Genomic DNA, 57,303 nt, shown 5'->3' with positions numbered 1-57,303 from the left:
GTGCTGCTTTGCAACACAAGATTGAGGCGGTAAGTAGGTGGTTGCCTTCCTGAATTGCCTACGGGAAAAGTCTTAGAAATGATTGCATTTCAGCCATCTTCATGACTGCACAATGTGTGCAGTACATTTGTTAACGCAACCTGTCCACCCTCACAAAGGGCGATGCGTTAAGGAGTGGCAAGCGTTTTTGGTCCTTACCAATAGGAGATCCGTATGAAGAAGCATTTGTTGGCCATCGCCGTAACCGCACTGGCAACTGGCACCGTGTTTGCACAGGCCAATGACACCTTGGCCAAGATCAAGTCCACCGGCAGCGTCACTCTGGGCGTGCGTGAATCGTCCGGCCTGGGCTATACGCTGGGCAATGGCAAATATGTAGGCTTCCATACCGAAATGGGTGAGCGCATTCTCAAGGACATCCAGAAGCAACTGGGCCTGACAGCGCTGGAAGTGAAGTACCAGCCTGTGACCTCGCAAAACCGTATTCCTCTGGTGCAGAACGGCACCGTGGACATCGAGTGCGGCTCCACTACCAACAACACGGCTCGTCAGAAGGATGCAGCCTTTGCCTTCACCACCTATGTGGAAGAAGTGCGCATTGCCACCCGTGCCAACTCCGGCATCACCGGCATCAAGGACCTGAACGGCAAGACCATCGTGACCACGACGGGTACGACTTCCGTGCAGACCCTGCGCAAGAACAAGCGCGCCGACGGCCTGACCTTCAAGGAAGTCATGGGCAAGGACCACGCCGACAGTTTCCTGATGCTGGAAACCGGCCGCGCCGATGCCTTCATCATGGACGGCTCCATCCTGGCCGCCAATATTTCCAAGTCCAAGGCTCCCAACGATTACAAGATCGTGGGTGAAGTGCTGTCGGTGGAGCCCATCGCCTGCATGATGCGCAAGGACGATCCCGCCTTCAAGAAGGCTGTGGACGAATCCATCGTGCGTCAGATCAAGGATGGTTCTCTGACCAAGCTGTACGACAAGTGGTTCCTGCAGCCCATTCCTCCCAACAACGTGAAGGTGGGTCTGCCACTGTCGGCAGCGACCAAGGATGCGTGGGCTCACCCCAACGACAAGCCCATGGAAGCTTACGAAGTCAAGTAATCCCGCCTATAGGTGTACCGCCCCTTCTGCCAAGCGGTTAGAAGGGGCTTTTTTGTTGCGAGGGCCGGTGTGAGCGTTTGCCCTCATAAACCAAGAATGAAAGAGGTGCTCGTATGAGTTGGGATTGGCAGGTGTTCTGTCAGGACACCATTACCCAAGAGGTCGGGCAGAGTTGTTTTGGCAAGAACGGTGACATCACCTATCTGGATTGGATGATGTCGGCCTGGGGCTGGACCGTGTCGGTGGCATTGCTGTCGCTGGTCATCGCTCTGGTGCTGGGCGCAGTCATCGGTACCTTGCGTACCTTGCCCGATCGTCCGTGGATAGTGCGCCTGGGCAATGCCTGGGTGGAGTTGTTCCGCAATATTCCCTTGCTGGTCCAGGTGTTCATCTGGTACCACGTGGTTCCGGCCATCTTCCCCGCAATGAAGTCCCTGCCGGGCTTTGTGCTGGTGGTGTTTGCGATCGGTTTCTTCACCTCGGCGCGTATTGCCGAGCAGGTGCGCTCCGGTATTCAGGCTTTGCCGCGGGGCCAGCGCTACGCCGGCATGGCAGTAGGTTTCACGACCTTCCAGACCTACCGCTATGTGCTGCTGCCGATGGCGTTTCGCATCATCATTCCGCCGCTGACCAGCGAGGCCATGAACGTGTTCAAGAACTCGTCCGTGGCGTTTGCCGTGTCCGTGGCCGAACTGACCATGTTCGCCATGCAGGCCCAGGAAGAGACGGCTCGCGGCGTCGAAATTTATATGGCTGTGACAGGTCTGTATGTGATTTCTGCCTTCATCATCAACCGCATCATGGCCTTCATCGAGAAGCGTTCTCGCGTGCCCGGCCTGATTGCAGCCAGCGGTGGAGGCCACTGATATGAATCTCAACCTCGACTGGTCGTTTTTCTCGTGGGACCTGTTCAGCAACTTTGTGCTGAAGGGACTGTATTTCAGCGTGTCCCTGACCGTGATCGCCACGCTGGGCGGCATCTTCTTCGGCACCTTGCTGGCGCTGATGCGCCTGTCGGGCAAGAAGTGGCTGGACCTGCCTGCCACCATCTACGTCAACGGCATGCGCTCCATCCCGCTGGTGATGGTGATTCTGTGGTTCTTCCTGCTGATGCCCATGCTGATCGGCAAGCCCATCGGTGCGGAGACTTCGGCCATCATCACCTTTGTGGCGTTTGAAGCAGCATATTTCTCTGAGATCATGCGTGCCGGCATCCAGTCCATTCCACGTGGACAGGTGTTTGCCGGACAGGCGCTGGGCATGACCTATGGTCAGAACATGCGTCTGGTGGTGCTGCCTCAGGCCTTCCGCAACATGCTGCCCGTGCTGCTGACCCAGACCATCATCCTGTTTCAGGATACCTCGCTGGTCTATGCAATCGGTGCCTACGACATGCTCAAGGGCTTCGAAATCGCCGGCAAGAACTTCGGCCGACCCATCGAATCCTATCTGGCGGCTGCCGTGACCTATTTTGTGATCTGCTTTGCACTGTCTTGGTTCGTCAAGCGTCTGCACAAGAAGATTGCCATTATTCGATGAAACACCCCCTGAGTCGCTTCGCGCCCTCCCCCTCAAGGGGGACGACGGCCTCGGCTGCGGGGCGGCCCTTGCTGGCCGTCCCTGGCCTGACCGAGCCCGTTGCAGGCGCTGCGATGGATCACTGACAAAAGTCGGAGTGAAAAATGATTGAACTCAAGAACGTTTCCAAGTGGTACGGCAGCTTTCAGGTGCTGTCCGATTGCTCCACCAATATCAACAAGGGCGAGGTGGTGGTGGTGTGCGGCCCTTCGGGCTCCGGCAAGTCCACGCTGATCAAGACCATCAATGCGCTGGAGCCTTTCCAGAAGGGCGAGATCTTTGTGGACGGCACGGCAGTGCACGATCCCAAGACCAATCTGCCCAAGCTGCGCAGCCGCGTGGGCATGGTGTTCCAGCACTTTGAGCTGTTCCCTCACCTGTCGGTGACGGAGAACCTGACCATCGCACAGATGAAGGTGCTGGGCCGCAGTGCTGCCGACGCCAAGACCCGTGGCCTCAAGATGCTGGACCGCGTGGGCCTGACCGCTCACAAGGACAAGTTTCCCGGCCAGCTCTCCGGCGGTCAGCAGCAGCGCGTGGCCATTGCGCGCGCGCTGTCGATGGATCCCATCGTGATGCTGTTCGACGAGCCCACTTCGGCACTGGATCCCGAAATGGTGGGCGAAGTGCTGGACGTGATGATGGGCCTGGCCAACGAAGGCATGACCATGATGTGCGTGACCCATGAAATGGGATTTGCGCGCAAGGTGGCAAGCCGTGTGATCTTCATGGACGTGGGCGGCAAGATTCTGGAGGACTGCAGCAAGGAAGAGTTCTTCGGCCATCCCGAAAACCGCCAGCCGCGTACCAAGGAATTCCTCAACAAGATCCTGCAGCATTGATGCTGCAGGCAAGCCGAAAAAAGGCGCTCGCAAGAGCGCCTTTTTTCATGGCCTCGCGCCAGACCCAGACCGGCCGCTCAGCATTGCAGCACGCCGCGAGGCTCGCGCATCAGCGTGCTCTGGCCAAACAGGCTTTGCACCAGATCCACCACCAGCTCCGCCGTCTGGTTGCGCAGGTCCAGCGCCGGGTTGAGCTCCACAATGTCCAGCGAGGCAAGACGGCCGGAGTCGGCAATCATTTCCATGCACAGCTGGGCCTCGCGGTAGGTGGGGCCGCCGCGTACCGGCGTGCCGGTGCCGGGAGCAATGTCAGGATCGAGAAAGTCCACGTCAAAGCTCAGATGCAGATGGATGTCTCTGTCGTTGCGTCCCAGCAGGCTGACCAGGGCGCGGCGCATCACTTCACGCATGCCCAGCTCGTCAATGGCCCGCATGTCGTAGACCTCCAGCCCCAGCTCTCGGATCATGTGCTTTTCGCTCTCGTCCACGCTGCGCAGGCCGATCTGGCAGAACGATGAGGCAGGCAGGGCGGGAGTCGTGCCCGACAGCGAGGCCAGTTCCGCCGGTCCCAGTCCGCAGAGGCTTGAAACCGGCATGCCGTGCAGATTGCCCGTGGGCGAACTTTCGGGGGTGTTGCAATCCGAGTGGGCATCCAGCCAGAGCACGCGCAGCTGCTTGCCCGTGGCGCGGCAATGGCGGGCCACGGCGCTGATGGAGCCTGTGGCCAGCGTATGGTCGCCACCCAGCAGTATGGGCAGCCGGTGTTGCTGCAGCACCTGCAGCACCGCGTCATGGGCGATCCGGTTCCAGCTCAGGCATTCGGCCAGATTGCGCAGACCCTGGGCATCGCGCGCGCCACGCGGGTTGGCGGGGCCGCTCAGATTGCCCAGATCGCTGACCTGCACACCCAGCCGTTGCAGCGCCGGACCGAGCTGGGCCACACGCAGGGCATCGGGCCCCATGGCCGCGCCAAGGCGCGAGGCACCGATATCGGTGGGCAGACCGATCAGTGTGGACGATGTGCATGCCATGAGCCGCTCCGCTTCAGGCCGTCTTACGGGCCGCAAGATTGATGATCTGGGGACTGGCTGCCTGTCTCACCATGGCAAACAGATCCTTGGGGTCGGCGAGCTCCGGCACCAGCTCGATCTGTGACAGCAGGCCCGCGCCTCGTGCCAGGCTGTGCATGGTGCGCAGCGCCGAGTAGTCCTCCAGCGCGAAGCCCACGGAGTCGAACAGGGTGATCTGGGCATCCGATGTCCGGCCCGGCGCCAGCTTCTGCAGCACGCGCCAGAGCTCGGTCACGGCAAAGTCGGCAGGCATTTGCTGCAGCTCGCCCTCGATGCGCGTCTGCGGCTCGTACTCGACAAAGACCTGCGCACGCTGCAGGGCGCTGGCATCGAACTCGGTCTTGCCGGGGCAATCACCGCCCACGGCATTGATATGCATGCCGGGCTCCAGCAAATGTCCGGGGATGATGGTGGCGCGGGTCTTGTCGGCGGTGGCGGTGGTCACGATGTCCGTGCCGGCCACGGCGTCCCGCACGCTGGTGCAGACGATGGCCGTGGCACAAAAGCCGGGCAGGAACGGCTGCAGGTTGCGCAGCAGCTTTTGCGATGCCGCAGGGTCGATGTCGAACAGGCGCAGCTCGCGCACGCCCAGCAGCTCCATGAAGGCCAGAGCCTGGAATTCGCTTTGCGAGCCATTGCCGATCAGCGCCATGCTGCGGTTGCCGGCGCGCGCCAGATGGCGTGCAGCCATGGCGGATGTGGCGGCGGTGCGCAAGGCCGTGGTCAGCGTCAGCTCGCTGACAAAGCGAGGCATGCCGGTGGCGACATCGGCCAGCGCGCCGAAAGCCATCACGGTGGGCAGGCCCAGGCGCGGATTGTGCGGGTGGCCGTTGACGTATTTGAAGGCGTAGTCCCGCGCATCGGCCACCGGCATCAGCTCGATCACGCCGCTGGCTGAATGGGCGGCGGTGCGCGCGCTTTTGTCGAAGTCCTGCCAGCGGCCGAAGTCGGCCTCGAGGGCTTGGCTGATCAGGCGCAGCACCTGGGTGATGCCGACGCGCGCGACCAGCCGGGCAGCGTCGCTGGCGCTGAGAAAGTCGGTCCGGAATGGTGTACCGGCCGGAGCTTGAGGAACAGGCATGAGACTTCCTCCTTGGCTTCATTTTTGAGGATTTTTGCGCCAAATGCCAGAGAGAAGAGCCTGTGACCGCCGTGGGAGCACTGCTCTTGCGGGGTCGGGTGCGGCCTTGCCGCCAGGGAAGATGGGACAATATCGGCCATGACTCAGACCATCACGATTACCCGCCCCGATGACTGGCACTTGCATGTGCGCGATGGCGATGCCATGCGCTGCGTGGTGCCGCACACTGCCCGCCAGATGGGCCGTGCCATCATCATGCCCAACCTCAAGCCCCCGGTCACCACGGCGGAGATGGCTGCGGACTACCGCGCCCGCATTCTGTCGGCCGTGCCTGAAGGCAGCCAGTTCCAGCCGCTGATGACGCTGTATCTGACGGACAACCTGGGCCCTCAGGAAATTGTGCGCGCCAAGGCGGCCGGCGTGGTGGCCTGCAAGCTGTACCCCGCAGGTGCCACGACCAATTCCGACCATGGCGTGACCGATCTGCGCAAGATCTACCCGACGCTGCAAGCCATGCAGCGCGAAGGCCTGGTGCTGCTGGTGCATGGTGAAGTCACCGATCAGAGCATCGACCTGTTCGACCGTGAAGCCGTGTTCATCGAGCAGCAGCTCAAGCCTCTGCGCAAGGATTTCCCCGAGCTCAAGATCGTCATGGAGCATGTGACGACCAAGGAAGCCGCCGAGTACGTGGCTGAGGCCGATGATTTCCTGGCTGCGACCATCACGCCCCAGCATCTGCTGTTCAACCGCAACGCCATCTTCCTGGGCGGCGTGCGCCCGCATTTCTATTGCCTGCCGGTCCTCAAGCGCGAAACCCATCGCCTGGCGCTGGTGCAGGCCGCCACCAGCGGCAGCAGCAAGTTCTTCCTGGGCACGGACAGCGCACCCCATGCAGCGCATCTGAAGGAAGCCGCGACCGGTTGCGCCGGCTGCTACAGCGCCCACGCCGCCATCGAGATGTATGCCGAGGTGTTTGACGGCGTCGGGGCTCTCGACAAACTGGAAGCCTTTGCGTCCTTCAACGGCGCCGACTTCTACGGACTGCCCCGCAACACCGACACCATCACCCTGGTCAAGGAAAGCTGGACGCCGCCCGTGAGCTTTGCATACGGCGAAGGGGCGCAGCTCAAGCCGTTGCGCTTTGGCGAAGCCCTGCCCTGGAAGATGCTGGATTAAAAACAGTAGCTGCAGGCGCCTGTGTTCACTTGAATCAAAGGTGTTTTCGGTCTGAAATCAAGAAAGGAGTTGCACAAGCTGCTCCTTTTTTAATTTGGCTTTGAGCAAGGCCTCGGTTAGGCTTGGCCAAACAGCGCTCAGGAGATTGCATGCCCAACGATGTCCAGCCCAGGATTGCCTTGCTGATCGATGCGGACAACGCGCCCGCGGAGATGATTGACGAGATATTGACCGAGCTGTCCACCTTCGGCCTGATCAATATTCGCCGTGCCTATGGCAACTGGACCAAGGCCGGTCTGCACGGCTGGCAGAGCAAGCTGCTGGAGTACGCCGTGCGGCCCATGCAGCAGTTCGACTACTCCAAGGGCAAGAACGCGACCGATATGGCCATGACGGTGGATGCCATGGAGCTGCTCTATACCGAAAAGCCCGATGCCTTCGGCATCGTTTCCTCGGACGCCGATTTCACGCCGCTGGTCATGCATTTGCGCGCCAAGGGCGCTGCGGTCTATGGATTCGGTGCGGAGCAGACGCCCAGGGCTTTCGTCAATGCCTGCTCGCGCTTTCTGTATTTCGATGCGCTCAAGGAACTCGGCGACGGCATTGTCAGCCGCAGTGAACGCCGCGAAGCACTGGAGGCCGAGGTAGTTCCACGTGCAGTGCCTGCGGCAAGCCAGCCATCCGAGCAGACCCTCCCTGTCAGCAATGGCAAGGTGGCCGGTGGCACGGGCGCTGCGGCCCCGGCATGCACCACGTTGCGCGTGCCTTCGCACATGCTCAAGGAAGACAGGCAGCTCATTGCCATGCTGCGCGATGCCGTCAAGGCCACGCAGGACGAAGCTGGCTGGGCACGTGTGGCTGCGGTGGGCACGCATATCGGCAACAAGTTGTCGTTTGATGCGCGCAACTATGGCTATGCCTCGCTGACCAAGCTCATGGCTGCGACCCAGGTGTTCGAGCTGCGTGACGAGGGCACGGCCAGGGTGGCGGTGCGCGATCTGCGTGGGCATCAGGACGAGGTGCTGCCTTGATGCAGCCAGCCGCAATGCAGTCAGTGGATTGGGCCATTGACTGGCAGGCGCCCTGGCTGGCACCGCTGCAGGCGCTGGGCCGCCAGGTTCATGACCGGGTGCTGGGCGGTGCCGGCGTGGCCCGGGCCTTGCAGGAGGTGGCTGCCGCCCAAGGACTGCTGCCGGGCTGGCAGTTCGTCGATCAGCTGCAGCTGCCTGCCGGCCAGGCCTATGAGGCATTCATCCACAGCCGGCGCAGCATTCCCACGCGCGACAATCTGCATGACTTCTTCAACGGCCTGATCTGGCTGCACTGGCCGCTGCTCAAGCAACGGCTCAATGCATTGCAGGCGGCCGAGATCGCGCGCCAGGGTGTGGGGGCGCAGCGCGGGCGCCTGCGCGATTCGATCACGGTGCTGGACGAGAACGGCGGCTTGCTGCTGGCGCCGCAGGCCCTGTGCGATGCGCTGCGCGACAAGCGCTGGCAGGAGCTGTTTGTGACCCGGCGTGCGCTGTGGGAGCAGGCGCGCTTCCTGCCCATAGGCCATGCCCTGCTGGAAAAGCTGGTTCAGCCGCGCAAGGCCATCACGGCGCATGTGATCTGCGTGCCGCTGGAGCAGGCGCCGCGCCTGGCATCGCTGGCCGAGGCAGACGGCTGGCTGGACCATCAGTTGCGGACCCAGTCTTGCAATCTGGCCAGCAAGCCCTATCTACCAATTCCCATATTGGGAATCCCGGACTGGTGCCTGCAAAACCAGAACTTTTCCTTCTATGATGACTCTCTAGTTTTCCGAGCCCCACGTACCGCACAAACAACACAACAACGGGTACTGCCAGAAAGAGAACTGGCTTGATGAGCATTCGCCCTGCACAGGCGGTGCCTCAGGGGTTCTGGTCATTTTGTCCCCTGTGTGGAGTACACCCTCGATGAAACGTATTGCCTTATTTCTACTGACCAATATCGCCGTGGTGGCGGTATTGGGCATCGTCGCCAGCTTGCTGGGCGTCAACCGCTACCTCACTGCCAACGGCCTCAATCTGGGCGCCCTGCTGGGCTTTGCCTTTATCATGGGCTTTGGCGGCGCCATCATCTCGCTGCTGATCTCCAAGCCCATGGCCAAGTGGACATCGGGTGTGCAGGTCATCAACGAGCCGCGCAACGCCGATGAGGCCTGGATCGTCAACACCGTGCGCGGCTTTGCCGAAAAGGCTGGCATCGGCATGCCCGAGGTCGGCATCTATGAGGGCGAGCCCAACGCCTTTGCGACCGGCGCTTTCAAGAACTCGGCCCTGGTGGCCGTGTCCACAGGTCTGCTCGAAGGCATGACCCGTGAAGAGGTCGAGGCCGTGATCGGTCACGAAGTGGCCCACATCGCCAATGGCGACATGGTGACCATGACGCTGATCCAGGGCGTGATGAACACCTTTGTGGTCTTCCTCTCGCGCGTGATCGGCTATGCGGTCGACTCCTTCCTGCGCCGCAACGACGAGCAAAGCTCCGGCCCCGGCATCGGTTACATGATCACCACCGTGGTGCTGGATATCCTGCTGGGCTTTGTCGCCGCCATGATCGTGGCCTGGTTCTCGCGCCAGCGCGAGTTCCGTGCCGACGCGGGTGCTGCCCAGCTCATGGGGCGCAAGCAGCCCATGATGAATGCGCTGGCCCGTCTGGGCGGAATGCATCCGGGCGAGCTGCCCAAGAGCGTGGCGGCCATGGGCATTGCCGGTGGCATCGGCCAGCTGTTCTCTACCCACCCGCCCATCGAGCAGCGCATTGCTGCACTGCAGAACGCCCGCTAAGCGTACGCATGTGTAAACGGCAGTAGCCGGTCTTTACCGCTGCTTCACAAGCCCCTGTCAACAACCGGCAGGGGCTTTTGCGTTGTAGGAGCATATACATGTCCCCGGACTTTCAGGAGTTGTGATGTCCTTCATCTCTCAAACCATGACCCGCCGACTGCTGCCGGTCTTGCTGCTGGGCGGCTCCGCTGCCCTGCTTACGGGCTGCGTGGTGGCCCCGGCCTATCCGGCTTATGGAACCGAGGTGGTTGCGGGCGACGTCTATGCACCCATGGCCCCGCCTCCCCTGATCAACGAGGTGATCCCGGTGGCTCCCTCGCCGGCCTATGTCTGGATCGGCGGCTCCTGGGGCTGGGGCGGCGGGCGCTACAACTGGCGTCCCGGCCGCTGGGCCATGCCGCCACGTCCCGGCTATGGCTGGCATGAGGGTGGGTGGAATCATGGTCCTGGCGGCTGGCATCATGGCGGCGGCCATTGGGGACCGCGCCGCTGAGGGCGTCCGCTAGGTGACAAGAGAGGGCATCCGCCCGCTAGGCGGGCCGTGCCTGTATCGCTAGAGTCGGATGCAGGAGGTTTGCCGTGAATCCTGCTCTTGTCACCCGCCGCGAAGGCGCTGTTCTCATCCTCTCCAACAACAACCAGGCAGCGCGCAATGCGCTGTCGCCCGAGTATTACCACGCGGTCATGGAAGCGCTGCGTGCGGCCGGCACCGATGCCTCGGTGGCCGCCGTGATTCTGACGGGCGAGGGCGGTCATTTCTGCGCTGGCGGCGATCTGAACCAGCTGGCAACGAGGCGCGAGATGCCGCTGGCCAAGCGCCGCCTCAGGCTCGAGGATCTCAACCATCTGATGCGTGCCATACGCGACTGCCCCAAGCCCGTGATCGCGGCGGTGGAAGGCGCTGCCGCAGGTGCGGGCCTGTCGCTGGCCATGGCCTGCGACATGCTGGTGGCGGCAAGGTCGGCGGTTTTCTCGGTGGCCTATGTGAAGGTCGGTCTCACCCCCGACGGTGGCGCGACCTCGTTTCTGGCCGAGTTCATGTCCCGTCAGTTGCTGACCGAGCTCTGCCTGACGGGTGAGCGCATCAGCGGCGAGCGCATGCATGCGTATGGCTGCGTCAACCGCTTGACGGAGCCGGGCCAGGCCCTGGCCCAAGCGCTGGAGCTGGCGCGGCAACTGGCCCAGGGGCCGGAAGTGGCGACTGCGCGAATCAAGGCGCTGTGTCGGGTGGCCCACCGCCACAGCCTGGAGCAGCAGCTGGCGCTGGAGGCCGACCATATGGTCGAGGCCCAGGGCAGCGAGGAGTCTCGCGAAGGCATTGCGGCCTTTCTGGAAAAGCGTGCGCCCGACTTTGCCAGGCTGCGCGGAGCCTGACAGGTCGTTCCCGACGGCCTAGCGAACCGTGTAGTTGAGCTGGAACATCACGCCGGCGTTGCCAAGGACGTTGATCTGGGCGCCCCAGTTGCTGTTGAAGTCGTAGCCCACGGCCGGAATGGCCGTGATGCCCCAGCCATGCCGGTTGTTGAACGGGATCTTCTTGTTGTACGGAAACTTGTAGCCGTGAATGATGCCGCCCGTGACCTTGAAGAAAAGGCCTGGCACGCTGTCAAACGGCCTGAAGCGCCAGCCGTAATAGGCGTACTGGCTGGGCTGACCGAATGAATTCCTGAAATAGGCAAAGCCTGCGATATGGCGTTCGTCCAGCTCCTTCTCGGCCTGGATCAGCCAGACATAGGCGTGCTTTTGTTCGTCGGGCTCGAAATCGTTTTCCTTCTTGGCATCGGAGAAATGCCAGTCCAGCGGGGCGTAGCCGAACATCCAGCCCGAGAGCGCCGAGGGCTTGTCGGCGCTCTTGTCCGCCGCGGCAGCGGGATCACTGGTTTGTGCGCCGGCACTGGCGGTAGCCAGCCAGCAGGCCAGTCCCAGGGTGGCAGAGGCAGGGGCGAGTCGCAGAGATTTCATGATGACGCTGGCATGCGATGAAGTCCCCAGCGTAGCGATGCCAGGCCCTGGACCATGTCAGTCAGCGTCCCAAAACTTGTAAAAGCCATGACCAGCGGTGTGCTCGTGCCCCTTAAAGGCAGCCAGCTGCGGGGCAGCCATGCCTGGGGCACACAAAGAGGCCGCTGCCGCGTTGCTTACAGCGCGCCGCCCGAGCCGCGCGCGCCCGAGGAGGGTACCTCTACGCCGAGAATCGCGGCCGCAACTGCTTCGCCGACCTTGATGCCGTCCACACCGGCCGACAGAATGCCGCCCGCGTAACTCGCACCTTCACCGGCCGGGTACAGACCACGCGTGTTGTCGCTCTGGAAGTCGGCGCCGCGGCCGATCTTGACCGGGGACGAGGTGCGGGTTTCCACACCGGTCAGCACCGCATCCTTCATGTCGTAGCCGCGAATCTTCTTGCCAAAGGCGGGCAGGGCCTCGCGCATGGCTTCGATCGCATAGGCGGGCAGGGCCTGGTGCAGATCGCCGAGGCTGATGCCGGGCTTGTAGGAGGGCTGAACTTCGCCAAACTCGGTGGAGGGCTTGCCAGTCACAAAGTCGCCCACGAGCTGGCCGGGCGCACTGTAGTTCTGGCCGCCGAGCACATAGGCCCTGGACTCCAGCTGGCGCTGCAGCACAACGCCGGAAAGCGGGTGATGCTCGCCTTTTTGCTGCTTTTCAACGCCAAAGGTCTTGCCGTCAAAGGCCCAGGCAAAGCTCTCGGCGTCTTGCGGGTAGTCCTCGGGGCTGATGGCGCAGACCATGCCGGCATTGGCATTGCGCTCGGCGCGCGAATACTGGCTCATGCCGTTGGTGACGACGCGCCCGGGTTCGCTGGTCGCTGCCACCACGGTGCCGCCCGGGCACATGCAGAAGCTGTAGACGGCGCGGCCATTTTTGGCATGGTGCACCAGCTTGTAGTCGGCAGCGCCCAGCAGCGGGTGGCCGGCATCCTTGCCCCAGCGGGCGCGGTCGATCACGCTTTGCGGATGCTCGATGCGAAAGCCCACGGAGAAGGGCTTGGCCTCCATGGCTACGCCGCGCTCGTAGAACATGGCAAAAGTGTCGCGCGAGCTGTGACCCAGAGCCATCACTGCATGATGGGTGGGCAATGCATAGCTTTGGCCCGTGGCCTGGTCGAGCACCTGCAGGCCGACCAGCTGGCGCTGGCCGTCGACTTCTTCGATCTGTACATCGGTCACGCGCTGCTCGAAGCGGATTTCGCCGCCCAGGCGCACGATTTCCTCGCGAATGCCCTCGACCAGCTTGACCAGCTTGAAAGTGCCGATGTGGGGGTGAGCCGCGTAGAGAATTTCGGGCGGCGCGCCATAGGTCACGAACTCGGTCAGCACCTTGCGGCCCAGATGGCGAGGGTCCTTGATCTGGCTGTAGAGCTTGCCGTCGGAGAAGGTGCCGGCGCCGCCTTCGCCGTACTGCACATTGGACTCGGGCGTCAGCTCGCGCTTGCGCCACAGCCGCCAGGTGTCCTTGGTGCGCTCGCGCACGGTCTTGCCGCGCTCCAGCACGATGGGCTTGAAGCCCATCTGGGCCAGAACCAGCCCGGCAAACATGCCGCAGGGGCCAAAGCCCACGACCACGGGGCGCTCATCCAGATCGGCCGGGGCCTGGCCCACGGGTTTCCAGCTCATGTCTGGCGTCGGGTTGACATGGGGATGGTCGGCAAACTGCGTCAGCAGCGCGGCCTCCTGGCCCTCGTCGGCCAGCGTGATGTCGACGATGTAGACGGCCAGCAACTCCGCCTTGCGCGCATCGAAGCTGCGCTTGTGCACATGCAGCTTGGCAATGGCGGCGGCCGCAATTCCCAGGCGCTCGGCCGCGAGCTGCGTGAGCTTGTCCGTGGGCTGGTATTCGGTGTGGTTCTCGGGGTGGTATTCAACCGCCGAGAGAGGGAGTTTGAGTTCTGCGATCCGGATCATGGCTTGTACCTATCAAGCAAGGGTCTGGATGGTACGGCAAAGACCTGATGACTGCGCGACAAGGCCATGGTGACCTCGGCTTTTGTTGTGCTTATCGCTTCTAGGAAGATAGCGGTTTGCGCTTGATACAGCTCATGTTCTCATCTCTTTGAACACGAAGTTGCTATGTAACAAGCGCAGCCAGCTATGCATTTGATAGTGATGTGCTGGTGGCCTTTTGTTATTTGTAGAGCAGTTGCGGCAGCCACAGACCGATCTGCGGCCAGATGTAGAGCAGCACGATGGCCAGGATTTGTATACCCATGAAGGGCATCATGCCCACGAAGATCTGGTTGAGCGTCACCGAAGGCGGTGCCACCCCCTTGAGGTAGAAGGCGGACATGGCCACGGGCGGCGAGAGGAAGGCCGTCTGCAGATTCAGCGCCACCAGCAGGCCGAAGAACAGCGGGTCAACGCCAAAGTGGTTGAGCAGAGGGATGAAGATGGGCATGAAGATGACGATGATCTCCGTCCATTCCAGCGGCCAGCCCAGCAGAAAGATCACGACCTGAGAGAGGATCATGAACTCTATCTTGCTGAGGTTCATGGACAGCACCCAGCGCTCTATCAGCTCCTGCCCGCCCAGCAATGCAAAGGCGGCGGAGAAAATGGCCGAGCCCACAAACAGCCAGCAGACCATGGCCGAGGTCTTGGCGGTCAGGTACACGGACTCCTTGACGACATCGATGCTCAGGCGCTTGTAGGCAGCGGCAAGCACAAAGCCGCCCAAGGCGCCCATGGCAGCCGCTTCGGTCGGCGTGGCCAGGCCAAAGACAATGGAGCCGAGTACGGTCAGGATCAGCACCACCAGCGGAAAGAACGAGCCCAGCAGCATCTTGAAGATTTCCAGCCGCGCAAAACTCAGAAACAGATAAAACAGTGCGGTGCAGGTCCCCAGCAGTGCAAAGCCAATCCACCACCAGGTGGGGGCTGGCTGGGTTTCAGCCTGGCTGGCAGCAGGCACGCCCGGTGCGTTGCTGCCTGTTTCAGGCTCTGCCGGCGCCGTTGCTGCCACCGGGGCGGAGGACTCTGAGCCGGGCGGCTCCTGCAGCCCTCCTTCTGTGGGTGGTTCCTGCAAGCCACCTTCTATGGGCGGCTCGGCAAGGCCAGTGCCGGAGCTGGAGGAGCTGCCGCTTTCCATGCCTATGGGCTGGATCTCGAACTGTTCCTGCACCTTCGGCGTCGTCACTGCCTGCCAGCTGCTGGCAGCCAGCAGCAGGAACAGCATTCCGGGCAGAACCACCACGGCCAGCTGGCGCAGCAGATAGCCCGTGGGAACCTGTGCATTGCGCTGGCCTTTGAGTGCGGTCAGCAGGCGCATGGGGGCGTATTGCTGAGCGGTGGCGGGCAGCTCGCGCGTCAGGGGCGGTAGAGCTACCTGGCGCTCGGCGGCTGACAGCGGTGGTGCCCAGGCCGGCTTGATCTTGGCCATGAGAATCACATAGCCCACGTACAGGCCGGCAAGCATCAGGCCAGGGAAGAAAGCGCCGGCATACAACTGGACGACGGAAACGCCTGCTGTCGCGCCATAGAGAATCAGCAGCACCGAAGGCGGTATCAAGATGCCAAGGCAGCCACCCGCCGTGATGGCCCCTGCGGCCATGGACGTGCTGTAGCCGGCACGCAGCATGGTGGGCAGTGCCAGCAGGCCCATGAGCGTGACCACGGCACCCACAATGCCGGTGGCGGTGGCAAACACGGTGCAGGTCACCAGCGTGGCCACAGCAAGCGAGCCCGGCACGCGGGCCATGGCCAGGTGCATGCTTTTGAACAGCTTTTCGATCAGGTTGGCGCGCTCAACCAGATAGCCCATGAAGACAAAAAGGGGGATGGCGATGAGCACGTCATTGGTCATGCTCTTGTAGGCCGACTGCACCATCAAATCCAGTGTGCGTGTGGTATCGCGCTCATAGGCCAGCCAGGTGAAGATCATGCCCATGCCCATCAGCGTGAAGGCCGTGGGAAAGCCCAGCATGATGGCAACCACCACCAGTGACAGCATCAGCAGGCCCAAATGGCCGTTGGTGATGTTTTCTACGCCCAGCAGCAGCACGATGGCCGAGAGCACGACCAGGGCCATGATGGAAAAGCCGAACCACAGTTCCTTGCGCATCTTCATGCTTTGCCCTCCTGCACCATTTCCTTGAGCTTTTCCACATCCACTTCTTCCACGTCTGCGCCGCGGCGGGGCCATTGGCCGTCGCGCAGGCACAGCATGCAGCGCGCGATCTCAGCCAGGCCCTGAAGCAGCAGTACGCCACCGGCCAGCGGAATCATGAATTTGAATGGATACAGCGGCAACGGATGGGCAGAGAAGGTCTGCTCGCGAATGTCCAGCGATTCGTGGGCATAGGTCCATCCGGCCCATGTCAGGGCCAGCACGCCAGGCAGGAAGAACAGGATGTACAGGCACAGATCCACGGCAGCCTGCGCACGCGGGCTGAAGAAGCCGTAGAGGACATCGCCGCGTACATGGCCGTTCTTGGACAGGGTGTAGGCGCCGGCCAGCATGAACATGGTGCCGTAGAGCATGATCTGTGCGTCCAGCACCCAGGCGTGAGGTTTGTTCAGTGCATAGCGGGAGAACACCTCCCAGCTGATCAGCATTGTCAGCAGCACCACGGCCCAGGCCGCCACCTTGCCGATAAAGGTCGAGAACGCATCGACAGCAAGCAGAATTTTTTGCATGGCAGTCTCCGCTGCGTGAGGCAGCGAGGTGCGAAGAGGAGATGCCCGCCTGCCGGGGCGGGACTACGGGAGGCAGGCAGGCGCAGCCCCTTCTGGGCTGCGCCGTGCCGCAATCAACTGCGCTTTTGCGCGAAATAGTGGTTCCAGGCCATCTTGAAGTCGAGGTCGGTATCGTTTTGCCAGCGCCCGCTGCGCTGGGCAAACGTGCGCATGGAGTCCATCACCCGCTTGAACATGGGGTTCTCGGCGGCCTTCTTGGATGTCACCTTGTCCCAGGCGGCCAGTTGGGCGCGCAGGATGGCGTCGGGTGTCTTGTAGAACTTCACGCCTTGCTTGGACTGCATCTCTGCATAGTCCTTGGCATAGCGGTCGGTGGCCTTCCAGCTCATGTCGGCGCTGGCGGCCTGGGTGGCGTACTCGATGATGGACTTGATCTCGGCCGGCAGGGCGTTGAACTTGGTCTTGTTGAACAGCACCTCGAACTGCTCACTCGACTGGTGAAAGCTTTGCAGCATGCAGTTCTTGGTCACATCCGGAAAGCCCAGCACGCGGTCGCTGGATGCATTGTTGAACTCGGCGGCATCCAGCAGGCCGCGATCCAGGGCTGGAACGATCTCACCGGCAGGCAGCGGGTTCACTGCCAGACCCATCTCCGTAAACACATCCACGGCAAGGCCGACGGTGCGGAATTTCAGTCCCTTCAGGTCCTCCACCTTGGCCACGGGTTTCTTGAACCAGCCCAGCGGCTGGGTCGGCATGGGGCCGTAGAGTTTGGAGACCACGTCCATTTTCAGGCCGCCGTAGATCTCGTCCAGCAACTCCTTGCCTCCGCCATAGTTGTGCCAGGCCAGCACCATATTGGCATCCATGCCAAAGGCCGGTCCGGACCCCCACAGCGCTACGGCCTGGCTTTTGCCATACCAGTACGCAATCACGCCGTGCCCGCCATCCAGCGTGCCTTTGGATACCGCATCCAGTAACTGGAATGCAGGCACCACGGAGCCGGCAGGCAGCACCTCGATCTTGAGGCGGTTGCCGGTCATGTCGTTGACTTTCTTCGCGAAGTCCTGGGCAAACTCGTGAAAAATATCCTTGGCCGGCCAGGTACTTTGAAAGCGCCAGGACGTGGTCTGTGCCGTGCTTATCATGGGCACGGACATGGCGGAAGCAGCCACCGCGGCACCTTTGAGTAGGTTGCGGCGGCCGGTTTTCTGGGTCTCCTGTGTCATCTACTTCATCTCCTCATGGTGGTTATCCTGGCCTTCCGCCAGTGCATGCATCTTTGAAGCGAGTGACAGGCCGGCGCAGAGGGTTAACACCAGATTTGATGGGCGGTTGGCGGCTTGAAGTTTTGATTTTTTCTTAGTGAAATCAAACGATTACGCCCGAAGTTAAAGTGGTGATTGCTATGGATTGGTGAGTGTTTGGTAGTGTTGGAGATCTGCCGGTTAAGGGTAATTTGGGGGGCTCTGCGTGGATGTATCGTTGCGGTAAAGCTCGCAAGGCAAGCGCCTGAATGCCTGGCCGTGCACTAGCATGCAGTCAGTCTGACTTGATGCCCAAGCTCCATGTCCCATTCATCCTCCGACTCTTTCCCACCGCTTACCCGCAGGCATTGGCTGCAGCATTCCGGTGCTGTACTGGGGGCGCTGCCCGTCATTCCCCTGCTCGGCTGCGCAGCTCCCGCTGCGCAGTCGGTGAGGAGTGGGGGGCAAGCCGCTGCTCCATGGCTCAGCGGTGGTACGGCTGCCATCACAGCTGCAGTGCGCAGCATCAACCCGTTTGCCGGTGCCGGGTTGGCGGGCGGTTGCCGCCTGACCTGCGAGGCCACCATAGGCCCCTGCCACACGCTGTCGCCCGAGCGCATGGATGTCAGCGATGGCTGGGATGGCCTGCCGCTGCATATGCAGATCCGCGTGGTCAACGAGCGCTGTGAGCCGGTGGCGGGCACGATTGTGGAGATCTGGCATACCAATCACACGGGCGGTTACTCGGGCCAGATTCACCGTATGTGCAACAACGATGCCGCCGATGTGAACAAGCAGTTCTTTCGCGGCTATCAGCGTACCGACGGCAATGGCGTGGCGCGCTTCGACAGCTGTTACCCCGGCTGGTATCGCGGCCGTGCCGTGCATGTGCACTTTCGCATTCTGCAAGGCAGCTACGACCCGGCGGACAGCGCTGCATCGTGGCTGACCAGCCAGTTGTTGTTCAGCGATGCGCTCAACAGCGAGATCTTTGCGCAGGCGCCGCTTTACAAGGACAAGGGCCAGCCCGATACCCGCCTGGATGTGGACAACGTGGTCGGGCAGGAGCCGGATAAGACGCCTTATGTCTTCGATGTGCAGAACCTGGGAGGGGTGATGCTGGCATCGAAGACCGTGGTGGTGCGCAGCGACAGTGCCGACAAGCTCTGCCAGGTCAAGGGCTCCATGCCGCCTGGCGGCCCGGGTGGACCAGGAGGTCCGGGGCGGCCCGGCGGCATGCGGCCGCCGAGCCCGGGCATGATGCCGCCACCTCCGCCCGGCACCTGAACCAGGCTTCAGATCACCAGTCTGGAGTAACCGATTCCGGCTGCTTTTTCCACGCGGATCTGCGCCGGAATACGCTCCTTGAGCGCTTCCACATGGCTGATGACGCCAATCATCTTGCCGCTGGCGTTGAGTGCGTCTAGCGCGGCCAGGGCGATCTCCAGCGTGTCGCCGTCCAGCGTGCCGAAGCCTTCGTCCAGGAATAGCGAATCGATCGAGGTCTTGCTGCTGACCAGATCGGACAGTGCCAGCGCCAGTGCCAGGCTGACGAGAAAGGCCTCGCCGCCGGAGAGCGTGCGCGTGTCGCGCGCCACATCGCCCTGCCAGCCGTCCACGATGTCCAGCTCCAGCTCGCCAGTGGGCTTGCGCCGCAGCAGATAGCGACCGTGCAGGCGCTCCAGGTGCCGGTTGGCCAGATGCAGCAGATGGTCCAGCGTCAGCCCCTGTGCAAATTTGCGGAACTTGTCGCCCCTGGCGGAGCCGATCAGACCGTCCAGCCGCTGCCACAGGTCGCAGTCTTTTTCCTGCTCGGCAATCTGGGCCAGCAAGGCCTGCTGGCCTGCGCGGCGCTGGTCGTCATCGTGGAGGCGGGCGCGGTGAGCGCCCAGCTGTTCGACCTGCTGGTTGCGCTCGGCCTCCAGTTGCGTGAGCTGCTCGGTAATGGCCTCGGGCGCTTCCTCGCTGAGCGCCTGGGCCTGCAATGCGGCCAGTCGCTGGCTGGCATCGGCCAGCAAGGTGGTGGCGCGCTGCGCTGCTCCGTGCAGCTGTTCGCTGAGCGCCTGCAGTCGCTGCTGTTCGGCATCGGGCAGCAGGGCGGCGGCGTACTGCGCTTCGTCGGCAAACGGGCTGGCCTGCAGCGCCTGCTGCCATTCGGCCTGGGTCTGCTGCGTCGATTGCTGCAGCTGCTCGAGCGTGGCTTGTGCCTGGCTTGCCTGACCTTGCAGCGTGGCCAGTTGCTGCGCAGTCTGCTCGAGCAGAACTCTGCAGTCCTGCAGCGTGGCGGCGGCTGGCACTGTATAGGCGGTGGCGTCGGCGGATATGTCAGGCAGGGCCTGGCTGCGTTGCAGCCAGTGCTCGGCATCTTGCGCGGCTTGTTCGACCTGGCGTTGCAGCAGGTCGATCTGCTGGGTCAGCTCTTGCATTGCCTGTTGCTGGCGCTGCCATTGCTGCCATTCCTGCTGACGCGCATCCAGCCAGTCTGCGGTGTCTGCGCTGTCGGGCAATGCGTAGCCTGCCGTCTGCAGGGCAAGCTGCAAGCGAGTTTGCAGGCCGCCGGCCTGCTGCATCAAGGCTTGCAGTGCCTGAGCGGTCTGCTGCTGCTGCGTCAGATTGTTCTGCAGAGCCTGCTGGGTACTGGCCTGTGCATACTCGATCTGCTGCTGGTGTTGCAGAGCCGCCTGGCAGGCGTCCTTGGACTGTTGCAGTTGGCGTTCGGCAGTTTCGGCATCGGCCAGGTTCTGCTGCAGCTGCACAATCTGCTGCCCGGCTTCAGCGCAAGCGGTGCGCAGTGCTTCGGGCTGCTGCCATGCCGCCTCATCCAGCGGCACTGCGCTCTGCGCGCGCAAGTCAGTCCAGCGTGACAGCCATTTTTCAATCTGCTGGGCAATGGCCTGGTGCTGCTCCTGCTGCTGCTGCCGCTGGCCCTGGGCAGTGGCCAGCGCGGTGTTCAGCTGTTCGCCCTGGCGCTGCAGCGACTCGAGTTCGCTCTGTGCCTGCTGCAGCGCAGCGGCTGTGGCTGATACATCCAGCGCCGCGTATTCGGTGATGGCAGGGTGATCCTGAGACCCGCACAGCGGGCAGGCATCTCCGGGCTGCAGCGCAGCGCGGTGCTCTTGCAGGCTTTGGATGAGGCGCTCCTGGTCAAGCAGGGCTTGCTTGTCGGCCACCTTTTCCTTGAGAGCCTTGTACTGCGCACGCAAGTCATCGCGTTGCGCCAGCTGCTCCTGAATGCGGGAATCAACGGAGCTCAGCGCCTGCGAATTGCGCTGCTGCTGCACGTCCAGGGGCTGGCGCAGTTCGGCATGTTCCTGCAACTGCTGCCAGTGATGCAGCTGGCGCTGAGCGTTTTGCCAGTGGCTGCGCAGCTGAGGCAGGCTGCCGTGCGTGGTCAGCTGCTGCTGCAGGGCTTGCTCTGCGGCCTGCTGCTGTTGCAGCGTCTGGGAGACTTGCCGTGTCGACTGCGTGGATTGCTGCGTCTGTGCGTCTGCTTGCTGCTGCAGTTGCCGGGCGAGCTTCTGCAGCTGCGTCATCTGGCCTTCTGTCTGGACGGTTTGCCGTTGCAGTTGCTGGCCTTGCTGCAGCTGCTCGCGCCAGCCGCTGAGGTTTTCACCCAGCAGGGCGCGGCTGGCATGGGCTTGCTGCCATGCCGTCAAGTCGGCCTGCCGGGCCTGTGCAGACTGCAGCTGCAGCCTTGACTGCTGCAGCTGATCGCTGGCCAGTTGCCGGGCCTGTTGGTGTTGATGCCATTGCGCGCTTTGGGCTTGCAGCCGCAGGGTATGCAGTTGCTGCAATTGCACGGCCTGTTCGCTTTGCTGGCCTTGTGCCAGCTGCCAGCGATGGTGCATGGGCTGGATTGCCTGCGCAGGTCCGTGGGCCTGCAGGCGCAGCAAATCTTGTGCTGCATCACTCAGCGCTTGCTGGGCGTTCGCTTGTGCATTGCGCGCCTGCTCAACCTCCTCCATGGCCTGCATGGTCTGTGCCTGCCAGCGTTGTACGGTTTGCAGTTGCTGGTGGCGTGCCTGCAGATCCGTCAAGCCGGTCTGCAGCAGTGCCGCCTGGGACTGCAACTGCTCGCGTGTGCCTGCATCCAGCAGTTGCATGCCCTGTGCCTGGGCCTGTTGCTTTTCCAGGGCCTGGCGGGCGTCGCGCGCTCTTTCGAAAACGGACTGCGAGATGCGACCGTAGATATCGGTGCCGGTCAGTTCTTCGAGCAGCTCGGCGCGCTCATTGGCCGTGGCCTGCAAGAAGGCGGCAAAGCCTCCCTGGGCCAGCAGCATGGACTTGGTAAAGCGCGCAAAGTCCAGTCCGGTGATTTCGGCGATGCGCCGGGTTTTGTCCTTGATATGGGTGGTGAGTATGCTGCCGTCCGCCACCAGTGCCAGCTCCACCCTGGGAGCTTGCAGGGCAGCATCCGGCTTGCCGCGCGCGCGGCGCTGGCTCCAGAAGGCGCGGTAGGCCACGCCCTTGACTTCGAACTCCACCTCGGCTTCGCACTCACCGGTGTGGCGCGTCATGATGTCGTTGCTGCCGCTGATGCTGTCGAGGCGCGGCGTCTGGTGATAAAGCGCAAGGCAGATGGCATCGAGCAGCGTGGACTTGCCAGCGCCCGTGGATCCGGTGATGGCAAACAGGCCGTTGTCGGCAAAGGGGGCAGCGGTGAAGTCGATGTTCCACTCGCCCTTGAGCGAGTTCAGGTTCTTCAGCCGCAGTTTGAGAATTCTCATGCCGCTGCTCCTTGCTCGTCGTGGAGGCCGTGCAGCACCTGTTGATAGCGCTCGGTCAGCGCCGATTGCAGTGGCGGCTCCAGGCTCTCCTGGGCCAGTCGGCGCGCAAACACATCGAGGGGGGTGAGTTCATCCAGCGACTCGCGGGCTTCGCCGGACAGCTGTGCCGCAGCCTGGCCGCGCTGGCGCTTGATGCGCAGAATCTCCACGGGCAGCGACTCGGCCATGGCCTGCACGCGCGCCGTGAGGTCGGAGAGATAGTCGTCTTCCTCTACCGTGACTTCAAGCCAGACAGGCAGATTGTTGCGGGTTTGCGCGGCGGCAGACTTCAGCAGCTCGGGCATCTGCGCCAGACTGCCGGCGATGGAGGCCATGGGCTGGAACATCGGCACGGGCAGGGCGGTGACGGCCTGCAGCCCATCGGCATTGAGATCCACCAGCTGTACCTGCTTGGTCTGCCTGGCTTCGTCAAAGCCCAGGGCGATGGGCGAGCCACTGTAGCGGATGTGATCGAGCCCGCCGACGAGCTGCGGCTTGTGGATATGGCCAAGGGCGATATAGCAGGCTGGCGGGAAAGCATTGGTCGGAAAAGCCTCCAGTGCGCCTACATAGATTTCACGCACCGATTCATTGCTGCTGGCACCCACCGTGGTCAGATGGCCGGTGGCAATGATGGGCAGCAGTTCGCCCTGGCTGGCCTGTATCTCATTCTGCGTTTGAAGGGCGGCGGCATACACGCGCTGGTAGGTGGATGCAATCGCGGCTTGCAGTGCCTGCTGCTTGTCCTGTGCGCTTTGTCCGGCCTGGCTTTGCTGCACATCACGCGGGCGGATGAAGGGCAGTGCGCAGACGATGCAGCCCGGCTCCCGCGCGGTGCCACGTCGAGGCAGCGTGACGACATGCCGGGCCTCGTCGCCGGTCGAGCTGACCACCTGGGCGCCCAGGTAGGTCAGCAGCTCGCGGCTTTCATCGAGCACGCTGACCGAGTCATGATTGCCCGCCAGGATCAGCAAGGCCGCGCCTGCGTCGTGCAGGCGCACGATGAGCTGGTTGTACAGCTCGCGCGCATAGCTGGGCGGGGCTCCGGTGTCGAAGATGTCGCCGGCGATCAGCACGGCATCCACGGCATGGGCCTGCACCTGGGTGAGCAACCAGTCGATCAGGGCCTGATGCTCGGCCTGACGGCTGCGGCCCATGAAGTGCTGGCCCAGATGCCAGTCGGAGGTATGGAGAAGACGCATGCGGCGATGGTATGCCAGCCGGCCCCGTCTTAATCGCTGTCCAGCCGTTCTTGCGACAGCTCCTGCTCGAACAAGGCATGGCCTTTGGCCCAGCCGCCACCCCAGATCAGATCCATGATCCCGGCCAGAGCTTCCAGGCGCTGTTCATCGAGGTCCGAGCGCGCATGCTCGGCCTGGAACAGGCGGTAGAGCGCGGCCTGGCTCATGCCTTCATCCCTGAGGGAATGAGCCAGTTTCTCCAACGCCGCCGCAGTCGGTGCCAGCTGGTCTGGCCGCAGAGCTGCTTGCAGGCGTCTGGCTGGAATCATTTCAGCGCTTGCCTGTGCGCTTGGCCGTCCAGTAGCTGAATTCTTCCTTGCCGACTTCATAGTCCAGCTCCTGCAGCCTGGCCTGCAGATTTTCCTGCACATCGGCCACGGCACGGTTGTAGATGCTGGGGCCTATTTCCGCGAGAAAGAAATTCAGCAGGGCGCCGGATTGCATATTGCCTATGGGTTCGTCCATGTTTTCGCGGAAATAGCGTTCTATGGAGGCAATGGCCTGCTGCTGCGCGTGTTTGGGGAGTTCTATGCTCATTGATCAAGCTTTCTTGTAAATTTTCTTTCGCTTCAAGCGTCGGATTCTTCTTCAGCTGACTAACTACCTTGTCTCGCAGCTGGCGGTGTGACAGTGGCAGTCCGCTGCATGGCTTCGGCCAAGCACGGAGCGTCATGCGGTGATTGCTGCACCACATGCACTTATTATGTGCATGAGCTCATGTTGATGCACGCAGATGGCATGAATACGATGGTTTCTTCATCATTCCCAAGGAAAAGCCATGGCTGTCGCCATTCGAATCTACAGCTCAGGTGCGCCCGAAGTGATGCAGCTCGAAGAGCTGGATCTGCCGTCACCGGGGCCGGGCGAAGTTCTGCTCGAGCAGACCGCCATCGGTGTCAATCCTCTGGATGTCAATCAGCGCAAGGGCCTGGTGCCGATTGCATTGCCTTCGGGGCTGGGTCTGGAGGGTGCGGGAACAGTGGCAGCCGTGGGCTCGGGAGTGTCGGGCCTGAAGTCGGGGGACCGTGTCGGCTACGCAACCGGGCCGCTGGGCGCGTATGCCAGTGTGCGCTTGTTCCCCGCTGATCGTTTGATCCGGCTTCCGGACAGTCTCGCGGATGATGCCGCCGCGTCGGTCCTGTTCAAGGGCATCACGGCTCAGTACCTGCTCAAGACCACCGGCCAGGTGAGTCAAGACAGCCGAGTCCTGATTTATGGCGCTGCCGGGGCTCTCGGACAGCTGATGTGCGCGTGGGCCAAGCATCTGGGCGCCCAGGTTCTGGGCGTCGTCTCCAGGCCCGCCAGCGTGGAACGAGCCAAGGCGGCAGGCTGCGATCAGGTGTTTGTCTTTGATGCGCAGACACTGGCATCCCAGGTGATGCAGGCCACGCAGGGACGAAAGGTGGACGTGGTATACGACTCCATCGGAAAAGACACTTTCCTGGCTTCGCTGGACTGCCTGCGACCCAGAGGGCTGATGGTGTCGTTTGGTGCCACATCGGGCCTGCCGCCTGCCATTGAGGTCGGCGTGCTCAATGCCAAGGGCTCGCTGTTTCTGACCCGTCCGTCTCTGGCCGCGCATACGGCAACGATAGAGGAGTATCAGAGCCGTGTGCAGGACGTGCTTGACGCCATCGCAGGCGGCATACTCACGCCTCGCATATGGAAAAGCTACGCGCTCAAGGACGCAGCCCTGGCGCATGCAGACCTGGAGCAAGGACGCTCGCAAGGCTCGATCATCCTCACCCCCTGAATCGCTACAGACACCATGGAGACATTCGACAGCCAGCACACGGATGAGCTCGCCACGCTGGTCGCACTGGCAGACCAGGGTTCGTTTGCCGCTGCGGGACGATTGCTGGCGCGTCACCCTTCGGTGCTCTCCAAGCGCATGCAGGCTCTCGAGCGAAGACTGGGCGTGCGCCTGGTGGAGCGCACCACGCGCCAGCTGCATTTCACCAACGAAGGCTGGCGACTTGTCGAAAAGCTGCGCCAGGCTGCCCATCTGATTCGGGATGCAGAGCAGGAAGCAGCTCAGGGAGCGCAGGAAATACGGGGGCGCCTGCGCTTGTCCATGCCCGCGACGATGGGGCGGCGGTGGATCAGCCCCATGCTGGCGGATTTTTCCCTGGCCTACCCGGAAGTGGCGCTCGAAGTGGAGTACAGCGAGCGCATCGTGGACATTGTGGGAGAGCGTTTTGACGCCGCCATACGTATCGGCAATCTGGCGGACAGCCGGCTGGTTGCCACGCGGCTATGCGATCAGTACCGCCTTCTGTGTGCATCCTCCAGCTATCTTGAGCGCCATGAAGCGCCAGACGGGCCTGCAGATCTCGTCCGTCACAACTGCCTGGGCTACACCGGCTTGCTGGACTTTCCGCAATGGCGGCTGGTTCAGTCGGCAGGAAAGAAGGTCGCCAGTGTTGCCGAATCAGTGCGCGTCAGCGGCTCCATCCTCAGCAACGACAACGAAGCCTTGCTTCATGCGGCAATCAAAGGTGTGGGCATCATCGCCGGGAGCGACTGGCACCTCATGCCCTCCATCCATGCTGGAGAGCTGGTCCGCATACTGCCGCAATGGACATTGGGGGAAGCCGGCGGCATCTACCTGCTACGACCTTCGGGGCAGTACAACACGGGCGCCATGAAGGCGTTCAAGCAATGGGTGACGGAGGCTTTCGCGGCGGCTCCCTGGCGGCCCGCAGACCGCTGAGGAGTCCTGCCTGTCCTGCTGTTTCAGGGCGATGAGTACAGGTCGCTCAAGGCCTGGAACTCGGTTGCCGCGCGAGGATCAGGAGCCGCTCTTGCTTCCCAGCCAGGCAGCGCTATTGAGAAAAAAGCGTACCAGCTCGCTCTGACGGCGGGCGCCGGTCTTGGAGAAGATGGAGCGCAGGTGAGCTCTTGCGGTATTGAGGCGAATGCCCAGCGCTTTGGCTGCTTCCTCCAGCGTCAGGCCGTGGGTCAGCTGGATCACCAGCGCGGTCTCCGCCGACGTGAGCTGAAACAGCTGCTGCGCCAGGTGCGCTGACGGATCGGCCTTGTCATCGGTGTTGCGCATGAACACCGCGACGCAGGGACGGCTCTTGGCCTCTGCGTTGTCACCCGAGGAAATGCTTTGGACCACAAGCCCCCAGTTGAGCTGACCCGAAGGACGGGCAATCGAGATGCCTTCGGTCATGACGGACGCGGATGCCAGGGAGGACAGCAAGGCATCCTTGACCAGTCGCTGGAGCTTTCGGTTGTCGCTGGCATATTCAGCCTCCAGCATGCCACCGGAGATCCTGAGTCCATCCTGAGCATCGAGAATGCCTTTGGCCGCAGGATTGCTTTCCAGCACTTGGCCATTCTGGTCCAGGATGACGACACCCACCATCAAGCGAGCCGTGACGGTGCTGTACAGCGACATGACCTGACGATCATGGTGCAGTGCCAGATGCATATTCAGTGCACGGCGGATGTGCGGCATGATCATGCGCCCCAGATCCAGATCCCGCTGGCTGAAGGCCGGCTCCGACTCGGGGCGCGTGATCCGCAGGCCGTAGACACTGCCATCGGTGGTCACGATATCGGCAGCCATCACATGGAAGATATTGTGCACACGGCACCAGTCCTTGTAATAGACGCTGCTGCGCCATTCGCTTTCGGACATCAGGTCGGGAATGGTCTTGAATTGTTCCTTGGGCATGCCAAGGAAAGGACTGTGCTCGCTGTAGACGTCGTGCGTAAGCAAGCCCTCGAGCCCTCCGGATGCGGTGATCGTCAAACCGATATTGTCTCCCTCGGTCTGGCGGATGATCAGCACTGCAAAATTGCTGCGCATATGCGTGCGAATCACCTCCAGGCAGGGAACCCAGGCCTCCGGCAAAGAAGCCGCATCGTAGAGGTGATTGATGAATTCGCTGAAGCGCTCCGCACTGATCAGCTCTGTTGTCTCTGGGCTCTGAACTTCGGAGATCGAGCCATCTTTGAGAGCAAAAGTCATTGAGGCTTGTGCGTAATCCATGGGTTTCAGTTTGCCGTAGGTGGGGCTCATTGCGTTGACCTCTTGCTGTCTCGCATTATCTGCGCCTGATTGTTCGGCTTCGATTTGCAAGACTTCATCCATGGTGTCATTAGTGTCCCTGGCTCCGGCGCTGGCCAGGACGAGCCGGCAGGAATTGGCAGGGCCGACATTCTCGGTCCTGGCCCGATCAGCACCGGCAGCCGCAGGTGCCGGCACACGGAGGCATTGCTCTGCTTGGCGAGACATCAATCGTCAAAGTCCCAGAGCTCATGCAGGTCCAGGCGCAGACGACTATCGCTCTCCAGCGTGTCCATACGTGCCATGCGCTCGGCCAGCACTGCGTCGGCAAGCACACGGCGCGCAGCCAGGAGCTCGGCCAAGCCGGACTCGCCGGCACGATAGGCGCGCATTGTGCGGTCGGTCGCACTGCGCTGAAGCGTCGCCGCTCGGACCTGCGCCGCGGTTGCAGCACGCCTGCCATTTAGCTGACTCCAGAGCACATCGAAGTCCGCCCCCAGGCGTCTGGTTACCGCCAGGCGACGCGACAGCGCCGCATCGGCATCGGCCAGCGCGGCCGCAGCCTGGGAAGCCCGGTGGGCGGAGCCCAGTGGCAGACTGATGCTGAGGCCTGCAATGCGCTCGGCACCACCACGCTCGCTGCTGGCAAACACACCGATCGTGGGGTCTGGGCGGCGCTCGAGATCCGTGCGGCGGGCCTGGTGCAGCGCAAGAGTCTCCTCGGACAGGGCCAGCAAATACTCATGGCTGTGCTCTATGTAGCGCGAGCGCAGCTGAGCCTCCGATCCGTTCGGGAGTGCGGGCAGCGCGCTTGCGTCGATTGAAATGCCGGCCAGAGGGCAGAGGTCGGGAAAGCGTGAGCAGAGCTCGGCCTGCGCCGAGGCCTGTGCGGCCTCTGCTGCGGCCAGCGCAGCCTGCATGCGGGCCTGTTCGGCGGCCGCCAGCTCGGCTTCAAGCCTGGCCGCATCGCCCGCGCGCAGACGGCGCTCGGTGATGCTTGCAAGCTCAGCGGCGGCATCGGCATTGCCTTGCGCCGCCTGCCGGGCCTGAGCAGAGCGCTGAACCGAAAACCACAAGGCCAGCAATTGGCGTGCAGTCTCGTGCCGGGCGTCTTGCGCTGCCAGCAGGCCGGTGGCCCGGGTTGTCTCGGCCAGCTCGGCGTCGACGGCTGCCTTGCCCCAGAGTCGTAGCGGTCGCTCGATGGCAATCTGGCCTTCGGTGAATCGCTGGCCGGAGCCATCATGGGTCCAACGGCGCTGACCACTAGCTCGGGCTACCGTTTCATGAGGGCCCACGCGCAGACCGTCGGCTCGAGCCTGAGCACCCCTTCGTGCTGCGTCGGCCGCTTGCACAGTAGGCGATTGTTCTACCGCCATGCGCACCGCCGTCTCCGAAGGCAGGTAGCTCTGAGCCTGGGCTGCACTCGTAAAAAGTAGAACTGCGGCACAGGCATGAAGCAGACGATTTTTCATAGGCAAACTCAGAAAATACGATTTGGAGCTACCGTGTGCTCTATTGCAAAAAGCGTTTGCAGCTTTCATTTTTGTACTTCCCTAGCACTGCGTGCTACGCCAAAGCGCTCAAACAGCAGTGGTAACAACAGCAAGGTCAGAGCCGTGGAACTGATCAATCCCCCTGCCACGACGACGGCCAACGGACGTTGAATTTCCGAGCCAGGGCCAGTAGCCAGCAGCAGCGGCACCATGCCCAGAGCCGTGATGCAGGCCGTCATAAGCACAGGCCTCAGGCGGTCGCGCACGCCTTGACGTACAGCCTGGGTCAGCTCCATGCCCGACACCAGCAGTGCGTTGAAGTGCGAAACCAGCACCACGCCGTTGAGCACAGCAATGCCCAGCAGTGCAATAAAGCCCACAGAGGCGGGCACCGACAGGTATTCGCCGCTTATGCGCAATGCGGCCATGCCTCCCACTAGTGCGAACGGAATGTTGGCAATGACCAGCAAGGCCTGGCGCATTGAGCGGAAGGTGAGAACCAGCAACACGAAGATCGCCGAGAGCGCCACAGGAACGACCAACGCAAGGCGGGCAGCCGCGCGCTGCTGGTTTTCGAACTGGCCGCCCCAGACAATGCGCAGATCCTTGAGTGCGGGGTTGGCAGTCACAGATGCCCGGGCCTCGCTTACGAAGCTTGCGAGATCGCGTCCTTCGACATTGACCTGAACCACGGCGAAGCGCGCTCCGTCCTCATGGTCGATACGTACCGGTCCGTCCTGAGGGGAAAGTGTCGCTAGCGAAGTGAGTGGCCAAGTGGTCCCGTCGGGGGCGGTCACAAGAAGGCTTGCCAGGCCTTCGGGTGATTGCCGCAGTGTCGTTCCGCCACGAAGCAGTAGCGGCGTACGTACCATGCCTTCGGGCACGATGCCTATACGATCGCCCTCAATCAATGCGCGTAACTGGGCCTGCAAGGCATCACCGGAAAAGCCGGATTGGCCAAGTGCAGCACGATTGAGAACGACTTGCAGATATTGCACGCCGCTGTTGCTGGGGGCAATGACTTCGGAGGCGCCGGAGACGGTGCGCATGCGTGCAGCAATCGCCTGGGCCGCGGCATCGATCTTGGCCAGATCGGTACCGAAGATCTTGATGGCCACGTCGCCTCGCGAGCCGGTCAGCATCTCGGACACGCGCATCTCGATGGGCTGCGTAAAGCCGTAGATCAGGCCCGGAAAGCCTTCCATCACGCGGCGGATGGCATCTGCAATATCTTCCTTGCTGCCACGCCACTCAGCACGTGGCTTGAGCACCAGAAAGGTGTCGGTCTCGTTGAGGCCCATGGGATCCAGCCCCAGATCGTCCGAGCCCGTGCGCGCCACGATGGAGCGGATTTCCGGGACGCCTTCGAGAAGGGCTTGTTGCACGCGCTGATCCATATCCAGCGATGCGGTCAGTGAAATTGACGGAGATTTTTGCAGCTGCACGATGAGATCGCCTTCGTCCATGGTTGGCATAAAGGTCTTTCCCACTGACAGATACAGGGCTGCCGCGCCGGCCAGCGTCGCCAGTGCGATGCCAAACACCGTGCGCCGGTGCGCCAGGCTCCAGGCCTGTAGCCAGGCAAAGCCGCCGGACAGCTTTCGCATCAGCCAGGGCGCATCGCTGGCGTGCGAGCGCAGCAGCAGTGAAGCCAGCGCCGGAACGGCAGTAAATGCAATGAGTACAGAAGCACTTAGGGCCAGGACGATGGTCAACGCAACCGGCGCAAACAGCTTGCCTTCCAGGCCTTGCAGCGTCAGCAGCGGCAGGAACACAATGGCGATGATGGACACGCCTGCCAGCATGGGGGCAGACACTGCCGACACGGCATCCCGGATCAGGCTGAAGCGGTCCACGGAGTTTGCCGAAGACACATCTTCTTGCTTGTGAGCCAGTGCTGTCTCGATGTTCTCCACCACCACCACCGAGGCATCCACCAACATGCCCAAGGCGATGGCCAGACCACCCAGGCTCATCAGATTGGCCGTCAGGCCCACGTAGCGCATGAGTAGGAATGTGGCCAGCATGGACAGAGGGAGTGTGGCCGCCACTACCAATGCAGCGCGCACGCCGCCAAGGAACAGGTAAAGGATGACGACTACGAGCACGCTGGCTTCGACCAATGCGCGCACTACGGTGCCGGCGGCACGCGAAACCAGTTCGCCCCGGTTATAGAACACCTGGATGCTCATCCCTTTGGGCAGGCGCGGCTCCAGTTCGTCGAGTCTGGCCTGCACTGCATCGACCAGACTGCGAGCATCCACGCCGCGCAGTCCCAGCACCAGTCCCTGGACGGCCTCGCCCTGGCCATCACGACTCACGGCGCCGTTGCGAGTGGCCTCGCCCAGGCGTACCGTGGCTACATCACCTACCGTGGCTGCGGCCTGTCCGTTTTTGGCCGGAACGATCACGACGGCCCGCAAATCGTCGAGCCCGCGCACGCCACCTTCCACGCGCACCACCCAATGCTCCTCACCTCGGTCCAGCCGGCCTGCTCCATCGTTGCGATTGTTGGCGTCGAGTGCCTGACGCAACTGATCCAAGGTCACGCCACGCGCGCGCAGCCTCGCAGGATCGGGAATCACCTCGTAGCCCCGTACCACGCCACCCAGGGCATTCACGTCGGCAACGCCGGCGACAGTGCGCAAGGCCGGCCGTATCACCCAGTCCAGCACACGTCGGCGTTCGGCCAGAGAGTAGCTCTCGCCATCAACCGTAAACATGAACATCTCGCCCAACGGCGTGGTGATGGGGGCCAGCCCACCTTCTGCGGTAGCAGGCAGGTCGCGCTGTATGCCGGCCAGCCTTTCGGAAACCTGCTGGCGAGCCCAGTAAACGTCCGTGCCTTCCGAGAAGTCCACGGTCACGTCGCTGATGCCGTACTTGGAAACCGAACGCACGATGGTCTTGTGCGGCAGACCCAGTAGCTCCTGCTCTACCGGTGTGGAGACGCGCTGCTCCACTTCTTCAGGCGTCATGCCGGCCACCTTCAGGATCACTTTGACCTGGGTTGGTGAGATGTCGGGGAACGCATCTATGGGTAGATGCACATAGGCCCAGGCGCCGGCCAGTGCCAGGGCCAGGGCTGCGAGTAGCACTAGAGCCCGCTGACGTAGCGAAAAATCGATCAGCCTAGCCAGCATCACTGACCTCCGGACAGCAGGTTCTTGAGCGCAGCGATACCTGCGATCGCAATCTCCGCATTTGCTGGAAGCACTCCGCGCACCACGGCTGTAGCTTCGTCTCTGGTGTCCACCGACAAGGGGACGAAGCGCACGCTCTTGCCCGTGCGAATGAACACACCGGTCTGGCCTTGCCAGTACACCAGTGCTGAGGCGGAGATGCGCAGACGGTTTCCTGCTTTCGACTGCGCCTTTTCCGTGTCTGAATCTTTCAACGTCAATATGGCTGTAACACTTTCTCCCAAGCGCAGATCCCCGCTCTTGGCCAGCGCAACACGCACACGCATCCCCGCGCTACCGTCGCCAACTGGTGCAATGCCCTCGACACGGCCTGCGGCGCCGCGAGTGATGACCTGCACACTGTCACCTGCGGCGGGCAGTGGGACCTCTCGACCCAGTAGCAAATCAAGCTCCAACGCCTTGGGATCAGCCACTCTCACCAAGGGTGCCGATGCATCAACACGCGCGCCAGGTTGGACCATTACTTCAGTCACAATGCCTGCACGCGTTGCCAGCAACAGCGCCTCATTCCCAGCCAGCTTCACACCACTGGCAGCCAGCTCGGCGCGTCGGGCTTGGGCCATGGCCGCAGCCTCTGTGGCGCGTGCCTGTGTTGACTGCCATCGACTGGCTGCGATGATGCCGTCTTCATGGAGCAATCGGTCTCGCGTCAGGGATTGCTGTGCCAGCCGCGACTGTGACTCGGCTTCCGCCACTGCGCGACGCGCTTCATAGAGCTGAGGGCTGGTGAAAGTCACCACGGGCTGGCCCGCTCGCACGGACTGGCCTACAGCGACCAGCACACGTGGCAGCGCCCCCGCATAAGGCGCAGCCACAACGGCCTGAGCATCGGGTCTCAGAACCACACGCGCATGAGCCGAAATATTGAGCTCGTCAGAACTCTGGATGGACTGAAAGCGCACGCCCAAGGTACGCGCCTGCTCAGGGGATAGAGACACAGCCTCGGCGGCCATGCCTGCGACTGGCAGCGCAAGTGCGCCGGCCAACAGCCATTGGTGGAAGAACATTCCTGACTCCGGAAAAAGAAAAGACATGCATCCATGCGTATGCATGGATGCTGGCAAGCCTGTGAAAGGCTTGGGGGGTCAGGAAAACTGAGGCGGAGCTTGGGCCGGGGATGGTCGTATGACGCGACCTTGCCAGCGTGAAAGCCTGTACGCCGGCTCGGGGGGCGGTGTGGGCCTTGCAGCAGTGCAACGCATGAGCGAGGCACGCAGACCCCAGGTCAGCAGAGTGAGGCCAATAACGGCCAGCAACGGGACAGGGAGCAGATCTAGTGGTTGCAGTGCGTTCTGCACGTCAACTTCAAAAGGCTCGGATTGAGCTTGATGGACATCGTGGTCACTGAGAGAGTCGTGTCCAGTGAACAGATGGAAATGAGAATCAGCAATTCTGGAAGGTGTCGTGTGCACATGCAGGCCAGATTGATTCGGAGTCCCGAAGTGGCCGTGCAGCAGCGGTATCAGCAGTTGCGCCGCCATGATCAGCAGCAGCAATGCGCTCCGAAGAGAAAGTCTCTGGATGGCACGCGACATGCGATCGATTGTAGCGCTGCGACTTTCGGTGTAACAGCGCAATCTATTGATCAGGATTAGACATTCCGCCGACAAGACGCCCGGCCGTTCGGCTGGCCGCTGCTGGGCGGCTATCCGCAGCAGCGTCTACAGCGATGGATATGGCTCGAGTGCATGGCGCCGTGCCGGGCATTGCATGGCTGCTGCAGCGCAGCCAAAAAAGGGGAGCCAAGCTCCCCTTCGAATTGCTGGTGCCCTCAAGAAAGAGCCTGATGAGCCGCATATCAAGCGCTGCAAGTCATGCCGGCTGGGCCGGCTTATTGCACGGCTTCGTCCTGGTCGGCCAGGAAGCCGCCGCTCTGGTGCGCCCAGAGCTTGGCGTAGATGCCGCCGCGCTGCAGCAGTTGCTGGTGCGTGCCTTCTTCCACGATATGGCCTTCGTTCATGACGATCAGGCGATCCATGGCGGCGATGGTGGACAGGCGGTGGGCAATGGCGATCACGGTCTTGCCGTCCATCAGCGAGTCCAGGCTTTCCTGGATGGCGGCCTCCACCTCGCTGTCCAGAGCGCTGGTGGCTTCGTCGAGCAGCAAAATCGGAGCGTCCTTGAGCATTACGCGCGCAATTGCCACGCGCTGGCGCTGGCCGCCCGAGAGCTTGATGCCGCGCTCGCCGACCTGGGCGTCATAGCCGCTGCGGCCCTTGAGGTCGGTCAGCGTGGCGATGAAGTCCGAAGCCTCGGCCTTGTCGGCTGCGGCCAGCATCTCGGCTTCGCTGGCGTCGGGGCGGCCATAGAGGATGTTGTCGCGCATGGAGCGGTGCAGCAGCGAGGTGTCCTGCGTCACCATGCCGATTGCGCTGCGCAGGCTGTCCTGCGTCACGCTGCGGATGTCCTGGCCGTCGATGGTGATGCGCCCGCCTTGGGGCTCATGAAAGCGCAGCAGCAGGTTGACCAGCGTGGACTTGCCCGCGCCCGAGCGTCCGATCAGGCCGATGCGCTCGCCGGGACGGATGTGCAGGTTCAGGTGGTCCAGCACCTTTTTACCGCCAGCCTTGTAGCCAAAGCTCACATCCTCGAAGGCAATCGCTCCTCGAGTGACCTGCAGCGGCTTGGCGTCGGGTGCATCGACGATGGTGCGCGGCTTGGTCAGCGTGGTGATGCCGTCCTGGATGGTGCCCACGTTCTCGAACAGGCCCGTCATCTGCCACATCACCCAGTGCGAGTAACCCATCAGCCGCAGCGCCATGGCAATCACGGCAGCCACCACGCCCGCAGATGCCTGAGCCTGCGTCCACAGATACAGCGCCGTGCCGCCGCTGGCCAGCAGCAGCAGGGCAATCATCAGGTGGTTGGTGATCTCGAACAGGCTGACCAGACGCATCTGCGCATAGCCCGTGGCCTTGAAGGCCTCCATGGCATTGCGCGCGTATTCGGCTTCGCGGCGTGTGTGGGCAAACAGCTTGACGGTGGCGATATTGGTATAGGCATCGGTGACGCGGCCCGTCATCATGGAGCGCGCATCGGCCTGCTCCTTGCCGATCTGGCCCAGGCGCGGCACAAAGTAGAAGCAGGCGGCGGCATAGGCAATGAACCACAGTGCAAACGGAATCATCAGCCGCCACTCGAAGCTGGCGGCCAGAATCAGAATGCCGATCATGTAGACGCCCACGCCCACAAACACATCCACCACCATGAACACCACTTCTCGCACCGACAGCGCGGTCTGCATGATCTTGGTGGTGATGCGGCCGGCAAATTCGTCCGCATAAAAGGACATGCTCTGGCCCAGCATCAGCTTGTGGAACACCCAGCGCAGCCGCATGGGAAAGTTGATGGCCAGCACCTGGTGCATGACGGTGGTGTGCAGGGCCAGCAGCACCACGCTGCCCAGCAGGATGGCTGCGATGCCCAGCACCGTGGCTTGCTGCTCGGCCCAGAAGTTGGCGGGCGAGACCGTGCCAAGCCAATCCACCACGCGGCCCATGATGGCGAACAGCACTGCTTCGTAGGCGGCCAGCAGTGCCGAGGTGAGGGTCATCAGACCAATCCAGCCGCGCATGCCCTGGGTACAGGCCCAGACAAAGGCAAAAAAACCTTTGGGCGGAACCTTGGGCTCCTGTGCTGGATAAGGTGGAACCTGTTTTTCAAAAAATCGGAACAAGATGGAAATTCTCCCGGTTCATGCTTGTGGCATATCTTGTCTCCATGGTAGGGGAGTGCCCTGGATTGGTGTCAAGCGTACGGGATGACCGCTTGTCCCATGGGCCATTGGTGCGGGCCTGATGAGCGCATGGCGCGCTCGGGCTATAGCGAGCTGTAGCGGGCTATATAGCGGGCTGTTGCGGCGGCTTGCGCGGCGAAAAAAACGCCGCATCTTGTGCGGCGTGGCAGCAAAGCGCGCGGCGCGATCAGGCGTTGGGCAGAAAGCCTTCCACCGACAGATAGCGCTCGCCCGTGTCGTAGGCAAAGCCCAGCACCCTGGCGCTGGGGGGCAGCTCGGGCAGCTTCTGGGCAATGGCGGCCAGTGTGGCGCCCGAGGAGATGCCGACCAGCAGGCCTTCTTCGCGAGCGGCGCGGCGCGCGTATTCGCGTGCGGGCTCGGCCTCCACCTGAATCACGCCGTCGAGCAGGCTGACGTCAAGATTCTTGGGCACAAAGCCGGCGCCGATACCCTGGATGGGGTGGGGCGCGGGCTGACCGCCGGAGATCACGGGCGATGCCGCGGGCTCGACCGCATAGACCTTGAGGTTGGGAAACTTGGCCTTGAGCACCTTGGCCACGCCGGACAGGTGACCGCCCGTGCCCACGCCGGTGATGAAGGCGTCGATGCCGTCGGGGAAGTCGCGCAGGATTTCCTGGGCCGTGGTGGCCTCATGCACGGCCACGTTGGCGGGGTTCTCGAACTGCTGGGGAATCCAGGCGCCGGGCGTCTGGGCGGCCAGTTCCTGGGCGCGGGCGATGGCGCCCTTCATGCCTTTTTCCTTGGGCGTCAGATCGAACGATGCGCCATAGGCCAGCATCAGGCGGCGGCGTTCGATGCTCATGCTCTCGGGCATGACCAGGATCAGCTTGTAGCCCTTGACGGCCGCGACCAGGGCCAGGCCCACGCCGGTGTTGCCGCTGGTGGGCTCGATGATGACGCCACCGGGTTTGAGCGCGCCGGATTTCTCGGCGTCCTCCACCATGGACAGGGCAATACGATCCTTGATGGAGCCGCCCGGGTTGCTGCGCTCGGACTTGATCCAGACGTTGGTATTGCTGCCGAACAGACGGTTGATGTGAATGACGGGCGTGTCGCCAATCGTTTGCAGAATGTTGTCAGCTCTCATCGGACCTCCGCGAATAAGGGATGGTGGGACAGTGGATCGCAGCGCAGGCTGTCTGCGCAGACACAGAGCATTGTGCACGCAAGCGTTCTGCGAATGGGCTATATCGATATGACCCGAAAAGTGGGCAAGGCCGCGGGCGATGATTAACATCGACCCATGAATCTACGGTTTCTGGAAACCTTTGTGCTGCTGGCCGAGCTGCGCAACTTCCGCATGACGGCCGAGCGGCTGTTCACCACACAGGCTGCCGTCTCCAGCCGCATCGCCACGCTGGAGCAGGAGTTCGGCGTGCGCCTGTTCGATCGCGGCGTGCGCGAGGTCACGCTCACGGCCGACGGCGCCAAGGCCCTGGTGCATGCCGAGCGCATGCTCAGGCTGATGCGCGAGATGCGCGAGGACATGCTGGACAAGCAGGCCTATGCGGGCGTGATCCGCATCGGCGCCATCGAATCCATCGTGCACAGCTGGTTCCCCGACTTTCTCGCGCTGCTGCAGCAGCGCTATCCGCGCCTGCAGGTGGAGATCGCCTGCGACACCACCATCCATATGTCGGAGCAGCTGCTCAAGGGTCAGCTCGATGTCTCGCTGCAGGCCAAGCCCGTCTCCGGCGGCGCCATCGCGAATCTGTCGCTGGGCGAGTTCGCCATGGCCTGGGTGGGCAGCCCCAAGCTGGGCATAGGCGACGAGACCCTGAGCCTGGCCGAGCTGGCGGCTTTTCCCATCATGAGCTTTGCGCGCGGCTCGGAGCCGTATGCGGTGATCGAGCAACTGTTCAGCGCCGAAGGCAGCGCCTCGCCGCACATGAACTGCATTGCCTCGGTGGCGACCATGATCCGCGTGGTCTGCGACGGTCTGGGCGTGGCGGCCGTGCCGCCGGCCATCATCCAGCGCGAGCTGGCCGAGCAGCGCCTGCGCCTGCTGCGCGTGGATCGCGAGTTTCCTTCGCTGCCGCTGGTGGCCTGCTGGCGCAACGATCACCAGAACCCGCTGGCCGAAACCGTGGTGCGCGCCGCCGAAGAGGTGGCCACGGCCTTTGCGCTGAACCACGGCCAGGCCGTGGCGCGGCTGCCCGGCCCCCGTCTGGCGGGGGATGCATAAAGCGCAGGAGCAGGCGCCAATGCCTGCCGTGCATTGGGGTGTGCCTCAGTACTGAATAAAAAAGGAGCTGCTAGCGCCTGATACCTATCTATTTCAGAGTGTTTTCTATCTGAAATTGATTGCAGTCAAGCGTTAGCAGCTCCTGTTTTTTTTGCTCTGCAATCAGGCCTGGGCCAGCAAAGCCTCCACGGCCAGCGCCACTGACAGCAGGCGCTGGTCCTGACCGGCCAGGCCGGCCAGGCTCAGGCCCACGGGCGCTTCGCCCGCGCGGTGGCAGGGCAGGGAGACCGCGCAGCCGTCGAGGAAGTTGATCAGCGTGGGATTGCGCAGCATCAGCCCGTTGGCCGCGAAATAGGCTTCGTCGCTGGCCTGCAGCTCGGCAATCTTGGGCGCGATCACGGGCACCGTGGGCATGAGCATCAGGTCGTGGTCGGCCATCTGCGCCTCCACTCGGGCAATCCACTGCTGGCGCAGCGCCAGCAGCTCGATGTAGTCGGCCGCACTGATGTCCTTGCCGCGCAGAATGCGCGTGCCCACGCGCGGATCGTATTCGGCCAGGCGGCCGGCGCCGTCGATATGGCTGCGGTGCCAGGCCCAGGCCTCGGCGGCCGTGAAGCCGCCCTTGGCATTGATCTGCGCAAGCTCGGAGAAGGGCGGCACCACGGCCTCGGTGATCTGCACGCCGGCCGCGTACAGCAGCGACAGCGCACGCTGCCAGGCAGCAGCCACGCTGTCGTCCATGCCGTCCATCACCACATTCGTGGGCACCAGCAGGCGCAGGCCCTGCAGCGAGGCCGCGCGCAGCTCGCCATGCGGCTCGCCCGACAGCACCGCGTCCAGCGCGGCGCAGCAGCGCACGCTGGGCGCCAGCGGGCCTATGGAGTCGAGGTTGGCAGACAGCGGCAGCACGCCCTGCATGGAAACGCGGCGCGCCGTGGGCTTGAAGCCGGTCAGGCCGCACAGCGCCGAGGGAATGCGCACCGAGCCGCCGGTGTCCGAGCCGATGGCGGCCAGCGCCATGCCGTCGGACACCGAGATGGCCGCGCCCGAGGATGATCCGCCGGGAATGCGGCCGCCGTCGATATCACGCTGCCAGGGATTGCGCGGCGTGCCGTAGTGCGGATTCAGCCCCAGGCCCGAGTAGGCAAACTCGGTCATATTGGTGGTGCCCACGATGACCGCGCCCGCGCGGCGCAGGCGCTGCACGACTTCGGCCGTTTGCGTGGCGGGTGCGGCATCGGCCAGCAGTCTGGAGCCGCCCAGCGTGGGGTGGCCCGCGATGTCGAACAGATCCTTGACCGAGATGGGCAGGCCTTCCAGGGGCGAGCGCGCCAGGCCAGCCGCGCGCAGCGCATCGCTGGCGCGGGCTTCGGCCAGGGCCTGCTCGCGCAGCAGGCGCGTGAACACGCGCGGGCCTTCGCCTTGCGCGGCGTGCTCCAGGGCCTGCTCGGTCAGTTGCACGGCGCTGGTCTGGCCTTGGGCCAGGCGCTCGGAGACCTGGTCCAGGCGGGGAGAGACTGAAGTCATGGGTAGCTCCGTGTTCAGGCGACGATGTCCAGCAGCTCGCTGCGGTAGCGGTGGCGGATGCTGCGCTGGCTGCGCGGATCGTGCAGCTCCATGGCGAACTGCGTGGCAGGGCGTATGCCGCCGATGGCGGCCATGGTGCCGCAGGTCATGCCGCTGCCTTCGGGCAACTGGCTCTGGCCGCCGGTGTAGCCCGCGATCAGGTCCTGGGGCGTGCGCAGGCTGGCCAGCGTGCCTTCCTGGTACAGCACTTCGCGGCCGTCCTCCACGATCCAGGAGCGCAGGATCAGCTCGTCCCAGTGGCCGGCCACATCGGCAAAGCGCCAGGCCTGGGTGGCCACGGGCTTGATGCAGGCCTGCTTGGAGAAGGCCACGCTATAGGCTTCGAGCTTGCGGTCGGTGTGGTCCGAGGCCAGGCTCACGAACATCTCGCCCTCATGGCTGAAGACGAAGACCTCGGCCTCGCCCGAGGAGTCCGGGCCCAGCACCTGCAGCGTGCTGCTCTGGCTCAGCTGGTTGCTGGCGATGCGGTAGTACAGCGGCACGGCGCTGGGGCGCGGAATGCCGAGCGCGGCCAGCTCCTCGATGTGGTGCTCGATGGCCGCATGGTCGCGTCCGGCCCAGCCGGCGACGATCAGGGTGTCGAAGATGGGGGCCAAGGTCTGGCCTTCGGGGGTGGTGAATTGCAGTTGCATGGCGAAAAGCTCAAAAAGGGGAAGGCCGGGGCCGTGGGCCCCGTACAGCGGCGCTGCGCAGGCAGCGTCAGGCGGTCACTGCTTCTTGACGAAGAGCACGACCAGGAAAGCGGCGAGGAACTCCAGCGCGGCCACGAAGTACAGCCCCGAGGACAGCGAGCCGGTGCTGGTCTTGAGCGCGCCGATCATGTAGGGCGCCACAAAGCCGGCCAGGTTGCCAATGGAGTTGATGAGGGCGATGCCGCCTGCGGCCGCCGTGCCGGCCAGAAAGGCCGAGGGAATGGACCAGAACACGGGGAAGGCGGCGAGGATGCCGACGGAGGCCAGCGTCAGCGCGCACAGGGCCAGCACGGCGTCGTGCAGGAACATGCCTGTCAGGATCAGGCCTGTGGCGGCGATGAGCGCGGGGATGGCGCTGTGCATGCGGCGCTCGCCGGTCTTGTCCGAATGCATGCCGTTCCAGACCATGGCCAGCGTGCCGGCGAGAAAGGGAATGGCCGAGATCAGGCCGATCTGCAGATTGTTCTGGATGCCGATCTCCTTGATGATGGACGGCGACCAGAAGGCGATCGTGGCGTTGCCGCTGACGATGCAGAAGTACACGGCGGCGCACAGCCAGACGCGGTAGTTGCGGCAGGCGTCGGCGAAGGAATGCTGCTTGTGGCCCTGCTGGCTCTCCTGGGCCACGGCGGCGGTGACGGCGCGCTGCTCGGCGGCGCTCAGCCACTTGGCGTTCTCGGGCTTCTCGGGCAGCCAGGCCAGCACGAAGAAGCCGGCGATCACCGAAGGAATGCCTTCAAGAATGAACAGCCATTGCCAGTTGGCCAGATGGCCCACGTCCTGCATGCCGTTCATGATGGCGCCCGCGATCGGGCCGCCCACGGCGCCGGCGATGGCGAACGAGGTCATGAAAAAGCCGTTGATGCGCGCGCGGTGGCGGGCCGGGAACCAGTAGGTCAGATACAGCACCACGCCGGGGAAGAAGCCCGCCTCGACCACGCCCAGGATGAAGCGCAGCACATAGAACATGGTGGGCGTGGTCACATAGGCCATGGCCATGGAGGCCACGCCCCAGAGGATGGTGATGCGCGCCAGCGTCTTGCGCGCGCCGATCCTCTCCAGCAGCAGATTGCTGGGCACTTCGAACAGGAAGTAGCCGATGAAGAAGATGCCGGCGCCCAGGCCGTAGACGGCCTCGCTGAACTGCAGGTCCTGCAGCATCTGCAGCTTGGCGAAGCCGACGTTGACGCGGTCTATCCAAGCCAGGACAAAGAGAAAGACCAGAAAGGGGATCAGGCGCCAGGTGATCTTGCGGTAGGTGGCGTCCATGTCGGGGTGCGCGTGCGCACCGGCATGGCCGGCAAGAGGGTGGGTGGCGGAAGCCGGGCTGCTCATGGGGAGTCTCCTGTATGCGAAAGTGCAGCGGGCACATGGGGCGCTTTTGCCGGCGCTCCTGTGTGTCTTGGAACATGGGGATGCGGCGCGGGCCGGTGTTCCTGTGGCGGCAGTATCGAAAGGCAGCGAGGGGCTGTCCAACAAGAAATTCTGAGCGGCTCTGAATGCAAATTCTTATGAGCAGAGGTGGTGCGGGCTTTGCACCGGCATGAGGCAGGCGTGCACCGATAAAGCACGGGAAAACCCTAGGGTTCATGCGTGCCCGATCGCGCTGCCGTCCGCTCAAAACCCCGGTCTGCGCCTGGCGTCGGGGATTGGCGATTGATTCACATCAAGCCTTGGGGAGATGCTGTTTCCTCTTGGGCCTGCAATCGGGAACAATGGGGCAAAGTCTGTTTGAGGGAGGACTGCACTTGCTCACGTTCAACACAATTCTGGTGCTGCTGGGGGTCTGTTGCGTAGGCCTGCTGGTCGGTTTTTCCTGGCGCGAGCAGCGCTGGGGCCCCTGGGTCATGCTGGTGTTCGTGGTGAGTCTGCTGTCGCTGATGAGCTACGCGATTCTCAATCTGCTGCTTTAGCACCGCAGGCCAGGGCAGGCCGCGCGCGTAGCGGGGCCTTCCAGAGCTCGGCCAGCAGCAGACCGGCAATCGTCATGATGCCGCCCACGGCGTGGTAGGCCGCCAGGGGCTCGTTCAGGGCGAATGCCGCGATCAGGGCAGTGAAGACCGGGATCAGATTGAAGAACATGCTCGATCGCCCGGGCCCCAGCGTCTGCACCGCCTTCATCCACAGCAGCGGCGCGGCGATGGAGGCCATGATGCCGGCATAGCCCACCAGCGGCAGATTGCTGGCGTCAAGCCCGGTCTTGGGCGAGAAGAGATAGAGCGGCAATTGCACGATCACGGCAACCAGCACCTGCAGATACAGCAGCTGCACCGTGGCCAGGCGCGGCATGGGCCAGCGCTTGAGCAGGATGTTGTAGACCGCATAGGCCAGCATGGCCAGGAACATCATGGCGTCGCCCAGATTCAGGCCCTCGGAAGCCAGATGGCTGAGCCGGCCCGATGAAACCACAAGCGCGACTCCCAGGATCGCCAGCAATGAGCCCCAGATGCCGCCATGCGTCAGCGGCTGGCCCAGCATGAACACGGCCAGGGCCAGCACCAGCATGGGCGTGAGCGAGCCGATGATGCCCATATGCGTGGCCGTGGTGAAGTGGGCGGCGTAATAGGCCAGGCTTTGGTAGATGACCATGCCCAGCACGCCCAGCACGAAGATCCGTGGCAGCAGGGGCTTGATGTCGGCGCGCTGGCGCCAGATCGAGGGCAGGACGAAGGGCGTGAACAGCACGGCCGCCACCAGCCAGCGAAAGAACCCGATCTCGGCCGCGCTGATGCTGTCTGCGGCCAGCTTGCTGACCACGGTGTTGACCGACCAGATCAGCACCGCGCCCAGTGGTAATAGGTATGCACCCATATGAAACTCCTTGAGGTGCTTATGATGCGCTTGACGTATTTGAAGCGCATTGCTGATTTCAGACATTTCATAACTCAAGCCGGACGAACCCATGCCTGCCTCAGCCCCGACTCCCGGCCTGGTCGCCAAGCGCCATGCCGTACAGATCCTGGACACCGACAAAGTGCCTGGCCACTATTACTTCCGCTATGACGAGTTCGGCGAACACAGCGAGGCTCCGCCGCACAGCCATCGCTGGGGGCATCTGAACTACGCGGCCCACGGCAGTCTGAGCATGGATGTGCCCAGCGGCCATATCCTGTGCCCGCCGCAGCACGGGGTGTGGATTCCGCCGGGCGTGGTGCACAGCTGCTATCTGCAGCATGCGGTGCAGTACCGCTCTGTCTATCTGGCCCCTGATCTGTGTGCGGACCTGCCGCAGACGGCGGGCTGCATGCGCCTGGGACCCATCGTCAAGGCCGTGCTCGCGGACTTCGGTGCCCGAGGCGTGCAGATCCCGGTGACTGACGCAGACCTGCGTCTGGCCCAGGTAGTGCATGACCAGTTGCGAGCCACGCCGCTGGAGCTGAGCTTTTTGCCCGTGGCCCGGCATCCGGCGCTGGTGCAGGTGCTGGACGCCATGCAGTCGCGCCCCGACGACCACCGCAGCCTGGCCGAATGGGCCGAGACCGTGCACATGACGGAGCGCACGCTGGCCCGCCACTGCCAGCGCGAGCTGGGCATGAGTCTGGGCGAATGGCGCCAGCGCATGCGTTATCTGCAGGCCATCGACGCGCTGGAGGCCGGCCACACCGTGCAGCAGATCGCCTACGACCTGGGCTACAGCACGCCCTCGGCCTTTATTGCCATGTTCCAGCGCGAGTCCGGCCTGCCTCCCGAGCAGTTCAGGCGCGAGTTCTGTGCAAGTTCTTTCTGAACGCGGGATAATGCGCGCCGTGAAGTGCGCCAGACCGCCGCTGGTACAAGTGCCGAAAGGCCGTACTGGAGGAACGTCCGGACTGCATAGGGCGGCGTAGCAGCTAACAGCTGTCCACCGTGAGGTGAGGATCAGAGCAACAGAGACGAGTCTGGCAGGAGTGCCGCAAGGCAGACCAACCAGGGTGAAACGGGCAATCTCTACGCGCAGCAATACCAAGTAGGCACACGTTGACGGGGCCCCCGGAGTGTGCGGGTAGGTAGCACCGAGCCATCGGGCGACTGATGGCCAAGATTAATGGCGGTCACATGGCGGGCAACCGTTGTGCACAGAATCCGGCTTATCGGCGCGCTTCACACTTTCTTCCTCGACCGGGCACAGCCCGGCGAATCCACTGCATTCACTCCACCATCAGCGCGAACTGCTGATGGGGATGGTGGATATCAAGCCGCGCAAATGCGCGGTTGCGATAGGTCTTGACCGGGGCAGCGCTCAGTCCGAGATCGGCCGCAATGCCGTCCTGGGTCAGGCCGCTATGTCGCGTATCTTCGCAGCCTTTCTACATCCTTGAGCTGCACGCTTCGGTAACCTACGGTCAGCAGGTCCTGGCGTTCCAGCTCCAGCAGCGCTTCGTTGAAGCGCGAGCGCGAGACGCGACAGAAGTCGGCCAGCTCGCTTTGTGTGATGTTGAGCTGACCTGCATCGGGGAACGGAAAGTTCAGCGGCGTGATCAAGGCCCCCAGGCACTGGGCGACGCGGCTGGTGATGTGGCTGCATTGCTGAGCCGAGATAAGGCGCATGAGTTGCTGATTGCGTTCCGCCATGAGCTCCAGCAGGAACTGGCTGAAAGCCGGGGATTCGAGGCGCAGGCGGTGAAAGGCCGGAGCCGCCAGCGTCAGCATGGTCAGATCGTGCAGGGCCACGGCATCGCAATCCATGCGCGCGCCCTGGCGCAGCAGGCAGGCTTCACCGAACCAGCTGCCGGCAAAGCCGCACAGCGTGATGGATCGCCCGTCCTCGCCCGGCATGCACAGTTTCACGGCACCGCGCCGCACCCCGACCCAGCCGCGTGGGGCGTCGTCGTTGCACCACAGGTAGTGGCCCGCCGGGACGTGGCGCACGGTCAGCGCGGGGCGCACACATTCCTCGAACATCTGGTCGCTGACTGCATGCGACCAGATGCACTGCTGCCAGCCGGCAAGTGCCTGCTCTTTGCCTAGGAACGAGGGATTGATGGGCATGGCGGCGGAGATTGTTCTCAAAAGAAAAGAATTCTCATTCTCGTTTGTTTATTCTTCTGGGGTTATTCGTGCATTCAATGTGGGTATCCAGATGAGAAAAATCGGGTTGTTGGAGGGAGTGGCCGCCGTGGTGACGGCTACCGTGGCAGGGGGGGCGCAGGCGGCGCAGACCGAGGTCGTGCTACCCGAGCAGCAGGTCAGCGCTTCGGCAGCCCCCCAGATCCGCAGCGAACTGGCCGCGAGCGTGCAGGTGATCGAGCATGCAGAGCTCCAGGCACAACTGGGCGCTGGCCGCAATCTGCAGGAGGCCCTGGGCCAACTGGTCCCGGGCATAGACCTGGGAGGGCAGTCGCGCAGCAATTTTGGCCAGAATCTGCGCGGACGCACCATGCTGGTAATGATCGACGGCGTGTCACTCAACAGTTCGCGCGGCACGGCTCGGCAGTTGGATGCCGTGGATCCGTTCAACATCGAGCGCATCGAGGTGCTTGCCGGTGCCAGCGCCCTCTATGGCGGCGGAGCGACCGGCGGCGTCATCAACATCATCACGCGCAAGGCCTCGGATGCTCCCACGCGTTTCAGCAGCGAGCTGGGCGTGACATCGGGGCTGCAGGGCAGCCGAGATCATCAGTATCGACTCGCTCAGTCCATTGCGGGCGGCAATGACCGCGTTCAGGCCCGGCTGGGTATCGCGCTGCAGCAAAACGGCAGTTTCTATGACGGCAAGGGCGATCCGGTGCGTACCGACATCGCGCAGACCGATGCGCAAAATACGCGCATCGTGGATCTGATGGGCAACCTGCAGCTCAAGATCGATGCGCGGCAAAGCCTGAGCCTCGGCGCTCAGTACTACCGCAACAGGTTCGACGGTGGCTCCTATCTTTATGGGGGGCCGAATCTCGCGGGCATCTTCGGCGGCAGGCCCGGGCTGCTGGAGCAGCGCGGTGGCTTTGTCAGCGATGTGATGCCCCAGACCGAGCGCGCCATGTTCAACGCGGACTACCGCGTAGAGCAGGTGTTCGGCGGCCAAAATCTCTATATCCAGAGCTTCTGGCGCAAGGAGAAGATGGACTTTGCGCCGTTTCCCAGCTCCGTGGTCACCGCCTCGCACCAGAACACGGACAGCTGGGGCTTCAAGTCCGCACTGGCCAAATCCTGGGGGGATGTCAGCCTGCGCTACGGCCTGGACTGGGACCGCGAAACCTTCGACGGATCGGCGACCGTGTTCGATACCGGCCAAGCCCTGGCCTCGGGGGGCATGGTGAACCGCTCCATAGGCAGCACCGGGCGCTATCCGGGTTATCGGGTCGATACGACGGCGCTGTTTGCCCAGGCCGAATGGAAGCTCAAGCCCGAGCTGACCCTCAGCGGCGGGCTGCGCTACCAGCACATGGGCCTGGAGGTGGGCGACTTCGTGGGCTTCAACCAGCAGCTCTCCCTGCTGCTGGGCCGTGGAACGACGGCCGATGCCATCCGCGGCGGCAAGAACAGCTACAAGGTCGGATTGTTTAACCTGGGGGCCACCTATGAGCTGAGCAAGGCCCACAGCACCTGGCTCAGCTATTCCGAAGGCTTCGAGCTTCCCGACCCTGCCAAGTACTATGGTCAGGGCAACTACGCGCTCAATGGTTCGCATTGGCAACTGGTCAGCGGCATCGATCCTGCCGGATCTCCGCTCAAGGGTATCAAGACGCGCCAGCTCGAATGGGGCTGGAAGACGCATGGCAGCCCCCTGAAGCTGCAGGCGGCGCTGTTCTACGCATGGTCAGACCAGACACTGCAGATCAACAATGCCAACAACAACGTGACCATCAATGTGGCGGACGAAAGACGACGCAACTACGGCATCGAGGGCTCGCTGGACTACGCCATGGGTTCGCAGTGGAGTGCAGGCGGCAACTGGCTGTGGATACGCTCGCAGACGCGCCAGGGCGGGGAGTGGTCGCGGCAGAGTATCATGACGGCGAGCCCGTCCAAGCTCGGCACCTATGTGCAATGGGCGCCATCGCCCTGGAATCTGAGACTGCAGGCGACGCACCAGTTCAGGCTCGAGGATGACAGCGCACAGCGCATCAAGGGCTTCACCACCATGGACTTGCTGGGCAGCGTGAAGCTGTCGCTGGGCACGTTGAACTTCGGCATCCAGAACCTTCTGGACAGGCAGTACCTCACCACCTGGTCGCAGCGCGCCATGGCGCTCTACGGCGTGGGAGCCGTCTCGCCGCAGGCCTTTGCCTTCCAGGGGCGCGGGCGCACCTTTACGCTGAACTACCGGGTGGAGTATTGATGCAGGAGTACCATGCCCGTCCGCGTGGGTTCTGGGCCGTGCTCGTGGCTCTGTACATTGCTCAGGGAATCCCCGGCTATCTGCTGATCATGGCCGTGCCGGCTGCCTTGCGCGCGGCCGGCATGCCTTTGCAGCAAGTGGGCATGCTGTCGGTGCTGATGCTGCCGCTGGTCCTCAAATTCCTCTGGGCTCCCTTCGTGGACCGCTGGCAGCCCCTGGGCTGGGGCCACAGGCGCAGTTGGATACTCTGCACCCAACTGGCCACGGCAGCCGGCGTCGTGCTGCTGGCGCTGTGTGGACCGCAGGTGCCCATCGCCACCATTGTTGCCATCGGCATGTTGATCTCTCTGTCCGTGGCCACGCAGGACATCGCTACCGACGGCTATGCCACACAGCAACTGCGCGGCACCGAGCTGGGTCGTGGCAATGCCATACAGGCGGCTGCGGTGGCTGGTGGGGTGCTCATAGGCGGCTCCCTGTCTCTGGTGCTCATGGAGCGCCTGGGCTGGCAGCCGGCACTGCTGCTGATGGCGGCGTTGTGCTTGTTGCCGCTGCTGACGCTACCCTGGATGGTCGAGCCCGAGCGCATGCCGGCGGCAGCGGCGCCCGGGCAAGCAAAGACCGGGCCCAGTCTGCGCAACTTCCTGCAGCGTCCCGGTATGCTGTCGGTGCTGGCGCTGGCAGTGGTCTTCCGGCTCAGCGAAGGCATGCAGCGTTCCATGGAAAGCAGCTATCTGCTGCACAACGAGCTGTCGCTGGGCCAGGTGGGGGTGCTTGGTGGCACTGGGGCAGCCATTGCGGGTCTGGCCGGCAGCGCGCTGGCCGCGCTGTGGCTGCGCTGGCGCAGCCGTGAGCAGGTGCTGCTGGCATTGAGCGGCATACGCGCCCTGGTTTTTGCCCTGTTCCTGCTGCATTCGCTGCACTTGCTGGGTTCGGATCTGCCGCTGGTCGGGCTCACCGTGGCACTCAGCCTTTTGCGCTACATGGAAATGGTCGCGCTCTATGCCTTGTTCATGTCGGCGTCCAGCCATTCGCAGCCAGGCACGGACTTCACCATCCTGGCCTGTGCGGAGTTTCTGACCTATATGCTCAGCTCGATGGCGGGTGGCTTCATCGCCAAGCAGTTCGGCTTTTCGGGCCTGTTTGCCGTGACCAGCGCGCTGGCCGTTTTCAGCTGGCTGGTCGTGGCCAGGTTGTTGCTGAGCTACCGCAGCACCAGTGGCGGATCCGTGGAGGCTGCCGCATGACATCCGAAGTACACATCGCGTCCGCTCAGTTGCAACTGCCCGATGCCGCCGCCTTTACCCGCTGGTTTGCCGCACATCTGGAGGATGAGGAGGTCCAGGCCCTGCACACCGAGCCACCAGGCTCGGTGCATTTGCAGCTGGACCAGGTGGGCAGCCTGGAGCTGCGCCTTACGGGGGACTCGCGCATAGCCTGCGAACTGCAGGCCGTGGATGGGCGCATGGCGCAGCTGATGCAGCTGTCCCTGGGCGAGCACCTGCAGCAGTTTGCCGAGCAGCTGTGCATTCCCGCCGCGCAATGGTGTATTGCCTGGGAGAGTGACAGGGACAGCGGGAGCGCGGGCGATAGTCCGAGCCTGAATGTCTGGCGCGTGCTTAGCAACCAGGTGCTGACGCCGCATATGCGGCGCCTGCGCTTACAGGCCCAGGCGCAGAAGGGATTCGAGGATCTGGCACCGGACGGCCTGCATGTGCGCTTGCTGCTGCCGACTCCAGGCGCTATGCCCCAGTGGCCGCTCATAGATGCTGACGGCCGCCTGCTCTGGCCACACGGAGCTCCCCGGCTGCCACGTCGCAGCTACACCATCCGGGCGCGGGACCCGCAGACGCGCGCCATCGATATCGATGTGCTGCTGCATGCGCGGGAGGGTGGTGGGCCGCTGGCGCCCGGTGCGCGATGGGGCATGACGGCTGCGGCCGGCGATGAGGTCGGTGTCCTCAGCCCTTCGGGCGGCAGAGTGCCTCAGGCCGACCGGCTGATATTGCTGGCGGATGCCTGTGGCCTGCCTGCTGTGGCCCGCATTCTGGAAGACGCCCAGCCGGGCCGGCAGGCGTATGCCTGGTGCTGGGTCGACTCGCCGCAGGAGTGCAGGGCGCTGCCCGCGCAGTTGCAGCGGCATGTCACCTGGTTCTGCGCGGGCAGGCCAGGGGCATCGGAGGAGGGCATCGCGGCGGTGCTGGCCTGGCTGCAGCAGCAGGATTGGTCGCAGCCCCAAGGCACGCAGCTATGGGCTGCGGGCGGTCAGGCCATGGCCGTAGCCATACGGCAGTGGGTGCGCGGTCATGCCCCCGCAGCCAGCGTGTGCAGACTGGTGAGCAGTTATTGGCGCTAAGGCGCTGATCCGTTCAGAACCTTTCCCAGGGCATCAGATAGCGCCACTGGCCCTCGGGCACCTTGGCCAGCGAGACGCGGCCAAGGCGCAGCCGGCGCATGCTGACCACCGCTAGGCCGATGGCGGCGCACATCTTCTCGATCTCTTCGGGCGCAATGCCCTTGAGAGCGAAACGCAGGTGGTTTTCGCTCTGCCAGCTCACGTGGCAGGGAGGCATGCGGCGATGGCCGTTGCCGCCGGGAATGGGCAGACCTTCGTACAGAATTTCCAGGCCGTCTTCAATGATCTGGCCCTCCACGCCGACGATGATTTCCTGCTCCAGCCACATGCCTTCCTCGGCCAGCTTGCGTGCCACGCGCTTGTCCTGGGTGTAGACGATGAGGCCGCTGGCAGGCAGGGGAATCGTCAGAAACGACTCCAGATTCCTGAAGTGATGCTCCAGCACCAGCTGGGGCATGGGCGTATCCAGCTTGGCCTTGGTGTCTTCTCTCAGCAGCGAATGCGCGCTGCGCACGCGGCCATAGGCCGGGCCCTGGGTCATGCCCGCAGGCTTGTTCATCAGGATGGTGACGGGCGGAATGGCTTCAGGCTTGGCATCCTTGCGCAGGATCACTACCTGATCGGGGCGCACGCGGGTTTCGGGCACTTGCACCACTTTGCCGTCCACCTGGACATTGCCCGCGACGATATGGAGCTCGGCTTCGCGGCGCGAGCATTGTTCTTGCTCCGCCACGCGTTTGGCCAGGCGGATGCTTTCTTGTTCAGGCAGGGATTCAGACATGGCGAGAGCTTAATGCTCCGGCCATGTCCTAGTTGTCCACAGGTCTAGCGCGGCGGTCGCTGGGCGCTATCTGCCAAGGCAGAGCTTTTGAATGCGCTCCACATGCGCCAGCAGCGATTGCTGGGCCACGGGCCACAGGGCTTGCGGTGTGTCGGCGTAGGCAATCGCCACCCAGTCCTGAATGCTGCCGTCGGGCTTGGTGCGCATGGCTTGGTGCACCTTGGCCTCGCGTGCCAGGCGGTGGGCCTTGAGGCGGGTGATCTGATGTCGCGCAAAGCCCAGCACATAGCCATGGGCGGGCAGGATGTAGCGAATGTCGTGCTCCAGGCACATGGAGTGGAGCCTGTCCAGCGAATCGAGGTAATCGATCATATTGCCGTCCGGCGGGCTGATGACGGTGGTGCTGCCATTGAGGATGTGATCGCCACTGAATAGCAGCGCGTCCTCCTCCAGCAGAAAGCACAGGTGGTTGGCCGCGTGGCCGGGCGTGAAGATGGCTTGCAGCGTATGCGTGATCTCGCCTTCTGCCCCTTGTCCGGTAAGCGTGATGCGCTCTCCGTCCCGTAGCGTCACCTCGGGTTTGAAGCGACTGTTGGCGCGCGCTGTGGGCGCCGACGGCAGGCCCATGATGGGAGGCCTGGCATGGCCGGAGAGCAGGACCATGGCCTGCAGCGGCGTGGCGCCCGGCGAGTGATCGGGGTGGGAATGGGTGCAGACGATGTAGCGGATATCGCCGCCGGCGGCATCGTGCAGGCGCTGCAGATGTTCGGCATCGTTCGGGCCGGGGTCGATGGCGATATAGCCGGTATGCGCATCGCCGACCAGATAGCTGTTGGTGCCGGGACCGGTCATCATGCCGGAGTTGGGGGCCGTCAAACGCAGCAGGTTCTTGCGCAGCGGCACGGCTTTTTCAGGCTGCCAGTCCAGATGGTGAATGCCGTGGCCGTCGGGCAGCACCATTTCCAGTTCGCCATAGGCCATATCGGTTTCGGTATGACGTGTGTCTTTGCCTTTCAGGTGGCCGCCACGGGGGCAGGCCTGCCACAGCGGCTTCTCGCTTAGCAGTGCATTGATCACGGCCTGGGTATCGGGCTGGTGAGCGATGCGCTGCAATGTGCGCTGGGTGGGAAAGAGGATGAACAGCTTTTTCTCTTCAAAGCGCGCAATCGCATCCTGCGGAGAAATCCAGGTGGGCTCGAACTGCTCGGTTTCGTCGGCCACCGCCGTTTGACCCTCGGGCATGCGGGCCACAAAGAACGGCACGTTAAAGCGCTTGGGCAGGTCCAGTGGTGCGGTCCAGTGGGCCAGATACCAGAGCTGGTCCACGGCCAGCGTCCAGCCGCGCGCGCGGCATTGCTCATACAGCGATGCCTTGCGGTCCAGTTGCTGAACTTGGGCCGGTGGAACGGGTTGGCCGGCCTGGTCATAGGCCAGCAGGATGCCCAGCTCCTCAAAAGTCTCGCGAATGCCTGTCAGAGCCTGGGTGATGCGTTCATCTCCCGCCTCGGCGATCATGCTGGGGCGCAGGCGCGCCAGCGCATGACTGGCTGGGGCTGCATCTTCATCTTCCTGGCCGCCGCCGGGGAAAACATAGGCATTGGCAAAGATGCCTTGATCTGCACGCCTTGTCATCAGCACTTCAAAACCATTGCCATCGGCGCAGTCGCGCAGCAACAAAAGCGTGGAAGCATCGCGCGCGGGAACTGGCGCGCGCTGGGGCTGAAGCAACTGGCTGGGGCGGGGCTGGCTGGGTGATGTCATGAGGTCACATTATGCGAAGTCGCCGCGTTCGTGAATGTCACACCTGGACTAGTTGTGCACTCCTGCTGCGCGAATCGGGGAAAGCACTGAGAGCAAACGGCCGAGGATGTCTTGCATTTAGTTATTTGAAATAACAATAATGATGCAAAAGGAATGGTTATGACTCATAAAGAAATTGCAGTTGAGTTCCGTGGCGAAGTCGAACAGGTCGCCGTCATTCGTCTGATGCGTGCCGCCAAGCGCAACGCCTTGTCCGATGGGCTGGTGCTAGGTCTGCGCGATGTGTTCATGAATCTGCCCGCCAGCGTGCGCGCTGCAGTGGTGGATGGCGATGGACCGCATTTCTGCGCCGGCCTGGATCTGAGCGAGCTCAGCGAACGCGATGCGGCCCAGGGCGTTCTGCACTCACGCATGTGGCATGAGGCGTTGCGCCAGGTGCAGTTCGGCGCGGTGCCCGTGGTCGCCGCCCTGCATGGCGCCGTGGTGGGCGGCGGTCTGGAGCTGGCCAGCGCCTGCCATATCCGTGTGGCCGACAGCAGTACCTTCTATGCCTTGCCCGAAGGTTCGCGCGGCATTTTCGTCGGCGGCGGCGGCTCGGTGCGCATCCCGCGCCTGATCGGAGCCGCACGCATGGCCGACATGATGTTCACGGGCCGTGTGTACAAGGCCGAAGAGGGTGAGCGCATTGGTCTGTCGCAATATCTGGTGCCCGAAGGACATGCATTGGACAAGGCCGTGGAACTGGCGCTGCGCATTGCCGAAAACGCCCCCATGACCAATTACGCCCTGATGCACGCGTTGCCCAGGATTGCCGATCAGCCCGCCGATCAGGGGCTGATGACAGAAGCTCTGATGGCTGCCGTGGCGCAGAGCGCGCCAGAAGCCAAGTTCCGTTTGCAGGAATTTCTGTCAGGGCGGGCCGCCAAGGTCAGCAAGGACTGAAAGCACTCTCAAAAAACAACGCTGCGGAGACAAAGACAATGCAGGAGACAAACACAGCCATGCAGGCCCTCGGCCAGGTGGTAGAGGGGGGCAGGCCCCGCTACCGTGAGCTGGAGTTCGGCGTGCGCAGCATCCAGGTCAGGGAGGCAGGCGACGGCACTTTCTACGTGCGCTCCGACCGGGAGCTGGCAGAGCACGCAGCACGCATGACTGACAGGCTGGTGCACTGGGCGCAGACCACGCCGCAGCAGACCTTCATCGCCCAGCGGCAACGACTGGCCGACGGCAGCACCGGTGATTGGCAGCGCGTCGACTATGCCCAGACGCTGGCAGCGGCGCGCAGCATTGCGCAGTCCTTGCTGGACAGAAAGCTTTCGGCAGAGCGTCCCGTCATCATCCTCAGCGAGAACGATCTCGACCATGCCATGCTGGCCATGGGCTGCCTGTATGCAGGCGTGCCCTATTGCTCGGTCTCCACGGCCTATTCACTGGTCAGCACTGATTACGCCAAGCTGCGCCATGTGGTCGATACTCTCACGCCAGGCCTGATCTTTGCCGCCGATGCGGCGCGCTACGACAAGGCGGTACGCGCCGTGCTGCCCGAGGGCTGTGAGGTGGTTTACCGCAAGCCGGCCGTCGATGCCCGGACCTGCACCTTGTTTGCCGACCTGCTGGCAACCGAGCCTACAACTGCGGTGGATGCCGCCATGCAGGCCACCGGGCCCGACACCATCACCAAGTTCCTGTTCACCTCGGGATCGACCAAGCTGCCCAAGGCCGTGATCAACACTCACGGAATGTGGTGCGCCAACCAGCAGCAGATTGCCCAGACCATGCCCGATATGGTCAAAGGCCCGCCCGTGCTGGTGGACTGGCTGCCCTGGAATCACACTTTCGGAGGCAACAAGAATATCGGCCTCGCGCTCTATCACGGCGGCACTGTCTATATCGACGAGGGCAAGCCTACGGCGGCAGGCATTGCGGAGACGCTGCGCAATCTGCGCGAGATCTCTCCCACCGTTTACTTCAACGTACCAACGGGCTTCGAATACATCGCCCGCGCCATGGAGAGCGATGCGCAGTTGCGCAACAGCCTGCTCAAGCGCGTCAAGATGTTCTTCTACGCGGGAGCCTCTCTGGCGCAGCCCGTCTGGGATAGCCTGCACCGCACGCAGGAGGCCGAGTGCGGCGAGCGCATCGTGATGGGCACGGGCCTGGGCATGACCGAGTCCTCGCCCTCGGCCCTGTTCATCAACCGTCCCGATGTGCGCTCGGGGGACCTGGGCGTACCGGTGCCGGGTCTGGAGCTCAAACTGGCGCCTGTGGATGGCAAGCTGGAGGTGCGCTACCGCGGGCCGAACGTCACGCCCGGCTACTGGCGCGCGCCCGAAGCCACGGCAGAGGCGTTTGACGAGGACGGATTCTTCCGCACCGGCGACGCCGTGCAGTGGCGCGACCCGCAGGATCGAAACCAGGGTCTGCGCTTTGACGGCCGCATTGCCGAAGACTTCAAGCTGGCCACGGGCACATTCGTCAATGTGGGGCCGCTGCGGGCCAGGATCATCCATGCCGGCGCGCCCTATATCCAGGATGTGGTGCTGACCGGTCTGGATCGCAAGGAGGTCGGTGCCATCGTTTTCGGGACCCCGGCCTGTGCGGCCTTGAGCGGCCTGGACGCGGGGGCGACGCTGGAGCAGATCATGCACAGCGAGCCCGTGCAGCAGCATCTGCAGACGGTTCTGAACCAGCTGGCGCAGACGGCCACCGGCAGTGCCACCCGCATTGCGCGGGCAGTGGCGGCGATCAGGGCGCCCTCGCTGGACCTGGGCGAAGTCACGGACAAGGGCTCCATCAACCAGCGTGCCGTGCTCCAGCATCGCGCCGATGTGGTGGCAGGCCTGTACGACGAAACGCTGGCCCTGATCCTGAAGCCCAATCTCTGAGCCAGGACAGGCTTGAGCCCAATGACAGAAAGCGCAAGCAGCTTTTAAAAGGATAGTGATATGCAAGTTCAGGATCAGATTGCCATCGTCACCGGAGGAGCCTCGGGCCTAGGCGAAGCCACGGCGCGTGCGCTGGCTGCCGCAGGCGCCAGGGTTGCCGTGCTGGATCGTCAGCTCGACAAGGCCAAGGTGGTGGCTGCCGAGATCGGCGGACTGGCGCTGGAGAGCGATATCTGCGATGCGGCCAGCGTTACTGCGGCGCTGGATGCCGTTCGCGAGCAATGGGGCTCGGATGCACGCATTCTCATGAATGTGGCCGGCATCGGCACGGCCAAGCGCGTGATCGGCCGCGATGGCGAGCCCGCACCGCTGGAGGACTTTGAACGCGTGATCCGCGTCAACCTTGTCGGCAGCTACAACATGACGCGGCTGTTTGCCGCACGCTGCGCCAAGCTGGCGGCGCTGGAGGATGGCGCGCGCGGCGTGATTCTTTACACCGCCTCGGTGGCAGCCTTTGACGGCCAGGTGGGGCAGCAGGCTTACAGCGCATCCAAGGGCGGACTGGTCGGCATGACGCTGCCCATGGCGCGTGATCTGGCCCAGCACGGCATTCGTGTCTGCACCGTGGCGCCAGGCTTGTTCGCCACCCCGTTGATGAAGGAGCTGCCCGAGCCCGTGCAGCAGTCGCTGGCGGCATCCATTCCCTTTCCTTCGCGCCTGGGCAAGCCTTCGGAGTTTGCCGATCTGGCCGTGCATATCGTGCACAACGATCATCTCAATGGCGAGGTGATTCGTCTGGATGGTGCGCTGCGCATGGCTCCTCGGTAAGTGTTACCCCCTGAGGCACTTTGCGCCTTCCCCCAAGGGGGACGACACCATCGCTGCGGGGCTGCCCTTGCTCGATGTCTCTGGCTTGGAGAGTGCCAGAGCCAGCTCAGTGCCAAAGATTGAGACGTGTATTGATTCCACAGGACCGAAGAGTCCGTATTTCAAGCAGGAGACAAGTCATGCAAGGTCGTCGCAATTTCGTCAAAGGGCTGGGCGCTGGTGCCGCGCTGGCCGCGTTCGGCGGCATCACCAGCCGCAGCGCCTATGCCCAGGGCGGTGGCCCGCTGGAGCAGGTGCGCATTCTTTATGGCTTTCCCGCAGGCAGTGCCGGTGACTCGGTGGCCCGCCGCGTGGCCGAAAAAATGGGCGGCAGCAGCTACACCAGAAATATGGGCGTGGTGGAAAACAAGCCCGGAGCCGGTGGCCGCATCGCGCTGGAGAATCTGCGCAATGCCGTGGGGGACGGCTCGGTGATTGCGCTGTCCCAGGTCTCGGCCTTCTCCATCTACCCGCATATCTATAGCAAGCTGAGCTATCAGGCCAAGGATTTCGAGCCAATTTCGATTGGAGCCATCATGCACCATGGGCTGGCTGTCGGCCCTGCCGTGCCGGCCGAGGTCAAGACGCTCAAGGATTTTCTGGCCTGGTGCAAGAACAACCCCGACAAGGCCAGCTTCGGCAGCCCCGGTGCCGGCAGCCAGCCGCATCTGCTGGGGGCGCTGCTGAGTCTGCGCTCCGGCGTCAGGCTCAGCCATGCGCCATATCGCGGCATGGCACCCGGCGTCTCGGACGTCGTTGGCGGTCAGATCGCCGCCATCATGGGCACGTGCGGCGACTACCTGAGCTATTACAAGGCCGGCAAGCTGCGCGTGCTGGCCACCAGTGGCCCTCAGCGCAACCCCTATCTGCCCAATGTCCCTACCTT

The 57,303-nt window shown here is 63.2% G+C and carries 48 protein-coding genes, 1 other RNA gene and 1 pseudogene; 24 read left to right on the top strand and 26 right to left on the bottom strand.

Features of this window, described 5'->3' with window-relative positions; translation table 11 throughout:
• Positions 1-213: 213 nt before the first annotated feature.
• The 4 genes from JAO85_RS05980 to JAO85_RS05965 all read left to right on the top strand — a co-directional run bounded on the left by JAO85_RS05980 (position 214) and on the right by JAO85_RS05965 (position 3,533).
• Positions 214-1,113, top strand: coding sequence for a transporter substrate-binding domain-containing protein (locus tag JAO85_RS05980; protein ID WP_003051113.1), 900 nt, complete (start codon positions 214-216; stop codon positions 1,111-1,113).
• 113 nt (positions 1,114-1,226) lie between these two features.
• Positions 1,227-1,979 (top strand): amino acid ABC transporter permease, encoded by a 753-nt coding sequence (locus JAO85_RS05975; protein ID WP_003068095.1) that lies wholly within the window; start codon positions 1,227-1,229, stop codon positions 1,977-1,979.
• 1 nt (position 1,980) lies between these two features.
• Positions 1,981-2,652: an amino acid ABC transporter permease gene (locus JAO85_RS05970; RefSeq protein WP_003068096.1), complete on the top strand. Its 672-nt coding sequence runs from the start codon at positions 1,981-1,983 to the stop codon at positions 2,650-2,652.
• Between the two features lie 143 nt (positions 2,653-2,795).
• Complete coding sequence (locus JAO85_RS05965) at positions 2,796-3,533, top strand: amino acid ABC transporter ATP-binding protein (protein WP_003068099.1); 738 nt, start codon at positions 2,796-2,798, stop codon at positions 3,531-3,533.
• Positions 3,534-3,610: 77 nt separating this feature from the next.
• Here the strand turns inward: JAO85_RS05965 and rocF are convergent, their stop codons facing one another.
• Both rocF and JAO85_RS05955 read right to left on the bottom strand, forming a co-directional pair.
• Positions 3,611-4,564, bottom strand: a complete 954-nt coding sequence (gene rocF / locus JAO85_RS05960; RefSeq protein WP_012839878.1) for an arginase — start codon at positions 4,562-4,564, stop codon at positions 3,611-3,613.
• A 13-nt stretch (positions 4,565-4,577) separates the two neighbouring features.
• Positions 4,578-5,684 (bottom strand): ornithine cyclodeaminase, encoded by a 1,107-nt coding sequence (locus JAO85_RS05955; protein WP_202787689.1) that lies wholly within the window; start codon positions 5,682-5,684, stop codon positions 4,578-4,580.
• Between the two features lie 129 nt (positions 5,685-5,813).
• Here JAO85_RS05955 and pyrC point away from each other — a divergent pair, with 129 nt between their 5' ends.
• From pyrC to JAO85_RS05925, 6 genes are all read left to right on the top strand, one after another.
• Positions 5,814-6,860 (top strand): dihydroorotase, encoded by a 1,047-nt coding sequence (gene pyrC, locus JAO85_RS05950; RefSeq protein WP_034362813.1) that lies wholly within the window; start codon positions 5,814-5,816, stop codon positions 6,858-6,860.
• 149 nt (positions 6,861-7,009) lie between these two features.
• Positions 7,010-7,891 (top strand): NYN domain-containing protein, encoded by an 882-nt coding sequence (locus JAO85_RS05945; RefSeq protein ID WP_202787688.1) that lies wholly within the window; start codon positions 7,010-7,012, stop codon positions 7,889-7,891.
• A gap of 14 nt (positions 7,892-7,905) precedes the next feature.
• Entirely contained in the window at positions 7,906-8,724 is an 819-nt protein-coding gene (locus JAO85_RS05940) for a DUF3025 domain-containing protein (protein ID WP_202787687.1), read from the top strand.
• A gap of 73 nt (positions 8,725-8,797) precedes the next feature.
• Positions 8,798-9,670: a protease HtpX gene (gene htpX, locus JAO85_RS05935; RefSeq protein ID WP_003068113.1), complete on the top strand. Its 873-nt coding sequence runs from the start codon at positions 8,798-8,800 to the stop codon at positions 9,668-9,670.
• Between the two features lie 124 nt (positions 9,671-9,794).
• Positions 9,795-10,163, top strand: a complete 369-nt coding sequence (locus JAO85_RS05930; protein ID WP_003068115.1) for a YXWGXW repeat-containing protein — start codon at positions 9,795-9,797, stop codon at positions 10,161-10,163.
• Positions 10,164-10,249: 86 nt separating this feature from the next.
• Positions 10,250-11,044 (top strand): oxepin-CoA hydrolase, alternative type, encoded by a 795-nt coding sequence (locus JAO85_RS05925; protein ID WP_202787686.1) that lies wholly within the window; start codon positions 10,250-10,252, stop codon positions 11,042-11,044.
• An 18-nt stretch (positions 11,045-11,062) separates the two neighbouring features.
• On the opposite strand, the gene JAO85_RS05920 is transcribed toward JAO85_RS05925, so the two are convergent.
• The 5 genes from JAO85_RS05920 to JAO85_RS05900 all read right to left on the bottom strand — a co-directional run bounded on the left by JAO85_RS05920 (position 11,063) and on the right by JAO85_RS05900 (position 17,549).
• Positions 11,063-11,632: a hypothetical protein gene (locus JAO85_RS05920; protein ID WP_202787685.1), complete on the bottom strand. Its 570-nt coding sequence runs from the start codon at positions 11,630-11,632 to the stop codon at positions 11,063-11,065.
• Between the two features lie 176 nt (positions 11,633-11,808).
• Positions 11,809-13,593 (bottom strand): NAD(P)/FAD-dependent oxidoreductase, encoded by a 1,785-nt coding sequence (locus JAO85_RS05915; RefSeq protein ID WP_202787684.1) that lies wholly within the window; start codon positions 13,591-13,593, stop codon positions 11,809-11,811.
• 220 nt (positions 13,594-13,813) lie between these two features.
• Positions 13,814-15,751: a TRAP transporter large permease subunit gene (locus tag JAO85_RS05910; RefSeq protein ID WP_202787683.1), complete on the bottom strand. Its 1,938-nt coding sequence runs from the start codon at positions 15,749-15,751 to the stop codon at positions 13,814-13,816.
• Complete coding sequence (locus JAO85_RS05905; protein WP_003068125.1) at positions 15,748-16,320, bottom strand: TRAP transporter small permease subunit; 573 nt, start codon at positions 16,318-16,320, stop codon at positions 15,748-15,750. Before JAO85_RS05905 ends, JAO85_RS05910 begins: the two co-directional genes overlap by 4 nt.
• Before the next feature lie 113 nt (positions 16,321-16,433).
• A complete protein-coding gene (locus JAO85_RS05900; RefSeq protein ID WP_003068127.1) occupies positions 16,434-17,549 on the bottom strand; it encodes a TRAP transporter substrate-binding protein in 1,116 nt (371 codons plus the stop codon).
• Between the two features lie 339 nt (positions 17,550-17,888).
• On the opposite strand from JAO85_RS05900, the gene JAO85_RS05895 reads away from it, so the two are divergent.
• Positions 17,889-18,854 (top strand): intradiol ring-cleavage dioxygenase, encoded by a 966-nt coding sequence (locus tag JAO85_RS05895; RefSeq protein WP_237734740.1) that lies wholly within the window; start codon positions 17,889-17,891, stop codon positions 18,852-18,854.
• A gap of 8 nt (positions 18,855-18,862) precedes the next feature.
• On the opposite strand, the gene JAO85_RS05890 is transcribed toward JAO85_RS05895, so the two are convergent.
• Genes JAO85_RS05890 through JAO85_RS05875 form a run of 4 tightly spaced genes read right to left on the bottom strand, consistent with a single transcriptional unit; the run spans position 18,863 to position 24,111 of the window.
• Positions 18,863-22,294 (bottom strand): SbcC/MukB-like Walker B domain-containing protein, encoded by a 3,432-nt coding sequence (locus JAO85_RS05890; protein ID WP_202787682.1) that lies wholly within the window; start codon positions 22,292-22,294, stop codon positions 18,863-18,865.
• Positions 22,291-23,535, bottom strand: coding sequence for an exonuclease subunit SbcD (gene sbcD, locus JAO85_RS05885; RefSeq protein WP_202787681.1), 1,245 nt, complete (start codon positions 23,533-23,535; stop codon positions 22,291-22,293). The genes JAO85_RS05890 and sbcD overlap by 4 nt, the downstream gene beginning before the upstream one ends.
• Before the next feature lie 29 nt (positions 23,536-23,564).
• A complete protein-coding gene (locus JAO85_RS05880) occupies positions 23,565-23,843 on the bottom strand; it encodes a hypothetical protein (RefSeq protein WP_202787680.1) in 279 nt (92 codons plus the stop codon).
• A 1-nt stretch (position 23,844) separates the two neighbouring features.
• Entirely contained in the window at positions 23,845-24,111 is a 267-nt protein-coding gene (locus JAO85_RS05875) for a DUF2164 domain-containing protein (RefSeq protein ID WP_003068137.1), read from the bottom strand.
• Positions 24,112-24,352: 241 nt separating this feature from the next.
• Between JAO85_RS05875 and JAO85_RS05870 the strand changes: the two genes are divergently transcribed.
• Complete coding sequence (locus JAO85_RS05870) at positions 24,353-25,327, top strand: quinone oxidoreductase (RefSeq protein ID WP_054073867.1); 975 nt, start codon at positions 24,353-24,355, stop codon at positions 25,325-25,327.
• A 15-nt stretch (positions 25,328-25,342) separates the two neighbouring features.
• Positions 25,343-26,287 (top strand): LysR family transcriptional regulator, encoded by a 945-nt coding sequence (locus JAO85_RS05865; RefSeq protein ID WP_202787679.1) that lies wholly within the window; start codon positions 25,343-25,345, stop codon positions 26,285-26,287.
• A gap of 78 nt (positions 26,288-26,365) precedes the next feature.
• Here JAO85_RS05865 and JAO85_RS05860 read toward each other — a convergent pair whose 3' ends face one another.
• From JAO85_RS05860 to cysK, 7 genes are all read right to left on the bottom strand, one after another.
• Entirely contained in the window at positions 26,366-27,607 is a 1,242-nt protein-coding gene (locus tag JAO85_RS05860) for a LuxR family transcriptional regulator (protein WP_054073897.1), read from the bottom strand.
• A 215-nt stretch (positions 27,608-27,822) separates the two neighbouring features.
• A complete protein-coding gene (locus JAO85_RS05855; protein WP_202787678.1) occupies positions 27,823-29,067 on the bottom strand; it encodes a TolC family protein in 1,245 nt (414 codons plus the stop codon).
• A 65-nt stretch (positions 29,068-29,132) separates the two neighbouring features.
• Positions 29,133-32,231, bottom strand: coding sequence for an efflux RND transporter permease subunit (locus tag JAO85_RS05850; protein WP_202787677.1), 3,099 nt, complete (start codon positions 32,229-32,231; stop codon positions 29,133-29,135).
• Positions 32,231-33,298: an efflux RND transporter periplasmic adaptor subunit gene (locus JAO85_RS05845; RefSeq protein WP_202787676.1), complete on the bottom strand. Its 1,068-nt coding sequence runs from the start codon at positions 33,296-33,298 to the stop codon at positions 32,231-32,233. Before JAO85_RS05845 ends, JAO85_RS05850 begins: the two co-directional genes overlap by 1 nt.
• A gap of 78 nt (positions 33,299-33,376) precedes the next feature.
• On the bottom strand, positions 33,377-33,826 hold the full coding sequence (locus JAO85_RS05840) for a hypothetical protein (RefSeq protein WP_080692976.1): 450 nt from the start codon (positions 33,824-33,826) through the stop codon (positions 33,377-33,379).
• Between the two features lie 296 nt (positions 33,827-34,122).
• Complete coding sequence (locus JAO85_RS05835; protein ID WP_202787675.1) at positions 34,123-35,967, bottom strand: ABC transporter ATP-binding protein; 1,845 nt, start codon at positions 35,965-35,967, stop codon at positions 34,123-34,125.
• Positions 35,968-36,214: 247 nt separating this feature from the next.
• Positions 36,215-37,135, bottom strand: coding sequence for a cysteine synthase A (gene cysK, locus JAO85_RS05830; RefSeq protein ID WP_012839856.1), 921 nt, complete (start codon positions 37,133-37,135; stop codon positions 36,215-36,217).
• A 156-nt stretch (positions 37,136-37,291) separates the two neighbouring features.
• On the opposite strand from cysK, the gene JAO85_RS05825 reads away from it, so the two are divergent.
• Positions 37,292-38,233 (top strand): LysR family transcriptional regulator, encoded by a 942-nt coding sequence (locus JAO85_RS05825; protein WP_046460578.1) that lies wholly within the window; start codon positions 37,292-37,294, stop codon positions 38,231-38,233.
• A 162-nt stretch (positions 38,234-38,395) separates the two neighbouring features.
• Here JAO85_RS05825 and JAO85_RS05820 read toward each other — a convergent pair whose 3' ends face one another.
• From JAO85_RS05820 to JAO85_RS05810, 3 genes are all read right to left on the bottom strand, one after another.
• A complete protein-coding gene (locus JAO85_RS05820; RefSeq protein WP_202787674.1) occupies positions 38,396-39,760 on the bottom strand; it encodes an amidase in 1,365 nt (454 codons plus the stop codon).
• 14 nt (positions 39,761-39,774) lie between these two features.
• Entirely contained in the window at positions 39,775-40,452 is a 678-nt protein-coding gene (locus tag JAO85_RS05815) for a DUF2848 domain-containing protein (protein ID WP_202787673.1), read from the bottom strand.
• A gap of 75 nt (positions 40,453-40,527) precedes the next feature.
• Positions 40,528-41,847, bottom strand: a complete 1,320-nt coding sequence (locus tag JAO85_RS05810; RefSeq protein WP_202787672.1) for an MFS transporter — start codon at positions 41,845-41,847, stop codon at positions 40,528-40,530.
• A gap of 413 nt (positions 41,848-42,260) precedes the next feature.
• On the opposite strand from JAO85_RS05810, the gene JAO85_RS05805 reads away from it, so the two are divergent.
• Entirely contained in the window at positions 42,261-42,425 is a 165-nt protein-coding gene (locus JAO85_RS05805; protein ID WP_223305621.1) for a hypothetical protein, read from the top strand.
• On the opposite strand, the gene JAO85_RS05800 is transcribed toward JAO85_RS05805, so the two are convergent.
• A complete protein-coding gene (locus JAO85_RS05800) occupies positions 42,409-43,323 on the bottom strand; it encodes a DMT family transporter (protein ID WP_054073898.1) in 915 nt (304 codons plus the stop codon). The two genes, JAO85_RS05805 and JAO85_RS05800, sit on opposite strands and share 17 nt — an antisense overlap.
• A gap of 91 nt (positions 43,324-43,414) precedes the next feature.
• On the opposite strand from JAO85_RS05800, the gene JAO85_RS05795 reads away from it, so the two are divergent.
• Together JAO85_RS05795 and rnpB are read left to right on the top strand one after the other, a co-directional pair.
• A complete protein-coding gene (locus tag JAO85_RS05795) occupies positions 43,415-44,239 on the top strand; it encodes a helix-turn-helix domain-containing protein (protein WP_054073875.1) in 825 nt (274 codons plus the stop codon).
• A gap of 21 nt (positions 44,240-44,260) precedes the next feature.
• An RNA gene (gene rnpB / locus JAO85_RS05790) (RNase P RNA component class A) lies at positions 44,261-44,598 on the top strand.
• Between the two features lie 41 nt (positions 44,599-44,639).
• Here rnpB and JAO85_RS05785 read toward each other — a convergent pair.
• Positions 44,640-44,771 (bottom strand): annotated as a pseudogene (locus tag JAO85_RS05785) (LuxR C-terminal-related transcriptional regulator); the annotation flags it as partial.
• A 1-nt stretch (position 44,772) separates the two neighbouring features.
• Positions 44,773-45,501, bottom strand: coding sequence for a Crp/Fnr family transcriptional regulator (locus JAO85_RS05780; protein ID WP_152965012.1), 729 nt, complete (start codon positions 45,499-45,501; stop codon positions 44,773-44,775).
• Positions 45,502-45,571: 70 nt separating this feature from the next.
• On the opposite strand from JAO85_RS05780, the gene JAO85_RS05775 reads away from it, so the two are divergent.
• Genes JAO85_RS05775 through JAO85_RS05765 form a run of 3 tightly spaced genes read left to right on the top strand, consistent with a single transcriptional unit; the run spans position 45,572 to position 50,123 of the window.
• Positions 45,572-47,767 (top strand): TonB-dependent receptor, encoded by a 2,196-nt coding sequence (locus JAO85_RS05775; RefSeq protein ID WP_202787671.1) that lies wholly within the window; start codon positions 45,572-45,574, stop codon positions 47,765-47,767.
• The gene (locus JAO85_RS05770; protein WP_012839849.1) at positions 47,767-49,014 is read left to right on the top strand and encodes an MFS transporter; all 1,248 of its coding nucleotides are present in this window, start codon (positions 47,767-47,769) and stop codon (positions 49,012-49,014) included. Before JAO85_RS05775 ends, JAO85_RS05770 begins: the two co-directional genes overlap by 1 nt.
• Complete coding sequence (locus JAO85_RS05765; protein WP_202787670.1) at positions 49,011-50,123, top strand: siderophore-interacting protein; 1,113 nt, start codon at positions 49,011-49,013, stop codon at positions 50,121-50,123. Before JAO85_RS05770 ends, JAO85_RS05765 begins: the two co-directional genes overlap by 4 nt.
• A 13-nt stretch (positions 50,124-50,136) precedes the next feature.
• Here the strand turns inward: JAO85_RS05765 and JAO85_RS05760 are convergent, their stop codons facing one another.
• Together JAO85_RS05760 and JAO85_RS05755 are read right to left on the bottom strand one after the other, a co-directional pair.
• Positions 50,137-50,904, bottom strand: a complete 768-nt coding sequence (locus tag JAO85_RS05760; RefSeq protein WP_202787669.1) for a pseudouridine synthase — start codon at positions 50,902-50,904, stop codon at positions 50,137-50,139.
• A gap of 66 nt (positions 50,905-50,970) precedes the next feature.
• Positions 50,971-52,665, bottom strand: coding sequence for an MBL fold metallo-hydrolase (locus tag JAO85_RS05755; protein WP_202787668.1), 1,695 nt, complete (start codon positions 52,663-52,665; stop codon positions 50,971-50,973).
• 159 nt (positions 52,666-52,824) lie between these two features.
• On the opposite strand from JAO85_RS05755, the gene JAO85_RS05750 reads away from it, so the two are divergent.
• From JAO85_RS05750 to JAO85_RS05735, 4 genes are all read left to right on the top strand, one after another.
• Positions 52,825-53,607, top strand: coding sequence for a crotonase/enoyl-CoA hydratase family protein (locus JAO85_RS05750; RefSeq protein WP_012839845.1), 783 nt, complete (start codon positions 52,825-52,827; stop codon positions 53,605-53,607).
• Positions 53,608-53,645: 38 nt separating this feature from the next.
• The gene (locus JAO85_RS05745) at positions 53,646-55,550 is read left to right on the top strand and encodes a feruloyl-CoA synthase (protein WP_202787667.1); all 1,905 of its coding nucleotides are present in this window, start codon (positions 53,646-53,648) and stop codon (positions 55,548-55,550) included.
• Between the two features lie 60 nt (positions 55,551-55,610).
• Entirely contained in the window at positions 55,611-56,378 is a 768-nt protein-coding gene (locus tag JAO85_RS05740; protein WP_003069033.1) for an SDR family NAD(P)-dependent oxidoreductase, read from the top strand.
• A gap of 179 nt (positions 56,379-56,557) precedes the next feature.
• Positions 56,558-57,303: tripartite tricarboxylate transporter substrate-binding protein (locus JAO85_RS05735; RefSeq protein ID WP_202787666.1), on the top strand; the 746-nt coding region annotated here is incomplete at its 3' end.

The organism is Comamonas sp. NyZ500, assembly GCF_016772095.1.
In the GTDB taxonomy this organism is placed as follows: domain Bacteria; phylum Pseudomonadota; class Gammaproteobacteria; order Burkholderiales; family Burkholderiaceae_C; genus Comamonas; species Comamonas thiooxydans.
Note: the sequence above shows the minus strand (reverse complement) of the source record. Positions and strands in the feature narration are given on the sequence as shown.

Excerpts from the sequence above, each read along its gene's own strand:
- JAO85_RS05980 (WP_003051113.1), top strand. The coding sequence starts at position 214 with ATGAAGAAGCATTTGTTGGCCATCGCCGTAACCGCACTGGCAACTGGC.
- JAO85_RS05975 (WP_003068095.1), top strand. The coding sequence starts at position 1,227 with ATGAGTTGGGATTGGCAGGTGTTCTGTCAGGACACCATTACCCAAGAG.
- JAO85_RS05970 (WP_003068096.1), top strand. The coding sequence starts at position 1,981 with ATGAATCTCAACCTCGACTGGTCGTTTTTCTCGTGGGACCTGTTCAGC.
- JAO85_RS05965 (WP_003068099.1), top strand. The coding sequence starts at position 2,796 with ATGATTGAACTCAAGAACGTTTCCAAGTGGTACGGCAGCTTTCAGGTG.
- rocF (WP_012839878.1), bottom strand. The coding sequence starts at position 4,564 with ATGGCATGCACATCGTCCACACTGATCGGTCTGCCCACCGATATCGGT.
- JAO85_RS05955 (WP_202787689.1), bottom strand. The coding sequence starts at position 5,684 with ATGCCTGTTCCTCAAGCTCCGGCCGGTACACCATTCCGGACCGACTTT.
- JAO85_RS05945 (WP_202787688.1), top strand. The coding sequence starts at position 7,010 with ATGCCCAACGATGTCCAGCCCAGGATTGCCTTGCTGATCGATGCGGAC.
- JAO85_RS05940 (WP_202787687.1), top strand. The coding sequence starts at position 7,906 with ATGCAGTCAGTGGATTGGGCCATTGACTGGCAGGCGCCCTGGCTGGCA.
- htpX (WP_003068113.1), top strand. The coding sequence starts at position 8,798 with ATGAAACGTATTGCCTTATTTCTACTGACCAATATCGCCGTGGTGGCG.
- JAO85_RS05930 (WP_003068115.1), top strand. The coding sequence starts at position 9,795 with ATGTCCTTCATCTCTCAAACCATGACCCGCCGACTGCTGCCGGTCTTG.
- JAO85_RS05920 (WP_202787685.1), bottom strand. The coding sequence starts at position 11,632 with ATGAAATCTCTGCGACTCGCCCCTGCCTCTGCCACCCTGGGACTGGCC.
- JAO85_RS05915 (WP_202787684.1), bottom strand. The coding sequence starts at position 13,593 with ATGATCCGGATCGCAGAACTCAAACTCCCTCTCTCGGCGGTTGAATAC.
- JAO85_RS05910 (WP_202787683.1), bottom strand. The coding sequence starts at position 15,751 with ATGAAGATGCGCAAGGAACTGTGGTTCGGCTTTTCCATCATGGCCCTG.
- JAO85_RS05905 (WP_003068125.1), bottom strand. The coding sequence starts at position 16,320 with ATGCAAAAAATTCTGCTTGCTGTCGATGCGTTCTCGACCTTTATCGGC.
- JAO85_RS05900 (WP_003068127.1), bottom strand. The coding sequence starts at position 17,549 with ATGACACAGGAGACCCAGAAAACCGGCCGCCGCAACCTACTCAAAGGT.
- JAO85_RS05895 (WP_237734740.1), top strand. The coding sequence starts at position 17,889 with ATGTCCCATTCATCCTCCGACTCTTTCCCACCGCTTACCCGCAGGCAT.
- JAO85_RS05890 (WP_202787682.1), bottom strand. The coding sequence starts at position 22,294 with ATGAGAATTCTCAAACTGCGGCTGAAGAACCTGAACTCGCTCAAGGGC.
- sbcD (WP_202787681.1), bottom strand. The coding sequence starts at position 23,535 with ATGCGTCTTCTCCATACCTCCGACTGGCATCTGGGCCAGCACTTCATG.
- JAO85_RS05880 (WP_202787680.1), bottom strand. The coding sequence starts at position 23,843 with ATGATTCCAGCCAGACGCCTGCAAGCAGCTCTGCGGCCAGACCAGCTG.
- JAO85_RS05875 (WP_003068137.1), bottom strand. The coding sequence starts at position 24,111 with ATGAGCATAGAACTCCCCAAACACGCGCAGCAGCAGGCCATTGCCTCC.
- JAO85_RS05870 (WP_054073867.1), top strand. The coding sequence starts at position 24,353 with ATGGCTGTCGCCATTCGAATCTACAGCTCAGGTGCGCCCGAAGTGATG.
- JAO85_RS05865 (WP_202787679.1), top strand. The coding sequence starts at position 25,343 with ATGGAGACATTCGACAGCCAGCACACGGATGAGCTCGCCACGCTGGTC.
- JAO85_RS05860 (WP_054073897.1), bottom strand. The coding sequence starts at position 27,607 with ATGAGCCCCACCTACGGCAAACTGAAACCCATGGATTACGCACAAGCC.
- JAO85_RS05855 (WP_202787678.1), bottom strand. The coding sequence starts at position 29,067 with ATGAAAAATCGTCTGCTTCATGCCTGTGCCGCAGTTCTACTTTTTACG.
- JAO85_RS05850 (WP_202787677.1), bottom strand. The coding sequence starts at position 32,231 with ATGCTGGCTAGGCTGATCGATTTTTCGCTACGTCAGCGGGCTCTAGTG.
- JAO85_RS05845 (WP_202787676.1), bottom strand. The coding sequence starts at position 33,298 with ATGTTCTTCCACCAATGGCTGTTGGCCGGCGCACTTGCGCTGCCAGTC.
- JAO85_RS05840 (WP_080692976.1), bottom strand. The coding sequence starts at position 33,826 with ATGTCGCGTGCCATCCAGAGACTTTCTCTTCGGAGCGCATTGCTGCTG.
- cysK (WP_012839856.1), bottom strand. The coding sequence starts at position 37,135 with ATGAGAGCTGACAACATTCTGCAAACGATTGGCGACACGCCCGTCATT.
- JAO85_RS05825 (WP_046460578.1), top strand. The coding sequence starts at position 37,292 with ATGAATCTACGGTTTCTGGAAACCTTTGTGCTGCTGGCCGAGCTGCGC.
- JAO85_RS05820 (WP_202787674.1), bottom strand. The coding sequence starts at position 39,760 with ATGACTTCAGTCTCTCCCCGCCTGGACCAGGTCTCCGAGCGCCTGGCC.
- JAO85_RS05815 (WP_202787673.1), bottom strand. The coding sequence starts at position 40,452 with ATGCAACTGCAATTCACCACCCCCGAAGGCCAGACCTTGGCCCCCATC.
- JAO85_RS05810 (WP_202787672.1), bottom strand. The coding sequence starts at position 41,847 with ATGAGCAGCCCGGCTTCCGCCACCCACCCTCTTGCCGGCCATGCCGGT.
- JAO85_RS05800 (WP_054073898.1), bottom strand. The coding sequence starts at position 43,323 with ATGGGTGCATACCTATTACCACTGGGCGCGGTGCTGATCTGGTCGGTC.
- JAO85_RS05795 (WP_054073875.1), top strand. The coding sequence starts at position 43,415 with ATGCCTGCCTCAGCCCCGACTCCCGGCCTGGTCGCCAAGCGCCATGCC.
- JAO85_RS05775 (WP_202787671.1), top strand. The coding sequence starts at position 45,572 with ATGAGAAAAATCGGGTTGTTGGAGGGAGTGGCCGCCGTGGTGACGGCT.
- JAO85_RS05770 (WP_012839849.1), top strand. The coding sequence starts at position 47,767 with ATGCAGGAGTACCATGCCCGTCCGCGTGGGTTCTGGGCCGTGCTCGTG.
- JAO85_RS05765 (WP_202787670.1), top strand. The coding sequence starts at position 49,011 with ATGACATCCGAAGTACACATCGCGTCCGCTCAGTTGCAACTGCCCGAT.
- JAO85_RS05760 (WP_202787669.1), bottom strand. The coding sequence starts at position 50,904 with ATGTCTGAATCCCTGCCTGAACAAGAAAGCATCCGCCTGGCCAAACGC.
- JAO85_RS05755 (WP_202787668.1), bottom strand. The coding sequence starts at position 52,665 with ATGACATCACCCAGCCAGCCCCGCCCCAGCCAGTTGCTTCAGCCCCAG.
- JAO85_RS05750 (WP_012839845.1), top strand. The coding sequence starts at position 52,825 with ATGACTCATAAAGAAATTGCAGTTGAGTTCCGTGGCGAAGTCGAACAG.
- JAO85_RS05745 (WP_202787667.1), top strand. The coding sequence starts at position 53,646 with ATGCAGGAGACAAACACAGCCATGCAGGCCCTCGGCCAGGTGGTAGAG.
- JAO85_RS05740 (WP_003069033.1), top strand. The coding sequence starts at position 55,611 with ATGCAAGTTCAGGATCAGATTGCCATCGTCACCGGAGGAGCCTCGGGC.